Here is a 45383-nt window from a genome sequence, read left to right as displayed (position 1 = left end):
GCTGTCGGGCATGGGCCCCCAGATCCGCAACACCGACCACGCCGGCGAAGCCGCTGACGGCGAGATATGGCTGCCGGTGCTGCGCCGGGGCCGTAACGAGGTCCGAGCCCTGCTCACCGCGGTGGCCAGGGTTCATGTCCGCGGCCAAGCAGTGGACTGGGATCCGGTGTTCGCGGGAACGGGCGCCCGCCGCCGGGTCGACCTGCCCACCTACGCCTTCCAGCGCGAGCGGTACTGGCTGAACCCGGTCACGACAGGCCGGGCCGAACACCTCGGCCTGGAGAGCTCCGGTCACCCGCTCCTGGGCGCTGCCGTCGAACTGCCCGCGACCGGCGGGCTGGTGCTGACCGGGCAGCTGGCCCTCTCCGCACAGCCATGGCTGGCAGACCACGTCGTGGCCGGCCAGGTGGTGGTACCCGGAGCGGCACTCCTGGACATGGCCGTACGCGCCGGCGACGAAGCCGCATGCGGACAGGTCGAGGAACTGCTCATCGAAACGCCCCTGACACTGCCGGAGCGCGGCGGCGTGCAGGTGCAGGTGACGGTGGGCGAAGCCGACCAGGAGGGACGCCGTGAGGTCGTGGTGTTCGCGCGGACGGCCGAAGGGGCGTGGGTGCGGCATGCGTCGGGAGCGCTGACCTCGGCCGAGGCTGACGGGGATGCCGGTGCGGATGTGGCGGAGTGGGGTGCGCAGTGGCCGCCGGCAAAGGCCGTAGCGGTCGAGACGGAGGGGCTGTACGAAGGGCTGGCAGGTGCCGGGCTGGAGTACGGACCGGTGTTCCGGGGGGTTCGGGCGGCGTGGCGGCGCGGGGACGAGCTGTTCGCCGAGGTCGCGCTGACCGAGGGCACGGAGGCCTCCGGGTTCGGGCTGCACCCTGCGCTGCTCGATGCGGCTCTGCACGTCACGGAGCTGGAGTCGGTGGGCGGCGACGAGCCGTCGTTGCCGCTCGAGTGGGGTGACGTGGTGGTGCACGCGGCGGGCGCGGTGGCGGCGCGGGTGCGGATCGCCCCGTCGGCTTCGGGCGACGGAGTGTCACTCACCCTGGCCGATGCGGCCGGTGGGCTGATCGCCACGGCGGAATCGGTGGTGCTCGGGCCGCTTCCTGCGGGTTCCCTGGAGTCCGCGGCCGGAGCGGCCGGCGATGCGTTCTTCCGCGTGGAGTGGGTCCCGGCCGCCGCGGTGACGGGATCCGAGGAAGTGGGCAGCCGCTGGGCGGTGCTGGGGGAGGACGGCGGGCTGGGAGTGCCCGGCGCGGCGCTCTATGCGGACGTGACTGAACTGGTGGCCGCGGTGGAGGCGGGCGCCGAGGTGCCTGACGTGGTGGTGGCCTGCTGCGTACCCGGCATCGGAGAGGGCAGTGACGTTGCCGGGGACGGCCTTGGCTCCGACGGCGTGGCGGATGTGGCCCAGGGGGCCGTGCTGCGGGTGCTGGGCGTGGTGCAGGAGTGGCTGGGGACGGGGGTGCTGGACGGGTCGCGGCTCGTGGTGGTGACGGAGCGCGCGGTGGACGCCGGACCTGGAGTGGGCGTGCGGATGGACGGCGCCGGCGTGGCCGGCCTGGTGCGCGCGGCGGCGAATGAGCACCCGGAGCGGGTGGTGCTCGCGGATGTGGACGCGCTGGTGGGCGCAGGAGGTCTGGTGCTGGCGGGCACGGAGCTGGGGGAGCCGGAGTTCGCGGTACGGGACGCACAGGTACGGGTGCCCCGGCTGGTGCGGGCGGCCGAGGACGGGCTGGCAGTGCCGGACGGACGGCAGTGGCGCCTGGGGGTCGCGCAGCAGGGGACGGTCGAGGGTCTGGTGCTGGAGGACCAGGCAGACGGTTGGCGGCCATTGGCGGCCGGTGAGGTGCGGGTGGCCGTGCGGGCGGCCGGGGTGAACTTCCGGGACGTGCTGAACGTGCTGGGGATGTATCCCGGTGAGGCGGGCCCGTTGGGTCTGGAAGGCTCCGGTGTGGTGCTGGAGGCTGGGCCGGGCGTGGCGGACCTGGCCGTCGGCGATGTGGTGACGGGGCTGTTCCCGGGGGCGTTCGGGCCGACGACGGTGGCCGATGCGCGGCTGGTGAGGCGAGTACCGACGGGCTGGTCGTCGGCGCAGGCGGCCGCGACGCCGGTGGCCTTCCTGACGGCGTATCACGCGCTCGTGGAACTGGCCGGTCTGCAACCGGGGGAGCGGGTGCTGATCCACTCGGCCGCAGGCGGAGTGGGGATGGCCGCGGTGCAGTTGGCCCGTCATCTGGGGGCGGAGGTGTTCGCGACCGCGTCCCCGTCGAAGTGGGCGGCCGTGCGGGGACTGGGCGTTGAGGCGTCCCACATCGCCTCCTCCCGGACGACCGAGTTCGAGGAGCTCTTCCGTGACGCGTCCGGTGGGCGTGGTGTGGATGTGGTGCTGGACTCGCTGGCGGGTGAGTTCGTGGACGCCTCGCTGCGGTTGACCCGTCCCGGCGGCCGGTTCGTGGAGATGGGCAAGACCGATGTCCGCGATCCTGACGAGGTCGAGCGGCTGCACGGGGTTGCCTATCAGGCGTTCGATCTGCTGCGGCAGGATCCGGATGCGATCGGGGCGATGCTGTCCTCCCTCATGGAGCTGTTCGCCCAGGGAGTGCTCCAGCCGTTGCCGGTGGCATGCTGGGATGTGCGGCGCGCGGTGGACGCGTTCCGATTCCTGAGCCAGGCCCGTCACACCGGCAAAGTCGTGCTGACCATTCCGGCCGGGCGGGAGTCCGGGCGCGCCGGTACGGTGCTGATCACGGGTGCTTCGGGTGCGTTGGGCAAGCTGGTGGCCCGGCACCTCGTCGCGACCGGGCAGGCCCAGCGGTTGCTGTTGGTCTCACGCCGTGGTCCGGCCGCGCCGGGCATGCGGGAACTGACCGCCGACCTGCACCGGCTGGGCGCCGAGGTCACCATGACGGCCTGTGACGCGGCGGACCGGGAGCAGCTCGCCGGTGTCCTGGCCGGCGTGCCGCTGACCGGGGTCGTCCACACCGCGGGTGTGCTCGACGACGGGGTCATCGGGGCGTTGACCCCGGACCGGCTCCGGCAGGTCATGCGGCCCAAGGCCGATGCCGCCTGGCACCTGCACGAACTCACCCGTGATCTGGACCTGGACACCTTCACCCTGTTCTCGTCCATCGCCGGTGTCATCGGCAACGCCGGTCAGGCCAACTACGCGGCTGCCAACACGTTCCTGGACGCTCTTGCCGCGTACCGCCGCAGTCAGGGCCTGCCCGCCCTGTCGCTGGCCTGGGGTCCCTGGGAGGACGGCATGGCCGGCGGGCTCGCCGATGCCGACCGGCAGCGGATGGCCCGGCAGGGCCTGCGCCCGCTGGCCGGGTCCGACGGGCTGGCGCTGCTGGACTCGGCCGCGGACCGGGCAGCGTCCATGCTGGTGACGGCGCTGCTCGACCTGCCCGCCTTCCGCCGCCTCGGCAGTGCCGTGCCCGCCCTGATGACCGGCCTGGTCCGCCCTGGACGGCGTACTGCCGGGCGGCCCACCGCGGACGGGGGCAAGAACCTGGCGAACCGGCTGGCCACCCTGCCGGTCGCCGAGCGGGAGAAGGAGATCCTGAACCTGATCCTGACCCAGGCGGCTCTCGTCCTCGGCCTGCCCGGCCCGGACGCCATCGACCCCGCCCGGTACTTCCGTCAGCTCGGCTTCGACTCGCTGACCGCACTGGAGTTCCGCAACCGGATCAGCAACGCCGTCGGGCTGCGCCTGCCCGCCGCGGTGGTCTTCGACTATCCCACTCCCGCAGGGCTCGCCGGCTATCTCGGGGAGAAGATCGCCGCCCAGGAGATCGACTACCAGCCTGTGCTGAAAGAGCTCGACAAACTCGAGTCCCTGCTGTCCGTGATTGCCCAGCACAATGGCAAGAAATTGAAGATCATAACCCGCCTCGAATCCATCATGGATGATTTCCGCACGGGGGCCGCGGATGGTACGTCCGCCGACCAGGACATCGCAGAGGCAACCGATGATGAAATGTTCGATCTCATCAATAAAGAGCTGGGAATCTAGGTTGCCCGGCGATCCCGTGTGGATTCCGGCGAACCAATCGGACTCGTAAAGGGGTAACGCCATGATCTCTTCGGAAGAGATTGTGCCTGCGGAACCGGGCGTTGATGTCGAGGTTTCTCCCAAGGAAGAGGCGCTGTGGCTGCTTGAGTCGCTTGCGCCCGGTACACCGGTGAACAACCAGTCTGTGGCGTTCGCCGTGGTCGGTCGGTTGGATCCGGCGGAGCTGGAACGTGCCCTGTCCGTCCTGCTGCGCCGCCACGAGGCACTTCGCACGGTCTATTGCAGCGATGGCACGCGGATGGTCAAGCGTGTGATCGACCCGGAAGAGTTCCAGCTGAGCATCGCCCAGGTCGTTCTCCCGCACGAGCCCACCGAGGACGATCTCGCGCCGGTGACCGCCCGGCCGTTCGACCTGAACGGCCGGCCGATGCTGAGGGCGGCGCTTTTCCGGGGTCCCGATACGGACGTCTTCTGTGTGACTGCGCACCATCTGATCTTCGACGGGCTTTCTTCCGCTGTCTTTCTCGAGGAGTTCGCGGCCGCGTACGGGCAGGTCGCCGAGGGGCGGCCGGTGCTCGGCGGCACGGAGGCGCAGCCGAGCCGGCCGAGCCTCGCCTTCTGGCAGGAGGAGCTGGCGGGCGCGAGCACCGATGACCTCGAACTGGCGTGCGCGGCGCCCGAGCCCGACCGGCCGACGCTGGCCGGGGCACAGATCAGCCGCAGCCTGTCGCCGCAGGTCGTGGCCGCGGTCCGGAAACTGGGCGACGAACTGCACGCTCCGGAGTCCGTGATCCTGCTCGCGGCTTATTACGCGCTCCTGGAAGGGCATGGAGCCGGTCCTGATCTCATCGTCGGCTCCCCGGTCGATGTCCGGGCGGAGCACGCGGCCCGCGCGATCGGATACCACGTCAATTACGTGCCGTTGCGGCTGAGGGTGGATCAGGAGGAGCGCGTACGCGATCTGGTGCTCAGGAGCAACGAAACGCTGCTGGCGGCCGCGTCGCACGCCGACGTTCCCGTGGACGCGCATGCCGATCTGATGCCCAGATCCCGGTCCGGCCGACGGGCCACACCCTTTCGGTATGTATTCCAGTGCCGGGCGGGAAACGATCTCGCCGAATTCCGTATCGGCGGCCTCGTGGCCCGGCCTTTCCTGCCCGGGAACGGTTTCAGCAAGTTCGACATCGACTTCTCCGTTGCCGTAACGGATGATTCCATCGAGGTGCGGGCCCGCTACCGTACCGAGCTGTTCGAGCAGTCCGACGCCGAACTCCTGCTGGCGCGCTACGAGGCGGTGCTCTCGTCGTTCGTGGACGACGCCGATGGCAGGGTCGGGGACGTCCGGATGTGGAGTGCGCGAGACCGCGAGGTCATCGGGGCGGCCAACGATACGGTTCAGCCCGTCGAGCCCGCTTCCGTCCTGCGTGCCGTTCAGGACCGCGTGGGCCGGACGCCCGACGCCGTCGCCGTCGTGGACGGCGAGCAACTCGTGACCTACCGACGCCTGTGGAACGCGGCGCACGACATATGCGAGCTGATCCGGAGTACCGGCCTGGGCGCCTCGGATGTGGTGGCGGTGGCCCTCCCGCGCAGCGCCGAACTGGTCGCCGCGGTCCTCGGGGCCTGGCTGGCAGGCGCGGCCTACCTGCCGATCGACTCGGCTCATCCCGAGGAGCGGATCAGGTACCAGCTGTCGGACTCGGCCGCGAAGGTCCTCCTGGCGACCGAGGACATGGCGCACTTCGCGGACGGCGGCCTCACGGTACTCACGGTGCCGACGGTGAACGGCGCATCGGACAGCGAAGTCATCGGCACCCGGCCCGTGGTGGTCGATCCGGCAGCCTGCGCGTACCTGATCTACACCTCCGGATCGACCGGCCGCCCGAAGGGCACGCGGGTCAGCCACTTGGCACTGGCCAACCTGACCATGCACTTCGTCGAGGAACTGGGGGCGGCAGCCACCGACACGATGCTGTGGCTGACCACGTTCGCCTTCGACATCTCCGGCCTCGAGCTGTTCGTTCCCCTGGTCTCGGGTGGCCGCCTGGTGCCCGCCCCCGACGCGGCCAGGAGCGACGGCCGGGTCCTGCGCGAGCTGGTGGAACGCCACGGCGTGAGGTTCATCCAGGCGACGCCGACGACCTGGCGCCTCGTCATCGACCGGGTAGAAGGCAGCCTGGGCGGCCGCACCGTTCTGGCGGGCGGCGAGCCCGTGCCCGTCTGGCTGGCCCAGCGGCTCGTGGCCGCCGGCAGCGAGTTCCACCACGTGTACGGGCCGACCGAGACGACCATCTGGTCGACGTCGCGCGTCGTGTCGGACGAGACCGAAGCACGACTCGACGTCGGCCGGCCGATACGCAACACCCAGGTCCTCATCCTCGACCAGTACGGTCGTAACCTCCCGCTCGGCGTCCGCGGCGAACTGTGCATCGCGGGCGCGGGAGTGGCGATCGGATATCACGACCGGCCGGAGCTCAACGCACAACGTTTCGGCGAGCACCGCGAGTTCGGCCGCTACTACCGCACGGGCGACGTGGCCCGCTGGCGCGAGAACGGTGTGCTCGACCTGTTCGGCCGGAGCGACCGGCAGGTCAAACTCCGCGGGAACCGTATCGAACTCGGCGAGATCGAGGCGACGCTGCTGGCACACCCGGAGGTCGGCGCGGCCGCCGTGATCATGATCGGGGACCCGAGCGCGGACGCCGTGCTCATCGGCTGTCTGGAGCCGGCCGACGGCTCGCTCGACATCGAGAGCGTCTGGGAGCACGCCCGCGCGCACCTGTCCCGGTCGATGCTCCCCGGCGACTTCTTCACGGTGGACGCGCTGCCGGTCAACGGGAGCGGGAAGGTCGACTACCCTGCCCTCACCCGGCTCGTCGCCGAACGGCGTGAGCACGCTGCCGGCGCGCGGCTGGAGCTGGACCACCCGGACCTGGACGACGAGCTGACAGCCCAGCTGACGGCGCTGTGGCGGACCATCCTCAAGCGCGAGGACATCACCGCCGACGCGGACTTCTTCGAGTACGGGGGCAACTCCATGCTGGCCGCCTGGGCGATGCAGGAACTCCAGAACATGAGCGGCATCTCGCTGAGCCTCGCCGAGATGTTCGAGAGGCCGACTCCGCGGGGCCTGGCCGTCCGCGTCCGGGACACGGCACGGGAGGAATCAGCCACCGGGTGAGACGGTCGTACGGGGATCAGGGGCGGGACGCTCGACGGGCGTCGGCGCTGACGGCCACGCCGCAGACGAGCCCCACGCGTTCGCGTGCAAGGAGCTTCAACTCGGCGACAGGCATGTGTCACGGCGTATGCCTGCGCACCCCGTCGGCGCGCGGCGCGCCGGAGGCGGTGATGGCTGTGCCGGACACGGAGGTTTCTCCCGGCGAGTTCTGATGTGGGCGGCCGTCGGCGGTCGTTGGCCGGCCTAGGCGGTGGCAGAGCGCTTACCGGCCAGGGCGAGGAGCGCGTCCTCCAGCGTCGCCTGGTCGACGCGAAGGTGTTCAGCCATGATCTGGTGGCGCGCCAGCAAGCAGGTGACCGCGCTCAGCGCGTTGTGGTTGCCGGCCACCACTACGTAGTCGCCTTGGCGGGTGACAGCGCTCACGTCGGGCAGCTGTGCCAGCAGAGCATCATCGAGCGGCGCGGAGGGGCGGAACTGGATGCGCTGCTCGGTCCGGACCCGCTCGGTCAGCCCGGCCGGGGTGTCGGTGACCGCGATGCGGCCCTTGTCGATCAGTGCGATCCGGTCGCACAGTCGCTCGGCTTCCTCCATGCAGTGCGTGACCAGGAGGATGGTGACGCCGCTGTCGCGGACCGTTTCGATCAGTTCCCAGGTGTCGCGCCTGGACCGCGGGTCCAGTCCGGTGGTGAGCTCGTCGAGTACCGCCACCTGCGGGTTTCCGACCAGGGCGAGTGCGACGGACAGACGCTGCTTCTGGCTGCCGGACAGCTTGCCGCACGCGCTCCCGCCGTTGGAGCCGAGCCCGAGCGCGTCCATGAGATGCCGCCAGTCGGCGGGGTTGCGGTAGAAGGAACTGTAGAGCGACAGCGCCTCCGCGACCTGCATCCGGTCGGGTAACTGGCCGTCCTGCAGCTGCACGCCGAGCTGCTGGGTGACCTCGGCCCGCTCCTGACGGGGATCGAGACCGAGCACGTTGATCTCGCCGCCGTCACGGTTCCGCAGCCCCTCGACGCATTCCACGGTCGTGGTCTTGCCCGCGCCGTTGGGGCCGAGAATCCCGAAGATCTCACCTTCCTCGACGGTGAAGGAGACATCATCGACCGCCACGAGGTGGCCGTACTTCTTATGCAGGTTCTGCACCTCAATCACTGCGGACATGATCCGGTCCTTTCGAGTGCCCGTTGAACGTGACGACACTAGGAAAGATAGGGTCGGCCTGCCTGTTCCTGGTATCCCGCTATACCCCGTGGGCGGTGGGGCTAGCCCCACTCGATTTCCAGGCCATCATGTTCAAACATTCGAGTACCGATAAAGATCACGCCGAATGACCGATGTTGTACGCGATTTGACGAACAAACCGAACATCGGGTCCGAAAGAGCCCGGCGACTGGCCGTACTCGGTCCGATGGCCCGGTGTGGAAGGGCTGAAACTCGCTGGTGAGGGCAGGCTGTCGCAGTAGCTGACCAGCCGGGTGACGGACGACATGGCTGAATTGCAGCGCAGCGGGGTGTGAAGTCCTCAGGTTCTGGAAGACGAGCCGAAAGGCCTGAAGGGTGCCGCTCTGTGCATTTCGGGTTTCCTCCGAAGGGCAACCGCCTCGGCTGCCGAATAACTCGACAGCGCGGATCGAACCTGAATATGGCGTGCCGTATCCGGAATTCTCGACGACTACCCGGAAATTGATTCCCGTCGCGCAAAAGGCCGAATCTCCGGGCCGGTCGCCCGGCCGAGCCGGCTGACCTTCACTGCCCGGAGATCACTGATCGCTCTGTCCGCCGGCACCGAGATAGGTGAGAACGGCCCGGACCCGGCGGTTGGTGTCGTCATCGGCGGCAAGGCCGAGCTTGGCGAAGATCGTGGTCGTGTACTTGCTGATGGCACCCTCGCTGAGGAACAGCCGGCCCGCGATCGCCGCGTTGGACAGGCCCTCGGCCATCAGGGCGAGCACCGAGCGTTCCCGCTCGGTGAGCGTGGCGAGCGGATCGGCTCGCATGGGCCGGCCCAGCAGCTTCGCCACCACCGTGGGGTCAAGCGCCGTGCCGCCGTCAGCGACGCGGTTGAGCGCGTCCATGAACTGGCCGGCGTCCAGCACACGATCCTTGAGCTGGTAGCCGACGCCGCCGTGCCCGTCGGCGAGCAGCTCGCGCGCATACAGCTGTTCCACGTGCTGCGAGAGGATGAGCACGGGCAGCCCCGGCAGCACCCGGCGCGCGGCGAGGGCGGCCTGAAGTCCCTCGTCGGAGAACGTCGGTGGCAGACGGACGTCCACGATGGCCACATCAGGCCGTTCGCTGATCAGCGCGTCGAGCGTGGCGGGACCGCTGTCGACCGCCGCGACCACGGAATGCCCGTGCGCCTCGACGAGACGGACCATCCCGTCGCGGAGCAGGAACAGATCTTCGGCTACGACAATGCGCACGGTACCGCCACGGTGATATGGGTAGGGCCTCCGGTCGGGCTTTCGATCTCCAGGCAGCCGCCGAACGCCGTCATCCGACGTTCGATCCCGCTCAGCCCGGAGCCTTCCGACGCGGCGGCCCCGCCGACCCCGTCGTCGGTCACGGACGCGGTGAGCGTCTGCGCGGCATAGTCGAGCTCGACCGTCACCTCGGATGCCCGAGCATGCTTGGCTACGTTCGCCAGGAGTTCCGCGACGGCGAAATAGACCGCCGACTCGACCGGACGTTCGGGTCGGGAGGGCACCGCGCTGTGCACGGTGACCTCGACAGGAGCGTCGAGTGCCAGGGCCCGGACGGCGTCCACCAGGCCGCGCTCGGCGAGCACGGGCGGGTTGATGCCCCGGACCAGCGACCGCAGCTCGGCGAGCGCGGTGGCCGACGTGGCACGGGCGTCGGCAAGGATCCTCTTCGCGGCGGCCGGATCGGTGTCGACGAGTTGCTCGGCGGCCCCCATCGACATACCCATGGCGACCAGCCGGGCCTGAGCTCCGTCGTGCAGACCCCGCTCGATGCGCTCCAGCTCGGCTGCCTGCGTCTGGGTCAGGTCTGCTCGGATGGCCTCCAGCTCCTCCACCCGCCGGCCGAGCAGCGAGCGCGGGGCGGGCCCGAGGAACCGGGCTGCCAGGGGGCCGAAGATCCTCCATGCGAACGGGGCGCCGACCAGGCTGGCCGCGATCACGGCGATGCCGTATCCGAGAAGACCTGAGGCCAACGTCATGTACAGCCCGCTGGCGAGCCCGAGCAACGGCAGGGCCGCGACCGGCAACACGGTCACCGCGGCGACCACGGCCCACAGCCCGTCCCACTGCAACTGCGGATCATGGAATCGGGCGTTCAGCCGGGCCCGGCGGCGTGCCTCCCGCTCGGACCGGTGGTACTCCTTGCCGTCCCACCAGTAGCCCGTGGCCATCCGGGTGATCGGCGGAACGGGGCGGTACTCGGCCTGAATCTCCATTCCGAGCCAGTCTTCAGCACGCTGCCGCGCGGCCTGGCTGAGGGCCCGGCTGATCAGCAGGTGCGCGATCCAGACGGCCACGGCGATCCACACGATCACCATCAACGTCTCTCCGAGGACCGCCAGCGCCCGGATGAACCAGGATGCGGTCGACCCCGCGGACCAGGAATAGGCCACCTCGGAGCCGCCGATCCCGACGAGCAGTCCCATCGCCGGTATCACGCCGGTGAGGCCGACCAGCACCGCGGACCGGTACAACCCGAGCACGATCTCGGAGCACCAGCGCAGCGGACCACCCACCGCAGGCCATCTCATCCGCCTGATCCTTCCAGCACGCCGACCATTGTGCCAGTCATACCCCGCCCGTGAAGGTCCCGTTGAGGGCAGACCACTGGCCGAGGACCGCGGGGCGATGCCGGTGGCCGCTCCGACACATCCGTGCCGCCGGACGGGCGCTTTCTCACCGGACATAGTCAATTCCCTCACTGGTCGGCTCATCGTCGGCGGCCGGCGGGCAGGCGGCCGACTGGTCAGCGGCCGGGTGGTCATCGGTCCGCCGGGCGCGCCGCCGGTCGGGTCAGGGCTGTCCCGTGGCTGGGCAGGCCGATCGCCCGGGGGATGTAGCGACCGATGCCGGCCCAGCCGTCACCAGGACCATGCCGGTGACCATCGGGGCGCGGGCTCAGGCGGTGCAGCGGGAGGAAAGCCATTCCTTTCTTCTCCCGTGCCCGGGTGAGGCCGATTCGCCCCTCCGACACCGAAGAAGGTACGTTCGGCCACCCTGCGCCTGGTATCCCGCTACACCCACGCGGGCAGTGGGTCTAGCCCCACGCATGTGCGACCACCGCCGTACGGGACATCCGCTGACGTCGGCACGCGCCCGGTCCCTTCGCCGCAACGATCTTGGCGCAACCCGTAACCCGCAGGTTGCTTCGCGGTTGGTAGGGGGTGGGGGGCCTGCTGCCTGTGCCCGGTCCCCGCGGATCAATTTGCCTCTGGACAGCGGGGAGGACAGCGAGCCGTGGCCGTGACCGAATCGGTGGCAGAAGGCGCGTACGGGGGAGCGCGCGCGGTGCACGAGGGGATCCTGCGGCGCCAGTCGGCGCGCGAATCCGCCGCGCGCACCTACGCCCGGGCCCTGCCCATCGTGCCCGTCCGGGCACGGGGCATGACCATCGAGGGCGCCGACGGCCGCCGCTATCTGGACTGCCTCTCCGGCGCCGGAACACTCGCTCTCGGCCACAACCACCCGGTCGTCCTGGAGGCCATCCGCCGCGTCCTCGACTCCGGCGCCCCGCTCTCCGTCCTCGACCTGGCGACCCCCGTCAAGGACGCCTTCATCACCGAACTGTTCCGCACCCTGCCGCCCGGATTCGCCGAGCGCGCCCGCGTCCAGTTCTGCGGACCGGCCGGCACCGACGCGGTCGAGGCCGCCTTCAAACTGGTCCGGGCCGCGACCGGGCGCACCGGCATGCTCGCCTTCGCCGGCGCCTACCACGGCATGACGGCCGGAGCCCTGGCCGCCTCCGGCGGCGCCGCCGACGTACGGGTCGCCCGCCTGCCGTACCCGCAGGACTACCGCTGCCCCTTCGGCGTCGGCGGCCCACGCGGTGCCGAACTCGCCGCCCGCTGGTGCGAGTCCCTCCTCGACGACCCCAAGTCGGGTGTACCGCTGCCCGCCGGGATGATCCTCGAACCCGTCCAGGGCGAGGGCGGGGTGATCCCGGCGCCGGACGACTGGCTGCGCCGCATCCGGCAGATCACGGCCGACCGGTCCATCCCGCTGATCGCCGACGAGATCCAGACGGGCGTCGGCCGGACCGGTGCCTTCTGGGCCGTCGAGCACAGCGGTGTTACGCCCGACGTCATGGTCCTGTCCAAGGCCATCGGCGGCAGCCTCCCCCTGGCCGTGCTCGTCTACCGCGACGACCTCGACGTCTGGCAACCCGGCGCCCACGCCGGCACCTTCCGCGGCAACCAGCTCGCCATGGCCGCGGGCACCGCCACCCTGGCCCACGTCCGCGAGAACGGCCTGGCTGAACGAGCCGCCGCCCTCGGCTCCCGGATGCTGTCCCAACTGCGCGAATTCCAGGCGGAGTTTCCCTGCGTGGGGGAGGTCCGGGGGCGCGGCCTGATGATGGGGGTCGAGCTGGTGGACCCCGAGAGTGAGGGGACCGGCCCGGACGAGAAACCCTCCGCCGACGACCACTGCGTCGCGATGAACGGCCTGGAGCCCACCCGCACCCCGCACCCTGCCGACCCCGAACTCGCCGCGGCCGTCCAACGGGAGTGCCTCCACCGCGGCCTCATCGTGGAACTCGGAGGCCGCCACGCCGGCGTCGTACGGCTTCTTCCTCCCCTGACCATCAGCGATGAGCAGGCGACAGCCGTGCTCGACCGCCTGACCGACGCGGTGGCCGCGGCGGCGGCACGCCGTCAGCAGGACCACGGACGCCGTCACCGCCATCACGACGGCCCTGCCGAACGCACCGGCTAGCAGCCGCACACACCCGGCCGCGCCGCCGAAGCCGGCGAGCACGACACGGCCCGCTTCACATCCCACCTCAACCACACCTCCGTCCAGGACTTCCTGTCCGACACCGTCATTCCTCCACCATCCGTCAGACACTCCGACCGCCCTCGCAGCCCCCGCCCGACGCGGCTCCCCTCCGGCGCCACCAGGACGCCCCGTCGATGGCGACTCGACGACCGAGCGGACGACCGGACGAGAACGACCCCCGCAAGACCCAGCCCAGCCCCCGAGGAGCCGTCTTGAACGCCACCCCGACACCCGACGGCCGTTCCGGCGGCCCCGACGACCAGGGAGACCCCGGCGCCCAGCCCTCACCCGTGCCGCTCGCCGAGTCCGTGCCCCAGCAGAAGAGGCGAACCCCCGGCGCCACGCCACCGGGAGGGCCCGGCACCGACCCGCTGGAAGATCCGGACCCGCACACCGCCGCCCAGGCCGCAGTTGTGGAGAACCTCCTCCGCTGCTGGGTGCGCGAGACGAACTTCCCCGCCTCCGCCATCGGCACCCTCTACATTCCCCTGCCCGCCAGCGGCACCGCCCTGATCGCACCGGTCCGCTACGGCTCCCCGACGGGCTGGCACCGCTTCGGCCCCCCTCGTCTCGCCGGCGCCCCCGAAGCCGCCCCGCCCGTCGACGCGGTCACCCTCGCAGCCCTGCTCGCCCGGGAGACGCCCGCCGGCACGGCCGACACCACCGGCACCTCGAACCCCACCCCCGCCGACGACGGCGGCGACCTCGTCGCGAGGGTGGCCGACTCCCTGCGCCGCACCGCGACCTTCATCCGCGACCGGCGCGCACACCCGGCCGACGGCCCGGACCTCTTCCTCGGTGCCGAGCAGGCCCTCCTCCTGGGCCACCCTCTGCACCCGACCCCCAAGAGCCGGGAGGGCCTGACCGAGGCCGAAGCCCTGCGGTACTCACCGGAGTTGCGTGGTTCCTTCCCCCTGCACTGGATGGCAGTCGCCCCCTCTCTGCTCGCGACCGACTCGGCCTGGACCGAGCGCGGCCGTCCCGTCACCGCAGACCACCTCTCCCGACGACTCGCCGAAGCAGCCCTGCCCCTGCCCGACGGGTACGCCGCCCTGCCCCTGCACCCCTGGCAGGCGCGCGAGGTCCGGCACCGCGAGACGGTCGCTGCCCTGCTCGACTCCGGCCTGCTCCGCGACCTCGGTCCGCTCGGCTCCCCCTGGCACCCCACCTCCTCCGTACGCACAGTCCACAGATCCGGCGCCCCCGCGATGCTCAAGCTGTCGCTGGGCCTGCGCATCACCAACTCCCGGCGCCAGCACCTGCGCAAGGAACTCCATCGCGGAGTTGAGGTGCACCGGCTGCTGCGCAGCGGCCTGTTCAAGCAGTGGCAGGCCGTACACCCCGGCTTCGACATCGTCCGCGACCCGGCCTGGCTCGCCGTGGACGACCGGGACGGTCGGCCCATGCCCGGCCTCGACGTCGTGATCAGGCACAACCCGTTCGCCCCGGCCGACGACGTCAGCTGCGTCGCCGGACTCGTCTCGCCCCGTCCCCTTGCCGGGCCGGGCACCAACACCTCGCGGGCGCAGAGCACTTGGCCGCTCAGGTCCCGTCTGGCCCAGCTCGTCGCACGGCTCGCCGCACACACCGGCCGGACCGTCCCAGCCGTCGCCACGGAGTGGTTCCTGCGCTACCTCGAGCAGGTCGTCCGGCCTGTACTGTGGCTGGACAGCGAGGCCGGAATCGCCCTCGAGGCCCACCAGCAGAACACACTGCTCCTGCTCGACCGTGACGGCTGGCCCGTCGGCGGCCGCTACCGCGACAACCAGGGCTACTACTTCCGCGAGTCCCGACGCCCCGAACTCGACGCGCGGCTTCCCGGCATCGGCGAGCGCAGCGACACGTTCGTCTCCGACGAGATCACCGACGAACGCTTCGCGTACTACCTCGCCATCAACAACGTGCTCGGCCTCATCGGCGCGATCGGCTCCCAGCAACTGGCCGACGAGCGACTGCTCCTCGCGGCGTTCCGCCGCTTCCTCACCGGAGTCGCCTCGGGACCCGATCCCCTGCGCACCTCGCTGCCCGGTCTTCTGCTCGAGTCGCCCGTCCTACGCTGCAAGGCCAACCTGCTCACCCGGCTGCACGGCCTCGACGAACTCGTCGGCCCGGTCGACACCCAGTCCGTCTACGTCACCATCGCCAACCCCCTTCACTCCTGAACGAACCGCACCCTCTTCCCCTATATCCGAGGACCACGACCCCCTTCGTCTCCTGATTCGTCTCCTGAGAGGAACGCACCGTGCCTCCCACCGACGCGACCGCCGGCACCGGCCCCGTCCCCGTCCACCCGGGCTGCTCCGACCCCGCAGACACCGCAGGCACGGGAGACACCTCTTCCTTCGAGGACGGCGAGGACACGCTGGAGCTGCGCCTGCCCGACGAGTTCGCCGCCCACTTCGCCGGGGGGACAGCCGACGTGGAGAGCGGCGGACGAGGGACAGAGCAGGGGCGGGCCGGTGCCTCCGCCGTGAGATTCGGCCGAGCTGAGGCGCGCCGTGCCGAGGCCAAGGACGACCTGCTCGACCACGTCTCCATCTGGGGGCCGACCCTCACCTCCGTAGGGCCTTTCCAACTGGTGCCCGCACGCGTCGAGCATGACCTGCCGCTCATCCACCGCTGGATGAACGACCCCACCGTCACCGCGTACTGGGAGCTGGCCGGGCCCCAGAGCAGGACGGAGAGCCATCTGCGCGCTCAACTCGACGGCGACGGACGCAGCCTGCCGTGTCTAGGCCTGCTGGACGGCACCCCCATGAGCTACTGGGAGATCTACCGGGCAGACCTGGATCCGCTGGCCCGCCACTATCCGGCCCGTCCGCACGACACCGGGATCCACCTCCTCATCGGCTGTACCGCCGACCGAGGGCGCGGACTTGGATCCGCCCTGCTCAGAGCCGTAGCCGATCTGATCCTGGACCGTCGCCCGGCCTGCGCTCGCGTCGTCGCGGAACCCGACCTTTGCAACACCCCCTCCGTATCCGCCTTCCTCAGCGCCGGCTTTCGGTTCGCGGCAGAGGTCGACCTGCCCGGGAAACGGGCCGCCCTCATGATCCGGGACCGAGTCCTGCGCGGTCTGATGTAACGCTGCGTGACTGCGCATTCACATGTGGAACGCTGCTCGGGCCGCTCCGGTTCCCACTCGCCGGGACGAATTGCGGAGCCCGCCGACAGATCCGTACCCGCAGCCCGACCTTGCCGCCGTGAGGCCAAGCCATACGCGTCGCTCGACCTCGCCTCCGCAAGGCCGGGCCGCAATGGTCCGCAGCCTGGGCCGGGCCGCAACAGCCCGATTCCCGACCTGGCCGGTGCACCGCAACCGCACCGTCCTCCCACCACCACAACGCATCCGCAGGCCGCAGCGTGCCCATCCGACACCCCCGTCTCGTCCCATCCCTCCCAGGAGCCCAGGCAGTGATCCCACCCCTCGTCCCAGCCGTGATCGCCCGTTTGTCAGTGCCGGGCCGTAGGGTGGTCGGGCTATGACGAAGCCCTCACTCCGCGAACTCCTGCATGCCGCTGTCGCAACCGTCGGCGGTACGGAGCGCCCCGGCCAGGTGACCATGGCCGAATCGGTCGCCGAGGCGATCGACGACGGATCCCACCTGCTGGTCCAGGCCGGCACCGGCACCGGAAAGTCGCTGGGCTATCTCGTGCCCGCGCTCGCGCACGGGGAGCGAGTGGTCGTGGCCACGGCCACGCTCGCGCTGCAGCGCCAGCTCGTGGAGCGGGACCTGCCGCGCACGGTCGACGCCCTGCACCCGCTGCTCAGGCGCCGCCCGGAGTTCGCCATGCTCAAGGGCAGGTCGAACTACCTGTGCCTGCACCGCCTGCACGAGGGCATGCCGCAGGACGAGGAGGACGGGCTCTTCGACCAGTTCGAGGCCGCCGCGCCCACCAGCAAGCTGGGCCAGGACCTGCTGCGCCTGCGCGACTGGTCCGACGAGACCGAGACCGGCGACCGCGACGACCTCACCCCGGGTGTCTCCGACCGCGCCTGGGCACAGGTGTCGGTGTCGTCCCGGGAGTGCTTGGGCGCGTCGAAATGCGCTTACGGCGCCGAGTGCTTCGCCGAGATGGCCCGCGAGCGTGCCAAGCTGGCCGAGGTCGTCGTCACGAACCACGCGCTGCTGGCCATCGACGCCATCGAGGGCGCCCCGGTACTGCCCCAGCACGAGGTGCTGATCGTGGACGAGGCGCACGAACTCGTCTCCCGCGTCACCGGCGTCGCCACCGGCGAACTCACGTCCGGCCAGGTCAACCGTGCGGTGCGCCGGGCCGCCAAGCTCGTCAACGAGAAGGCCGCCGACCAGCTCCAGACCGCCGCCGAGGGCTTCGAGCGGCTGATGGAGCTGGCCCTGCCCGGCCGTCTGGAGGAGATCCCGGAAGACCTCGGCTATGCCCTGATGGCGCTGCGGGACGCCGCCCGTACGGTCATCTCCGCAATCGGCGCGACCCGCGACAAATCGGTCCAGGACGAGGACGCGGTCCGCAAGCAGGCGCTGGCCTCGGTGGAGACGGTGCATGACGTGGCGGAGCGCGTCCTGAACGGCTCGGAGTGGGACGTGGTCTGGTACGAGCGCCACGACCGCTTCGGTGCCTCGCTGCGAGTCGCCCCCATGTCGGTCTCCGGGCTGCTCAGGGAGAAGCTCTTCGCGGACCGCAGCGTCGTCCTCACCTCGGCGACCCTCAAGCTGGGCGGCGACTTCAACGGCGTCGGCGCCTCTTTGGGGCTCGGCCCCGAGGGCATCGAGGGCGAGGACCTGCCGCAGTGGAAGGGCGTCGACGTCGGCTCGCCCTTCGACTATCCCAAGCAAGGCATCATGTATGTCGCCAAGCACCTCGCGCGCCCCGCACGCGACGGCGAGCGCGCCGACATGCTCGACGAGCTGACCGAGCTCATCCAGGCGGCCGGCGGCCGCACCCTCGGCCTGTTCTCGTCGATGCGGGCCGCCCAGCTCGCTGCGGAAGAGCTGCGCTCCCGGGTCCCGGAGTTCCCGATTCTGCTCCAGGGCGAGGAGACACTGGGCGAACTGATCAAGAACTTCGCGGCCGACCCCGCGACCTGCCTCTTCGGCACGCTGTCGCTGTGGCAGGGCGTCGACGTCCCGGGGCCCAGCTGCCAGCTGGTCGTCATGGACAAGATCCCGTTCCCGCGCCCCGACGACCCGCTGATGAGCGCCCGCCAGAAGGCGGTGGAGGACGCCGGTGGCAACGGCTTCATGGCTGTGGCCGCCACCCACGCAGCCCTGCTCATGGCCCAGGGCGCCGGCCGTCTCGTACGGGCCTCCGGGGACCGAGGTGTGGTCGCCGTACTGGACCAGCGCCTCGCCACCGCACGGTACGGCGGCTATCTCAAGGCCTCGCTGCCCGACTTCTGGTACACGACGGACCGTAACCAGGTGCGCAGGTCGCTCGCTGCGATCGACGCGGCTGCGAAGCAGGCGGGAGAGTAAGCCCTTCCTGCCTGGGCCGTTGGGCTGTCCGCGGTTCCTCCACGGGTTAGCCCAATGGCCCAGGCAGGTTCGACGGTGGCTCCGGGCGGAGCCAAACGCACAGGGCCCCGGAACCGGCGCAGGGGTCCCGGGGCCCGGTCAGGGGGACGGGCCGTCCGGCCCGTCCGCCGCAGCCGTCACACGCGCCGCAGCACGGCGACGACCTTGCCGAGGATGGTCGCGTCGTCGCCCGGGATCGGCTCGTAGGCCGCGTTGTGCGGGAGGAGCCAGACGTGGCCGTCCTCGCGCTTGAAGCGCTTGACGGTCGCTTCGCCGTCGAGCATGGCCGCCACGATGTCGCCGTTCTCGGCGACCGGCTGGCGGCGGACGGTGACCCAGTCGCCGTCACAGATCGCGGCCTCGATCATGGAGTCGCCGACGACCTTCAGGACGAACAGTTCGCCGTCGCCGACGAGCTGCCGGGGCAGGGGGAACACGTCCTCGACCGACTCCTCCGCGAGGATCGGGCCACCGGCCGCGATGCGGCCGACCAGCGGGACGTACGACGCGGCGGGCTTGCCCGCGGTGTCCGTGGGCTGCACGGTCACGGCCTGGTCGGAACCGCGCACCTCATACGCGCGTGGGCGATGCGGGTCACGGCGCAGGAAGCCCTTGCGCTCCAGCGCCATCAGCTGGTGTGCGACCGAGGACGTGCTGGAGAGGCCGACGGCCTGACCGATCTCCCGCATCGACGGCGGGTACCCGCGTCGCTGCACGGAGTCCCTGATGACCTCGATCACCCGGCGCTGCCGGTCGGTGAGTCCGGAGCTGTCCGCCCGGATGCCTGGAGGTCGGCCCGGCAGGGAGCGCTTGTGCCCCTCGGGATTCGTGGCTTCGTTCATCGCATGTACCGGCTCGACTCGGCCCTGGGAGCGGTCCTGGGCAGTGATGGTGGCACTGTCTGCGGTGGTGGTCACGTCGGCCCCTCTCGATGGTCTCCCTGCTGGACAACGGTAGTTGCTTTCGAAAGGTTGCGCCAAACACACGTTCGAGTGAAAAAGTGCGCTTCACCTGACGTGATCATGTGTCCGGGTGTATGGCTAACGCGATCCCTGGCGGGCAAAAGCGCCCATTGTTGTACTCTTCACCGCCGGGGCAGACCACCTCGTGGGTTGCTTCCCCAGTCTGCCATCCGGAATCCCGTCTACCGGGATCTGGGCCCCTTCTGTGCCGGAGTCCTACGCGTCCTCCGTGTGGCGCCCACGGTATCTCCGTAAGTGTCACGGCGGTACGGCCGTGCATCCGCGTGTCCGGCGGGGCGTCCATGCGCGTCCGGGGTCCGTCTTTCCGTAGCGACACGCGAGTCTGCCTTGGTGTATGAGCCAATCCCCACATCTAGTGGTTGGATGGCTACAGCGGCCCAGAAGTTGTGTTTTGGCGGGCCCCCGCGGTCTTCGGGGCCCTGGCGATCGCCTATGCTTAGGGCTGCTTCGAGGGGCCCGTGAGGCCCAGCGAGGCTATTGAGTCTGCTGTGAGGAGGGTTGGAGATCATGCACTGCCCCTTCTGCAGGCACCCCGACAGCCGCGTGGTCGACAGTCGTACGACCGACGACGGCACGTCGATCCGCAGGCGCCGCCAGTGCCCCGACTGCTCCCGTCGTTTCACGACCGTGGAGACGTGCTCGCTCATGGTGGTGAAGCGGTCCGGAGTCACCGAGCCTTTCAGCCGTACCAAGGTCATCAACGGTGTGCGCAAGGCATGCCAGGGACGACCTGTCACCGAGGACGCACTCGCCCAGCTCGGCCAGCGGGTCGAGGAAGCGGTGCGGGCCACCGGGAGCGCCGAGCTGACCACCCACGACGTGGGCCTGGCCATACTCGGCCCGTTGCAGGAGCTCGACCTCGTCGCCTATCTGCGATTTGCCTCCGTCTACCGGGCGTTCGACTCGCTCGAGGACTTCGAGGCCGCCATCGCGGAGCTGAGGGATACGACACGAGGCCCCGCCGCGGACGACGAAGACACGGGAGCGGGGAGCCAGGAAGACGACTGCGGGCGCGGAGGGACCACTCAGGTCCCCGTGCCCGCCCACGCCGCCGACTGACCGGCAGGCCGGAAACCGGTCGGAGACCCGGGTTCCGGCCGTGAGGCGGCGACCGAAGACCTGTTGCGGGCGGCAGCGTGAGGGTGCCCGCAACACCAGACAGAACACCGTGTCACGGGAACATCGTGGCACTTCAGGGCGTTTTAGCCCGTACAGGGAGGCGGCATGACAGAGACGGCGAGCGGTCCGGCGCGAGGTTCCCGAGCCAAGGGCACCAAGGTCAGCAAGGGGCTGCGCATCGAGCGTATCCACACCACCCCCGGCGTACACCCGTACGACGAGGTTGCGTGGGAGCGCCGTGACGTCGTCATGACCAACTGGCGCGACGGCTCGGTCAACTTCGAGCAGCGTGGCGTCGAGTTCCCCGACTTCTGGTCGGTGAACGCGGTCAACATCGTCACCAGCAAGTACTTCCGTGGTGCCGTCGGCACCCCGCAGCGCGAGGTCAGCCTCAAGCAGCTGATCGACCGCATCGTGAAGACGTACCGGAAGGCCGGTGAGGACTACAAGTACTTCGCCTCGCCCGCCGACGCCGAGATCTTCGAGCACGAACTGGCGTACGCCCTCCTGCACCAGATCTTCAGCTTCAACAGCCCTGTCTGGTTCAACGTCGGCACCCCGCAGCCCCAGCAGGTCTCCGCCTGCTTCATCCTGGCCGTCGACGACTCCATGGAGTCGATCCTCGACTGGTACAAGGAAGAGGGCATGATCTTCAAGGGCGGATCCGGCGCCGGCCTGAACCTCTCCCGCATCCGCTCCTCCAAGGAGCTGCTCTCCTCCGGCGGCAACGCCTCCGGTCCCGTCTCCTTCATGCGCGGCGCCGACGCCTCCGCCGGCACGATCAAGTCCGGCGGTGCCACCCGCCGGGCCGCCAAGATGGTCGTTCTCGACGTCGACCACCCCGACATCGAGGACTTCATCGAGACCAAGGTCAAGGAGGAGGAGAAGATCCGCGTCCTGCGCGACGCGGGCTTCGACATGGACCTGGGTGGCGATGACATCACCTCCGTCCAGTACCAGAACGCCAACAACTCGGTCCGTGTGAACGACGAGTTCATGACGGCGGTCCAGGAGGGCGGCCAGTTCGGCCTGCGCGCCCGTATGACCGGTGAGGTCATCGAGGAGGTCGACGCCAAGGCGCTCTTCCGCAAGATCGCCGAAGCGGCCTGGGCCTGCGCCGACCCCGGCATCCAGTACGACGACACCATCAACAACTGGCACACCTGCCCCGAGTCCGGCCGGATCACCGCGTCGAACCCGTGCAGCGAGTACATGCACCTGGACAACACGTCCTGCAACCTCGCCTCGCTGAACCTGATGAAGTTCCTCAAGGACGACGGCAAGGGCAGCCAGTCCTTCGAGACCGAGCGCTTCCAGAAGGTCGTCGAGCTGGTCATCACCGCGATGGACATCTCGATCTGCTTCGCGGACTTCCCGACCCAGAAGATCGGTGAGAACACGCGCGCGTTCCGCCAGCTCGGCATCGGCTACGCCAACCTCGGCGCCCTGCTGATGGCCACCGGCCACGCGTACGACTCCGACGGCGGCCGCGCCCTGGCCGGTGCCATCACCTCGCTGATGACGGGTACGGCCTACCGCCGCTCCGCCGAGCTGGCCGCGGTCGTCGGCCCGTACGACGGCTACGCCCGCAACGCCGACGCCCACAAGCGCGTCATGAAGCAGCACGCCGACGCCAACGGCACGGCCGTCCGTATGGACGACCTGGACACCCCGGTGTATGCCGCCGCCACCGAGGCCTGGCAGGACGTGCTGCGCCTCGGCGAGCAGAACGGTTTCCGTAACTCCCAGGCCTCCGTCCTCGCCCCGACCGGCACCATCGGCCTCGCGATGTCCTGCGACACCACCGGTGTCGAGCCCGACCTCGCGCTGGTGAAGTTCAAGAAGCTGGTCGGCGGCGGCTCCATGCAGATCGTCAACGGCACCGTTCCGCAGGCCCTGCGCCGCCTGGGCTACCAGGAGGAGCAGATCGAGGCGATCGTCGCCCACATCGCCGAGCACGGCAACGTGATCGACGCCCCCAGCCTCAAGCACGAGCACTACGAGGTGTTCGACTGCGCCATGGGCGAGCGCGCCATCTCGCCGATGGGCCACGTCCGCATGATGGCCGCGATCCAGCCATGGATCTCCGGCGCCATCTCCAAGACGGTCAACATGCCGGAGACGGCGACCGTCGAGGAGGTCGAGGAGATCTACTACGAGGCCTGGAAGCTGGGCGTCAAGGCGCTCGCTATCTACCGCGACAACTGCAAGGTCGGCCAGCCGCTCTCCGCCAAGACGAAGGACAAGGAGAAGGCGGAGATCACGGAGAAGACCGAGGCGGTCATCCGCGAGACGGTCGAGAAGGTCGTCGAGTACCGCCCGGTCCGCAAGCGCCTCCCCAAGGGCCGCCCGGGCATCACCACCTCCTTCACGGTCGGCGGCGCCGAGGGCTACATGACCGCCAACTCCTACCCGGACGACGGTCTCGGTGAGGTCTTCCTCAAGATGTCCAAGCAGGGCTCGACCCTCGCGGGGATGATGGACGCGTTCTCCATCGCCGTCTCCGTCGGCCTCCAGTACGGCGTGCCCCTGGAGACGTACGTCTCGAAGTTCACCAACATGCGCTTCGAGCCGGCCGGCATGACGGACGACCCGGACGTGCGGATGGCTCAGTCGATCGTCGACTACATCTTCCGCCGTCTGGCGCTGGACTTCCTGCCCTTCGAGACCCGCTCCGCCCTCGGCATCCACTCCGCCGAGGAGCGCCAGCGCCACCTGGAGACCGGCTCCTACGAGCCGGCCGACGACGAGGTCGACGTCGAGGGCCTGGCCCAGTCGGCGCCGCGCCAGACGGACCTGAAGGCCGTCGCCACGCCGAAGGCCGAGTCCGAGGTGGCCAAGCCTGCCCCGAAGCAGGCGCACACCAGCGCCGAGCTGGTGGAGATGCAGCTGGGCATCCAGGCCGACGCGCCGCTGTGCTTCTCCTGCGGCACGAAGATGCAGCGGGCCGGCTCCTGCTACATCTGCGAGGGCTGCGGCTCGACCAGCGGCTGCAGCTGATGACGCAAAGGTCCTGAAGTAAGGGGCGCCGGCAATTGCCGGCGCCCCTTACTTTTGTGCTGCACCGGCCTCCTGCGAGGCACGAGCGTCAGGGCTGGGGCGCCCTGCCCATGACCCGCGTGAAGGCTGCCGGATCCTCCTCGAAGCCATGGACACCGGCGTGGAAGTTCCAGCTGCCGGACTCGTCCCGCACGAACTCGGCGATCGTGGCCGCCGTGGCTCCGAGGGTCGAGGCGAAGTCGTCCTCGGCGAGCACGGTGTAGCCCTCGCGAATGCGCATGGCCGGATTGAGCACGTCGGCGAACGTCTTGTGCCCGGGCAGCTGTTGGATGACGACACCGACCACCACGCGCGCGTACTGGCTGCCGAGCCGGTCGAGTTCGAGCGTCATGAGCTCGTCCCAGCCGAAGCCCCGCCCGTCCGTGCTGTCACGGTTGAGGAAGATCGTGCCGTCCGGCGAACGGCTGTCGAAGTGCACCAGATAGGCCGGAGCCCCGTACGCGTCTCCTGACACGAACGTCGCGGCGACGATGTCGAGATCGGTGGGCGGCTGACCCGCGGGACTGGGGTCCCACTTGAGCCCGACCTCGACCTTGCGGATTCCCTTGCTGAAGCCAGTCACCGGGCCTTCCCTTCCCCCTGAAGATCCCTCTTCTCCAACTCCCCTGGAGTCAGCGCTCATTGTCCATCGTGCCACGCGCGCGGGGGCGCGGGCGCGGGTGATCTCCGCCGGAGCGTGACCGGCGCCACGCCCGCTGGCCTTACGATGGCGCGGTGCTGGTCAAGTGGATTCGCTGCACCGTGGTGGACCGCCGCGGCTTCGAGCGGGGGCAGCGGAAATGGGCGGGGCTTCTGGGGGAGCCGGGATTTCGGGGACAGGGCGGAGGCTGGAGCCGGCAGCGGCCCGGGGTGGCGCACATCTTCGCCTTCTGGGAGAGCCGCGCCTTCTACGACTCCTTCATGGCCCGTTCCCACGACCGTCTGGCGGCCGCCCAGTCCGGAACGTTCAAGGATGCCCAGGTCAAGCTGTTCGAGTACCGCTTCGACGTGAAGACCGGCTTCGAGCCCCGGTTCACGGACACCGACCTGATCCGCGTGGCGCTCTGCCGGGTGCACGAGGAGCGCGTCGAGCACTTCACCCTCATGCAGGAGAAGGTCTGGAACCCCGCGATGGCCGGCTCGCCCGGCATGATCCGGGGCATGTTCGCCGAAGCCCCCGAGCAGGAGTTCCTGATCCTGTCGATGTGGCGGTCGGCGGCCGAGCACGGCAAGTACCGCACCGAGCGGGTCGAACGCCTCGCCCTGCGAGCCCAGACGGAGGCGGACATTGCGGCCCTCTCGGGTGACATCGTGGAGCTGGAGCCGTCCTGGACGGTGTGAGGCGACTCCCCGAGGGTCTGAAAAGCAAATGTGCGGATTACGTGTCCGGGTGCGGCCCTGGAGCAGGTTTTCATGTGACATACGCCGTATGGAGCCCGTACGAGTGCTCGACTGCCCCCCGCTCGATCTAGGGTTTTGGCATGGCACGACCACGGCGCATCGTCCTTGTCCGGCACGGCGAATCAACGGGCAATGTTGATGACTCCGTGTACGAACGGGAACCCGACCATGCTCTGGCGCTGACCGAGCGCGGCCGGCGGCAGGCCGAGGAGACGGGCAAGGAGCTTCGGGATCTCTTCGGCCGGGAGCGCGTGAGCGTGTACGTCTCCCCGTACCGCCGTACGCACGAGACCCTGCGCGCCTTTCACCTCGACCCGGACCTCATACGGGTGCGGGAGGAACCCAGGCTGCGCGAGCAGGACTGGGGCAACTGGCAGGACCGCGACGACGTGCGCCTGCAGAAGGCGTACCGGGACGCGTACGGTCACTTCTTCTTCAGGTTCCCGCAGGGGGAGTCCGGCGCCGATGTGTACGACCGGGTCGGGGGCTTCCTGGAGAGTCTGTTCCGCAGCTTCGAGGCCCCCGACCATCCGCCGAACGTGCTCCTGGTGACGCACGGGCTCGCGATGCGGCTGTTCTGCATGCGCTGGTTCCACTGGACGGTGGCGGAATTCGAGTCGCTGTCGAATCCCGGGAACGCCGAGATGCGGATGCTCGTTCTCGGGGAGGACGGCCATTACGCACTCGACCGGCCCTTCGAGCGCTGGCGGGACCCGGTGCCGTACTGGGTCACCGGATAAAGTGGCAGAGCGATGACCGCTGACTCCTCTTCTCCCGGGCTCGGGCGCCTGGACCGCGCCCTGGCCAGCCTGCGCGGACTGACGGTGGGCGACGCGCTGGGCTCGCAGTTCTTCGTTCCGGCGAACTACCCGTTGCTCAAGCGCCGCGAGCTGCCCGCAGGTCCCTGGCAGTGGACGGACGACACGGAGATGGCCTGCTCCGTCGTGGCCGTCCTAGCCGCCCACCAGCGCCTCGACCAGGACGCGCTGGCCCGCTCCTTCGCCGAGCACCACGATTTCGACCGGGGTTACGGCCCTGCCGTCAACCGGCTGCTGCGTCTCGTCCGGGAGGGCCAGGACTGGCGCGAGCTGGCCGCCGGACTCTTCGGCGGGCAGGGCTCCTGGGGCAACGGCGCGGCCATGCGTATCGCGCCCCTGGGCGCCTGGTACGCGGATGATCCGGAGCAGGCGACCCACCAGGCGGAGATCTCGGCCTACCCCACGCACCAGCACCGGGAGGCCGTGGTGGGCGCCATGGCCGTCGCCGCGGCCGCCGCGCTGGTCGCCTCGCCGGACGGCCCGCCCAGCCCCGAGGCGCTCCTCGACGGCGTCATCGCCCTCGTGCCGAAGAGCGCCGTCGGCGCGGGTCTGCGCCGTGCCCGGGACATGCTCGACTACGGCGATGCGGTCACCGTCGCGGCCGTCCTGGGCTGCGGACGCCGTACGTCCGCCCACGACACCGTCCCGTTCGCCCTCTGGTCCGCCGCGCGGGCGCTAGCCGACTTCGAGGCGGCGTTCTGGACGACCGCCCAGGTGGGCGGGGACGTGGACACGACCTGCGCGATCGTGGGTGGCGTGCTGGCGTCCGGCAAGGCGGGGGCGCCGCCCGTGGAGTGGGCGCAGCGCACCGAGGCGCTGCCGGACTGGGTGCCCACGGGCCTTTGAAGGCCGGCTCCGAGCGGCTCTAGGCGCGCTTCTCCCAAGGGCTGTGCGGGGCAGTCGACTCTTGTTGTTTCGTCACTGCCCACGCCCCGGTCACCTGAGAAACTCTCCGTGGTCGATGGGAACTCTGCGTGACCACCGGGCGTTTTCCCGGTGTCCGCCTTTCCGCGGCGAGCAGCACGAGCGCTCAGGCCGGGAAGCGGGGCGGAGATGAGGAACGCAAGGGGGGTGGGGCGATGTCGTACGCGCTGGCCGGGGTGATCGCGCTGATCGCGGCGGTTGTGCTGGTCGCGCGGGCTGTGCCGGGTGCTCCGCCTCTCGCGACGGGCTTTGTGGCCATGGTGCGGCCGGCCGGACCACTGCTCCTGCCGTCTGTCCCCCGGCAGTGGTCCGGCCGGCCGCGGCTTCGCGCGGCCCCGTGCGGGTCAGCCGATACCCGGGCCCGCTGTGCCGGCGAGGGCTTCGAGGTCGCTCTTGCGGACCTTGATCACCAGCCAGGCGGTGAGGAACGCGAGTGCGGCCATCGCAGCAGCCGGGACGAACGCGACGGAGATGCCGTGGGCGAGCACCTCGTGTCCCCAGGTCCCCGGCAACTGGTGCGTCTTGGCGAACTGTGCCTTCTGCTCCGGCGAACCGCCGGCGAGGAACTTCGGCATCTGCTTCTTCGCCTCGTCCTTGCTGGCGGAGCCGAAGACGGTGGTCAGGATCGACAGGCCCAGCGAACCGCCCACCTGCTGCATGGCGTTGAGCAGCCCGGAGGCCGCACCCGCCTCGTGCTGGGCGACACCGGAAACCGCCGTGACGGTGGCCGTCACGAAGTTCAGGCCCATGCCGAAGCCGAACACCAGCATGGGGCCCAGCACCCCGCCGAGGTAGGAGCTGTCCGGGGTGATGAAGGTCTGCCAGACCAGCCCGATCATCACGAGCGCCGAGCCGGCCATCATGAACGGCTTGGGCCCGAGCGTGGGCAGGAACCGCTGCGACAGACCCGCACCGACCGCAATCGCCACTGTCACGGGAAGGAAGGCCAGACCGGCCTTGATCGCGCTGTAGCCGAGGACGTCCTGCACGAACAGAACGATGTAGAAGAACATGCCGAACATCGCCGCGGCCAGGCTCAGCATGATCACATAGGTGCTCGACCGATTGCGGTCGGTGAACATCCTGAGTGGGGTGATCGGCTCCTTCGCCCGCATCTCGATGAGGACGAAGGCGATCAGCAGGACCGCCGCCGCGGCGAACGAACCGAGGGTGAGACCGTCGCGCCAGCCATTCTCCGCGGCACGGATGAAGCCGTAGACCAGCGAGGCCATGCCCATGGTCGAGGTCAGTGCACCCGCGATGTCGAACCGCCCCGGGTGCCGCTCGGACTCACTGATGTACAGCGGTGCGAGGGCGACGATCAGCAGGCCGATGGGCACGTTGACGAAGAGCACCCACCGCCAGTCGAGCCAGTCGGTCAGCATGCCGCCCGCCAGCAGGCCGATGGCGCCGCCGCCCGCGGAAACGGCGGCGAACACGCCGAACGCCCGGTTCCGTTCTGGGCCTTCGGGGAACGTGGCGGTGATCAGTGCCAGCGCGGTGGGCGAGGCGATTGCGCCGCCCATGCCCTGCAGGGCGCGTGCGGCCAGCAACTGCCAGGGTTCCTGGGCGAGGCCGCCGAGCAGCGAGGCGAAGGTGAACAGCAGAATGCCGGTCATGAACACGCGGCGGCGGCCCAGGATGTCACCGGCTCGTGCGCCGAGCAGCAGCAGGCCGCCGAAGGTGAGTGTGTAGGCGCTGATCACCCACGTGAGGTCTGTGGTGCTGAACTTGAGGGCGTCTTGAATGTGCGGGAGGGCGATGTTCACAATCGTCGCGTCGAGTACCACCATGAGTTGGCAGGCCGCGATGACGGTGAGAGCGATGCCGGGGTGCCCTTCCCGGCGGGCCGCGCCCGGTTTCTGTTCCTGCAACAGCTGAGAGGTTGTCACTATGGGTCCCCCACGAATGCGTTAGTGAACGCTCGCGTTCACTGTCGCGTCAAAGGTAGTGAGTCCTCAACAGTGAACGCAAGCGTTCACTTAGTTCCGCGCCACGTATCGCGTCCCCCTGTGCTGCGATACGGCGCACCCCGCCCCGGAACCCCCGCTTCCCCTTGCTCGCTGGAGAAACTCAGATGGTTACCTCGCGCTGGACAGCTGTCCCTGCTCAGACGGCCTCCCCTCGTCGGCGCGGTGCGGTGCTCGAGCGCGCGATCCTGGATGCCGCGCTGGAGCAGCTCAGTACGGTCGGCTGGAACGGCCTGACGATGGAGCGCGTCGCGGCCGGCGCCCAGACCGGCAAGGCCGCGGTCTATCGCCGCTGGACCTCCAAGGAGGACCTGGTCGCCGATGCGCTCCAGGCCGGACTGCCTCGCTTGGAGGACGTGCCCGACCTCGGGGGTGTGCGCGAGGACCTGCTGGCTCTGTGCCGGCGCGCACGGGACGCCATGTACTCGCGCCCCGGTGTCGCCCTGCGCTCTGTGATTCACGAATGTGATCCTGCGCAGGCCGAGCGCTTCCATGGGGTGATCTTCGAGGGTGTGGTGGAGCCGATGATCATGCTGCTGCGAGAGGTTGTCACCCGTGGAATAGGGCGCGGAGAGGTGCGGTCCGACGCTGCCAACGGTTATGTCTTCGATGCCATCCCGGCGATGATGATGTACCGCTCAAAGATGTGCACAAGTGAATGGAATGACCGGGATCTCGAGGAGATGATCGACCAGTTGATGCTCCCGCTGCTACGGCCGCACGGGGCTTGATCCCAGCCGCCGGTGACCTCGGCGCCGCCGGGGGGTCGGGGTGTCGCAGCAGGTCTCCGGCGGCGTACGCTAAGGGCGCCATGCCGTACGAACCACCTACTCACACCGTCGAGCGCTCCCTGCGCGCCACGACCGGAGCGAAGGTCATTGCCGGTGTCGACGAGGTGGGGCGGGGGGCATGGGCCGGCCCCGTCACCGTCTGCGCGGCGATCACCGGACTCCGCCGACCTCCCGAGGGCCTGACCGACTCCAAGCTGCTGACCATCAAGCGGCGTACGGAACTGGCCGAGATACTGCGGTCGTGGGTGACGGCCTACGCCCTGGGGCATGCTTCCCCTGGGGAGATCGACGACCTGGGGATGACCGCCGCACTGCGGCTTGCCGCCGTGCGTGCCCTGGGTGCCCTGCCGGTCCGCCCCGACGCCGTCATCCTCGACGGGAAGCACGACTATCTCGGAGCCCCGTGGAAGGTGCGCACGGTGATCAAGGGCGACCGGTCGTGCGTGGCCGTTGCGGCGGCATCGGTGATCGCCAAGGTTCAGCGCGACAAAATGATGGCCGAACTGGGTATCGACCATGCAGACTTCGGATTTGCGGACAACGCCGGGTATCCGTCCCCCGTGCACAAGGCCGCACTGGAGGAGCGGGGGCCCACCCCGTACCACCGCTTGTCGTGGGCGTATCTTGATGCGCTGCCCCAGTGGCGGCACCTCAAGAAGGTCCGCAGCCGGGCGGACGGAAGCGTTCCGGAAATCGAGGGTCAGCTCGGCTTCGATTTCTGACGGTTCCGATCGCACTGATGTGCCACCCGGTCATCCGTGCCGCACCAATGTTTGATAAATATCAGCCCATGCCTCTCATTCCCGAGGAGCCTCAGATTCACGAGAGTGCCCAGGGTCCCCGCGCCACTCCGGCCAGCGGCCGTACCGCGCCGACCCCCCGTCCCGTACCCGGCCCCCGCCCCGCGGCTCCGTCCCGCCCCGGTCGTCCGGGCCCTCAGCGGCCCACACCTCCGGTGCAGCGCACGCCGCGTGACGTGGCTCCGGCCAAGCCAGGCCCGTCGGGCCCGGCCGCTCCCGCCGCCACGGCGGCGACCCCGCAGATCCAGTTGATCCCGGCCTCGGCCGAGGGTGCGCTCGACGCCGCCGAGGAGGCGGTGGACCTGCTGCTGGACTCGGGCCGTGCCCCCGGCGACGTACTGGTGATCACCACCGGTGCTCAGCATCCGTGGGCCGAGCATGAGCTGTCCTTCGGCGAAGCCTCCTACTGGGCGCAGCACGACACCGGTGACGACGTCTTCTACGCGGACGCCGCCGTCGCCTCTCGTGCCGCTTCCCGCCCCGTGGTCGTCGTGGCTGTCAACGGCGGCCCTGTCGCCACCGCTCTCTCGCTGGCCCACTCCCGGGCCGGTGCGCTGATGATCGTCTGCGGCGACCCGCAGCAGATCAACTCGGTGCTGGGCGCGGGCGTCTGAGTCCCGTCCGGCACTCCGGCGCATCGGGGTGCCGACAGAGCCGTTCCGACGGCATCCGCACGGTGCGGCTTCTGGCATGCCCGGAGACCGGCAGTGGCCGTTCCTTGTCCTGGGACGGCCGCCCGTCAGAGCGGTGGATGCCATTCGGAGGCCAGGGCGCGGGCGTGGCAGGAGTGCGCCTGTGGCGGGCCGATGAGCTGTGAGCGCAGGTATGGGCAGCCGTCCCATCGCCCCCTGCGCCCCGGTGGCGTACCGGCCGCTCTGCATCGCGTGCGGGCGTCGCTGTCCCATGGTTCGTACGCGCCGTCCGGCCGAGCGGGCCTGTGACAGCCTGCTCGGCTTCCCGTACCCGCTTTCTGGTTCGGTTTGCAGAGTCATCGTGCAGCTGCTCGTGCGCGGCAGCCGCACCCTGAGCCGCGCTCTTCAGCGAGCGGCCGCGCGGCGCAGCACCTCGGAGACCGGGCCGCCGGTGCGGGGCGTCAGCGGCGGGGCTTCCGACATGGCGAAGGGCTCCGGGTCCGAGTGGGCGTTCGGGTGGCGCCCGCCGCGCCCTTCGCCGAGTACTTGCCAGCCGTCTCCGGTCAGTGTGATGTATGCCCCGCACCGCAGTCCGTGCAATGTGCACGCGTCGCGCAGCCCCCACATCCAGGCGCCGTCCTCCTCGGTCCAACGCGCCTCGCCTTCACGGCAGTAGAGCAGCACGGCCGTACGCACGGGGGTGCGGCGGCGCAGGTCGTGCGGAATGACCCGACGCAGCTGGGCGAGCAGCGCGTTGCGGAACATCCAGCCGTCGGCCGGGGCGGGACGGCGGGTGAACGAGGCGCTGGCGCACAGCCGTTCGTCGGGATCGAGGACGGCCACGATCGCCGTGGACGGCTTGGGACTATGGCGGGCGTGCAGCCCGCTGACGACCTCACGGGGGTTGCGCAGCAGGGGGATTCCGGCGGCTGCCCACTCCGCGGGCTCGAGCAGGCGACTGGCGGAAGCGGCGGACGCGGACGTAGACACCGATGCCGCCGAGGACGAGGCGAATCCGAAGGTCACGTTCCTCCCTTCGGCTACGCGCCCACACTGCGGGCGAGGTCGGATTCGGGGGAGCGCGCACCGCAGCAAAGCCCAACCGGAACACGGACGAGCCGTGCGGGGAGCGGACTTCAATTCTTCCTGTCGAACTTGGATGCGGCAACGAGCAATTGGGGCCACCGACTGTTATCTGGTGGTGCGTGGCTTATATCCCTACCCACGGGGGCCGCTGATGACCCCTGGGGCGTTCGATCACGGCACGTTCGTACGCCGTGACCAGTGCCGACGCAGCGCGGGCAGCCGTGTGTCAGCCCTGGACGGCCAGCACCAGAGGCAACACCCCACCGGCCCCGGCCCGTCTGAGCAGGCGCGCCGCGACCGCGAGGGTCCAGCCGGTCTCCGTGAAGTCGTCCACCAGCAGGACCGGACCGCGTGCCTCGGAGAGTGCGGTGGCGAGGGCGGGCGGCACGGTCAACGCACCGTCGAGGGCCTTCAGACGCTGGGCGCTGTTGCTGCGCGATACCCGCGGCGTGTCACCGGAGTACTCGACGGAGCCGAGCAGGGGCAGTCGGCCGGTCTCGGCGATGCGGGCCCCCAGTGAGTGGATCAGCGTCGGCCTGGTGCGCGAGGCGACGGTCACCACACCCACGGGCCGGGGCTGGGCGCCGGCCGCACCGGAGGCCCAGCCGCCGGGACCCCTGGCCCAGTCGGCCAGCACGTCTACCACGGCCCGCGCCACGTCGTCCGGCACGGGCGTATCCGGTGCCTGGAGCGCGAACAGGGGGCGCAGCCGGTTGCCCCAGCCGATGTCCGAGAGCCGACCCAAAGCCCGCCCGGGGGAGGCCTGTTCATCGGCCGGAATGCGCCCCTTGAGGTCGATGCCGATCGCCGCAAGGCCGGTCGGCCACATGCGGCGGGGCTCCACCTCGACCCCGGCACGGCCCAGGTCGAGCCGCGCCGCGTCCAGGGCCGCCGTGGATGTGCCGGCGGTGAAGCGCGGCGCCGCGCAGTTGTCGCAGCGGCCGCAGGGCTTGGCACCCTCGTCGTCCAACTGGCGCTGGAGGAACTCCATCCGGCAGTCCGTGGTGGCCGCGTATCCGCGCATCGCCTCTTGCTCTGCCGTGCGCTGACGGGCCACCCACGCGTATCGCTCGGCGTCGTACGACCATGGCTGCCCGGTCGCGATCCAGCCGCCCTTGACGCGCTGCACCGCTCCGTCCACGTCGAGGACCTTCAGCATCGTCTCCAGCCGGGAGCGGCGCAGTTCCACCAGGGGCTCCAGGGCGGGCAATGAGAGCGGCCGGTCCGCCCGAGCGAGGACGTCCAGGGTCCGGCGCACCAGATCCTCGGAGGGAAAGGCGAGTGATGCGAAGTACTCCCAGATCGCTTCGTCCTCCTTGCCCGGCAGCAGCAGCACCTCGGCGTGCTCGACGCCGCGGCCGGCGCGGCCGACCTGCTGGTAGTAGGCGATGGGGGAGGACGGCGAACCGAGGTGCACGACGAAGCCGAGGTCCGGCTTGTCGAAGCCCATGCCGAGCGCGGAGGTGGCGACCAGCGCCTTGACCCGGTTGGCGAGCAGATCGTCCTCGGCCTGCTGACGATCGGCGTTCTCCGTCCTGCCCGTGTACGAGGCGACGGTGTGACCGCGCTGCCGCAGAAACGTTGTCACTTCCTCGGCGGCGGCCACGGTGAGCGTGTAGATGATGCCGGAGCCCGGCAGGTCGTCGAGGTGGTCGGCGAGCCAGGCCATCCGGTGTGCGGCGTCCGGCAGCCGCAGCACGCCGAGACTCAGGCTGTCCCGGTCCAGCGGCCCGCGCAGCACCAGGGCGTCCGAGGTACCGCCCGTACCGAGTTGTTCCGCGACGTCGGCGGTCACGCGGGCGTTGGCCGTGGCGGTGGTGGCCAGCACGGGGACACCGGGCGGGAGGTCGCCGAGCATGGTGCGCAGCCGGCGGTAGTCCGGGCGGAAGTCGTGGCCCCAGTCGGAGATGCAGTGCGCCTCGTCCACGACGAGCAGACCGGTCGCCGCAGAGAGCTTGGGCAGGACCTGGTCACGGAAGTCGGGGTTGTTCAGGCGCTCCGGGCTGACGAGCAGCACGTCGACCTCGCCGGCCGCGATCTCGCTCTGGACAGCCTCCCACTCCTCGGTATTGGAGGAGTTGATGGTCCGGGCATGGATACCGGCACGGGCCGCCGCCTCCACCTGGTTGCGCATGAGCGCGAGCAGCGGGGAGACGATCACCGTGGGTCCGCTGCCTCTGGCCCGCAGCAGCGAGGTCGCCACGAAATACACCGCGGACTTGCCCCACCCCGTGCGCTGCACGACCAGAGCCCGCCGCCGTTCGGCGACCAGCGCCTCGATCGCCCGCCACTGGTCCTCGCGCAGCCGGGCCGTGCCCGTGGCGTCTCCGACGAGCCGGTCGAGGACGGTGTCGGCCTGTGCCCGGAGATCCGCGTTGCTCGTGTGCTCCATGCGTCCCATACAACAGGACGGGACTGACAGTCGGGCGCGAGCGGGCACCCGCGACCGTTCTGCTGTGGAAAAGCGCCGAGGACGGAGCCGGCTTGTCGTGTTCCTGATCCGACTTATCCACAGGCTCAAGCGGAATCTCAAGATCCGCGAGATCGTCTGCGCATGACGAATCACAGCGAAACGACCGGACCCTTCGAAGACGGTGACATTGCCGGACGAGAGCCACTGAACGAGCGGTCCGCGCACGACACCCAGGTCACCCTGCGCACCCCGGCCGAGCTGGCCGACGCTCTGCCCTATCTGCTCGGCTACCGCCCCGAGGACAGCATCGTGCTGGTCGCCCTGCACGACCGGGGAGGCCGCGGCAGGTTCGGCGGCCGGGCCCGACTGGGCATCCCCGCGGCCAAGGAGGACTGGGAGGCGGCCGCACGGCAACTGACCCAGGGGCTGGTGACCGGCAGCGAGCGGCGTGGCGCCAGGCCCGAGCAGATGGTCGCCTACGTCTGTCAGGAACCGGGCCGCGGCGAGACGGGACGGGACGTCATGCTCCGGCTCCAGCCGCTCGCCCAGCTGCTGCGCACCGAGTGCGGCACGCTCGACGTGCCGGTGATCGAGGCACTGTGCATCTCGGACGGCCGCTTCTGGTCGTACTGCTGCCCGATCGAGGGATGCTGCCCCGAGGACGGAACACCGATGGGCCTGCCCGGCACCTCGGTGCTGGCCGCAGCGGCCACCTATGCCGGGATCCAAGTGCGCGGGACACTGCGCGAATTGCGCGCCAGGCTGCTGCCCTGGGAGACCACTGCAGCCCTCGAACAGGAGATCGCCCTGGACGCGGCCGGCATGTCCCTGGTGCCCCGCATCCTGGACGACGCGGCCCGCGCGAGCGTGGCCGAGGAGACCCTCGAACTCGCCGAGCGGATCATCCGCAGGTTCGCCGCGGCATCGCCGGTGTCCGGCACGCATCCGGCTGACCTGCGCGACGACGAACTGCTCGCAGACGACGAGGCGGCAACGCTGATCCTCGGGCTTCAGGACCGCACGACACGCGACCGGGCGGCCGCCTGGATGGAGGGCGACGAGGCCGCTTCGGCCCTGCGGCTCTGGCGGGCACTGGCCCGCCGCTGCGTCGGGCCGTACAGCGAGCACGCCGCCGCTCCGCTGACCCTGGCGGGCTGGGTCGCCTGGTCGAGCGGAGACGAGCTGGAGGCCCGGGAAGCCTTCGCCATGGCGCTGGGCGCGGACCCCGACTACCTCTTCGCCCGCCTGCTGCATCAGGCCTGCAACGAAGGACTCGACCCCGAGTCGATCCGCCGCAGCCTGCGTGCCGATCGCGAAGGGCGAGCGCAGGACCTGATCGCGGAGCGAACCGGATCGGCGGCAGAGGCAGCCTCGGACGCGCCTTCGGGAACCGACGTCACAGATTCCGAAACGTCCGGTCGAGCGGACGGTTGCAATGCCGACACGCCCCACGGGGGTGTTCGTCGGCGTCGCCGAACGCGGTCCGCGGCGGGCAGCGACAGCGGTTCTCGTTCGCCCCGAGGGGAGGCCGGCCGGCGGCGCCCGACCGGCTCCCACCCTCAAGCGCCGGCTGCTGGACCTGCGCGCCCGGGCAGCGCGAGGCCGGGTGGCAAGCGCGCGCGTTCCGGGGACGGAACGAGCCGCGGCACCTCGGCGGGGAGCGGTCACCCGGAGACGGAGGGAGGCGGATGAGCACCGCGCGGGGGAGCGGTGGCCGGCGCCAGGGCGGGACGCCTGGCCGGCCGCACCGCGCGGGGACATGCCCCAGCCGGCCGTTCACACCAGCGAGCGACCCGCCAGTCAGGCGTCCCTTCCTGTCACCCGGTCATTCAGTCGGCTTCCCCAATGCGAGGCGTGACCCCGACGAGTCCCCCTCCGTTTCACCTGAGTGGCGGAACGCCTGGTCTGGTGGGCCGCCGTACGACCCTTGTGCCTCCGGGCACCCCGCCCCACGCCCAGCACGTCCGAGGCGCACCGAGCGCGGAAGAAGCCACTCCATGCATCAGCAGCCGACTCGGCCCTCCGCCGTCGTCGACAACTACCCGTCCCCGGGCGGGCGCGAGCCCTTCCCGCAGGCCGGTGCAGGCACCGACGCACCCGAAACCAACCGTGTCCCGGGTACGCCTACGAAGTCCCCAGCCGCCCAGGGCTCGTCCCGCGCCGGGATCCCACCGACGAGCGGGCCCCGCCGCACTGCCGTCGCACCGCCTCCAGGCGCTTCCGGACGCACCCCGTACCCGACGTCCCGGCCCGCCCCCGACCTGCCGCCCACGCACACTGCGCTGATCTGCGTCGCCCTACCGGGACTCGCCATCTCCGGCGAGCAGGGACAGTTGGCCGGCCGGGGACTGGAAGGGTTCTACCGAGGCGGTAGGCGTCTGCTCTCGCGGTGCCAGGTCCGCGTGGCCGGGCGCGAACCGCTCATGGTGCAGGCCAGGACGGCCGGAGCCGACCGAGCCCGTTTCGTCGGGACGCTGCGCGTCTCCCCGGTGGCGGGCCCGGATCCCGACGTCGTCGTCGAGCGCACCCGTAACGCGGACGGCACCGAGCGCATCACGCTGCTCAACGCCACCCTGCGCCCCCTGCGCCTCCCGGTCGAGGTCGCCCTGGGCACGGACCTCGCCGACCTCGGCGCCATCGCCTCCGGCTCGGCCGGCCCCGAACTGCCGGCCAGCGTCCACGCCTCGGGCCTGCGCTGGGCCTCGGCGGGCGGCGGGGCCTGCGTCACCGCGCACCCGCAGCCCGCCGAAGCACTGGCCTCTGCCGGCCTGCTGCGCTGGGAGCTGGAACTGCCTCCGGGGGGAACGGCACACGTGGAACTTCGGGTACGCCCGGACGGCGCAGGAGCAGCACCGCTGCGCGCCGTGCGGCGGGCCGCGACCAGCCCCCTCGCGCCCGCACGGGCGGCAGGCGACGACCCTCGGGTGGCCGTACTGCTGCGGACCGCTGTCGACGACCTCCAGGCCCTGCTGCTGCGCGACCCCGCCCACCCCTCCGACACCTACCTCGCGGCGGGCGCGCCCTGGCGCTGCGGAATGGCACCGGCCGAGGCGCTTGCCGCCGCCCGGATGGCGCTGCCCCTCGGTACCCGGCTTGCCGCGGGCACGCTGCGCACCCTGGCCCGCACCCAGCTGCCCGGCCCAGGCCCAAGGGCAGGCCTCATCCCCGGTCCGCGACGCGACGCCGGCGCGCTCCTCCCGCCCGCGTGCACGGGCACGGAGGCCACGCTGCTCTTCCCCGTCCTGCTCGCCGAGGCCCGCCGCTGGGGGCTCCCCGAGCAGGAGACGCAGGAGTTGCTGCCCGCGGCGGAGCGCTGTCTGACGTGGCTGCGGACCACCACGGGCGACGGCACCTACCTTGCCGACCCGCAACCGGCGGGCCCGGTCCGCTGCGAGACACAGGCTCATGCTCACCGGGCGGCCCTCCTCGGCGCCGATCTCCTCGACGCATACGACAGGCCGGGGGGAGCGGAGTTACGACAGTGGGCCCAGGCCGCGCAGAACGCGTTCCGGAAGGATTTCTGGGTGGAGGACCGGGGTGGCGGACGTCCGGCCGCGGCCCTGGCGCCGGACGGCCGTCCCCTTCCGCATCTCGGCTCCACTGCCGTGCACCTCCTCGACACCGGCCTGCTCGACGCAGGCGGGCTCGCCCCCGGCCTGCTCGACAAGGTGCAGACCGAACAGCTCGCCCGGCTGCTCGGCGGCCCGGCGATGGACGCGGGATGGGGGCTGCGCGGCCTCGGCGCCAAGGAGACCGGACACAATCCGTTCGGCCACCGGAGCGGAGCCGTCCGGGTTCAGGAAACCGCGCTCGCCGTCGCCGGACTGGCCGCCGTCGGTTACGAGAAGGAGGCGACCGGCCTGCTGCGGGGGCTGCTGGACGCGGCGGAGCACTTCGACCACCGGCTGCCGGAGATGTACGCCGGGGAGCAGCGCACCGCCGGGAGCGCTCCCCTCCCGCACCCGGCGGCCTGCCGCCCGGCGGCGACCGCCGCGGCCGCCGCGATCCTGATCCTGACCACGCTCGCGGGCATCCGACCCGACGCCCCCGCCCGCACCGTGGCCCTGCGCCCGATGCACAGTGTCCCCCTCGGTGAGATCACCCTGACCGGGCTGCGCGTGGTGGGCGCTCCCTTCGCCGTGCGCGTCAGCCGACTGGGCCTGGCCATGGTCGAGGACGCGGCGGACGGCCTGCAATTGGGAGTCTGACCTCGTACGACGCGACCGGCACGACGATTGGGCGCAGACCCTGCGGCCCATACCGGAACGAAGCGGATCGGCCACCGATGCGGCTCACGAAGGGAGTGTTTATCGTCAGGCAGACGACTATGATCGCCGCATGCCCTACGACCCGTCAGCCTTTCCGCCCTTCGCCGTCACCGTGGACCTGGTCGTGCTGACCGTGCGCCGCCATGCCCTGTGCGCGCTGGCGGTACGCAGGGGCGAGCCGCCGTTCCAGGGGCGCTGGGCGCTGCCTGGCGGCTTCGTGCGGGCCGACGAGGACCTGACCCAGGCGGCAGCGCGTGAGCTGGCCGAGGAGACCGGGCTGCGCGCCCACGATCCCGCGGTTCCCGCCCAGGACAACGGCGCCCACCTGGAACAGCTCGCCACCTACGGCGACCCGAAGCGGGACCCGCGGATGCGCGTGGTCAGCGTGGCGCACCTCGCCCTCGCCCCGGACCTGCCCGCTCCCCGGGCGGGCGGCGACGCGAGCAACGCGCGCTGGGCGCCGGTCGAGGAACTGCTCCAGCAAGGCGGATACGGCCGCGACGGCGAACCCGTGGCACCCCTCGCCTTCGACCACGCCCAGATCCTCGCCGACGGAGTCGAGCGGGCACGCTCCAAGATCGAGTACTCGTCGCTGGCCACCGCGTTCTGCCCGCCCGAGTTCACCGTCGGGGAGCTGCGCCGGGTCTACGAGGCGGTGTGGGGCGTGGCCCTCGACCCGCGCAACTTCCACCGCAAGGTCACCGGAACCCCAGGATTCCTCGTTCCGACGGGAGGCACGACCACCCGGCAGGGAGGTCGGCCGGCCCAGCTCTTCCGCGCCGGCGGCGCCACCCTGCTCAACCCTCCGATGCTCCGCCCCGAGGTCTGAGAGCCCGACTCTCGCGGCACCTGGCTGCCGGAGCCGCAGGCGTGCGCCGAGGCTCGATCCGTCCAATGGCGGACATAAGCCCCTCTGGTCGGACGTCACCGCATGACAGGTCGGGTTATACCGGAAAAAGAGGACATTACACGCTATCTTGCTGTAGGTGATCCAGGCCTTCGGACTGACCAGCAATGCCCGCAAGGCGCACCCGCTCGCCGTCGACGACGTCTCCTTCGAGGCGCGCGCCGGCGATGTCACCGCGCTCCTCGGGGCGACGCGCGCGGGCAAGACGACCGCGCTCAGACTGATGCTCGAACTCCAACAAGGTCGCGGCATCACCTACTTCAGGGGCCGGCCCCTGCACCGCATCGCTCACCCGGCGCGGGAAGTCGGCGTGCTCCTCGGTGACGTACCCGGTCATCCGGCCCGCTCGGTCCGCGGCCACCTGCGCATGCTGTGCGCGGCAACGGGCGTTCCCGCCCGGCGCGCCGACGAGGTCCTCGAAGCGGTCGGCCTCGTCAGCCTCCGCGAGGAACGCCTCGGCACCCTCTCGCACGGCATGGACCGCAGACTCGGACTGGCCTGCGCCCTGCTGCCCGACCCGCACACGCTCGTGCTGGACGACCCCGCTGCCGGTCTCTCCGCCCGTGAGGCGCGCTGGCTGCACGGCATGTTGCGGGCACACGCCTCCCAGGGCGGCACTGTGCTGTTCACGACGGCCGACTCCAAGGAGGCCGCTCGCACGGCCGACCGGGTCGTCACCCTCGACGGCGGCAGACTCGTCGCCGACCAGGAGGCCAGGGAGTTCGCCCGCACCCGGCTGCGACCGCGCGTGGCCGTCCGCAGCCCCCACGCCGCCCGCCTCGCGGCCCTGCTCACCAAGGAGGCGCGCACCGCCCGGCGGTCGGTCGAGGTCGTGCGGGAAGAAGGCAACCGCCTCTCCGTGTACGGCAGTACGACCGCCGACGTCGGCGAGATCGCGTTCCGTCACGGCATTCTCGTCCACCAACTCGCGGACGAGGTCGGTGACATGGGGCCCGGCACGGAAGGGGGACCCGGGGACGGGATGGGCGCGGCCGGTGAGGTGGTGACGGGCGGACGGGAGCAGCCCGCACCGGACTGTGTGCCGGATGACTGGTCACAAGCTGCCCCTGGCTCCTTGCCGGAGGAGCGCGCCTCGGAATGTGTGCAGGCGGCGCCCAGCCTCGTCGAGGAGCAGGAGCGGGCGGTGTCCGACGTCCCGACGCCGGAGGCGGAGCCGGAGCAGGGCCTCGGCGGCGACCGGTCGTCGCTCGGGGGATCCCACGGCCACGAGTCCGTGCCGGACCACGTGGGGATCGCTGAGGGCACCCCCGTAACCGGGCCGCCGCAGCCCGACGCCGCCTCCGATGCCGACCACACGTCCTCTGACGCCGCCTCCGGTGCGGACGCAGCAGACAGCGGCGACGGTGCTTCTTCCGTCGGCGGGCCTGCGATCGCAGTCGGCGGCCGGCCTGCTTCAGCCGCACCGGAGGCCGGCCCCCCGGGGGGCTGCGCCGACCCGGAGCAGCGCCCCGGCGCGACGCGCACGGCCGTCGGCGCGCGGGCGGCCGGTGCGACCGTTCCCGGTGCCCGGAATCCGGAGGCCCGGAAGTCGGGCAGCCGTCAACCTCAGGCCGGGCATCCTTCGCGCCCCGAAGTGACGCGTATCCTCGACGACCTGTCCCCCCTCCCGCCCCCCATCTCCGTCCGCCCCGCCCCCAGCCCCCTACGCCCGCTGCGCTACGAACTGCGGCGTGCCACCGGAATCGGCACCGGCTTCCTCACCTGTGGGGCCGTGCTGGTGGTGTCCGTGCTCACCGCCGTGATCCTGGCGCGGGTCGGTCACACCCCGCAGGCGCGGCTGTTCGCCGCGTGGCCGCGGGAGCTGCCGCTGCCGCCCGCGGCGCTCGCGGCGGGGCTGCTCGGTGCGCTGGCCTTCGGAGACGAGTTCCGCCACCCCGCGCTGGCGGCGGACCGTGGAACCGTGCCCCGTCGGCTGGGACTGCTCACCGCCAAGCTCCTCGTCTCCGGGGCCACCGCCGTGATGCTGGCCTTCCTCACCATGGGCTGCGACGCCGAAGTGCTCTACCTCGTCTACGGACGGGAGCTCACGCAAGTTCCCTCGGACTGGCTTTCGCTGAGCGTGAGTTGGTTCGGGCTGGTGACCGGTTGTGCCTGGGCCGGGGTTCTGGCGGCCGGCGTCTTCCGGTCCGCTACGGCGGGTCTCGCCACCGTCCTTGCCGTACCCGTTCTCGTCGTCCCTCTCGTGCACAAGGCACTGCAGGGGCAGACCGTGCCGACGGCGGCCGGCCTGCCCCTGCGGATGCGGGAGGTCTTCCTCTTGCAGTGGCCGTTCGGAGGAGAGCGCTATCTGCTCGGCGTGGCCCGGGTCGTCGCCCAACCCGTCGGCGGTGCGATGGCGTTGTCGCTCGCCGCGCTGGGGTGCGCGTACGTGCTCACGACGCTGCGCACCAGGGTCCGGTGACAGGCGTCCGTGCGCTTCCGGTCCCGCTGTGTGCACAACTCCCCGGAGAAAGCCCGTTTCTTTCCGATAAGGCGTCAATTGCGACGGGGTGAGCGATCACCCTTTCGTGTGCTTTTCACCAAAGACCTCAAGGGAGTTGGAGGCGGCGCCGACAAAGGATCCGTGAGTACCCTTGCGCACACCATGATGACCGCCGCCCGCTCCGCAGACTCAGGTCTGACCGGCCCGGGCGAACTCGACCGCTACCCCTACGCCGAGGCGCCGGTGGCCGACCGCGTCGGAGCGCCCGCCTGGGACGGAGCGGACCCCGAGCTGGGCCGCGTGGGCCGGCGCGCCGCGGGCAGCCGCGGACGCGGACTGCACGGCCAACTCGTCCAGCAGCTGGGTCAGATGATCGTCTCCGGCGACCTGGGGGCGGACCGCCCGCTGGTGCCCGAGGAGATCGGCCAGCGCTTCGAGGTCTCCCGTACCGTCGTCCGCGAGTCCCTCCGTGTCCTGGAGGCCAAGGGCCTCGTCAGCGCCCGCCCGAACGTCGGCACCCGCGTGCGGCCCGTCAGTGACTGGAACCTCCTGGATCCGGACATCATCGAGTGGCGGGCCTTCGGGCCGCAGCGCGACGACCAGCGCCGCGAGCTGAGCGAGCTGCGCTGGACGATCGAGCCCCTCGCCGCCCGCCTCGCCGCCGGACACGGACGCGAGGAGGTGCAGCAGCGCCTCTCCGACATGGTTGAGATCATGAGCCATGCCATGGCGCAGGGCGACACACTGACCTTCTCGCGCGCCGACACCGAGTTCCACACCCTGCTCATCCAGATCGCGGGCAACCGCATGCTGGAGCATCTCTCCGGGATCGTCTCGGCCGCCCTCCAGGTCTCCGGCGGCCCGGTCACCGGCTGTGACCGACCGAACGAGGGCTCCCTCGCGCTGCACGCGCGGATCGTCGACGCGCTCGGCAGCGGCGACGGGACGGCGGCGGAGGCGGCCATGCGTCAACTGCTGACCGTCCACCCTGAGGTGGAGCGCGTGGTTCCAGCCCCGCGGGAGCACTGAGCCGTACCGAAGACGGGGCGGTCGCCGGTGTGCCGCGCTCTGGTGGTGCTCGTGGCGGCGCCGGGCGAGGGAAACCGGCCGTCGCCGGGCCCCATCGGATCCTTGGAATCCGGTGGGGCCCGGCGACGCGGCGGGCCGCCGCGGCAGGCGGAGCGGGCCCGGTCAGTCCATGGGTGACCTTCTTTGCCTATACCTGACCGCTTTTGACCGCTTACGGGGTGTGACTCGGGCCACGCAGATTGGGCGTAACGCTCGTGCGGACAACGCGATGACCTAAGAGGTGACAGCCGCGGAGGGAATACGGACGCCATGACAGGCGCTGTGCATCTTCCCGGCCCCGCCCGCTCCGTCGGCCCATCCCCAGGCCGGTGGTCGGCTCCTGTCCACTGTGGACGGGGCCGGAAGCCGTTTTCCAACGTTCCGAGAGGTTGTTCGTGTCGGCCAGCACATCCCGTACGCTCCCGCCGGAGATCGCCGAGTCCGTCTCTGTCATGGCGCTCATTGAGCGGGGAAAGGCTGAGGGGCAGATCGCCGGCGACGATGTGCGTCGGGCCTTCGAAGCTGACCAGATTCCGGCCACTCAGTGGAAGAACGTACTGCGCAGCCTCAACCAGATCCTTGAGGAAGAGGGTGTGACGCTGATGGTCAGTGCAGCAGAGCCCAAGCGCACCCGAAAGAGCGTCGCAGCGAAGAGTCCGGCGAAGCGCACCGCCACCAAGACGGTCGCGGCGAAGACGGTGACCACCAGGAAGGCCACCGCCACCACGGCCGCCCCGGCTACGCCCGCCGCTTCGTTCGCCGACGATCCCGCCGAGGAAGCCGGAACGGCCAAGAAGGCCGCCGCCAAGAAGACGGCCGCCAAGAAGGCGGCCGTGAAGAAGACCGTCGCCAAGAAGACGGCCGCCAAGAAGACCACGGCCAAGAAGGACGACGCCGAGCTTCTCGAGGAAGAGGTCCTCGAGGACACCAAGGTCGCCGACGAGCCCGAGGGTGCCGAGAGCGCGGGCTTCGTCCTGTCCGACGAGGACGAGGACGACGCGCCCGCCCAGCAGGTCGCCGCGGCCGGCGCCACGGCCGACCCGGTCAAGGACTACCTCAAGCAGATCGGCAAGGTCCCCCTGCTCAATGCCGAGCAGGAGGTCGAGCTGGCCAAACGCATCGAGGCGGGTCTGTTCGCCGAGGACAAGCTCGCCAACTCCGACAAGCTCGCGCCGAAGCTGAAGCGGGAGCTGGAGATCATCGCGGAGGACGGCCGCCGCGCCAAGAACCACCTCCTGGAGGCCAACCTCCGTCTGGTGGTCTCCCTGGCCAAGCGGTACACGGGCCGCGGCATGCTCTTCCTGGACCTCATCCAGGAGGGCAACCTCGGTCTGATCCGCGCGGTCGAGAAGTTCGACTACACCAAGGGTTACAAGTTCTCCACCTACGCCACTTGGTGGATCCGCCAGGCGATCACCCGTGCCATGGCCGACCAGGCTCGCACCATCCGTATCCCGGTGCACATGGTCGAGGTCATCAACAAGCTCGCGCGCGTGCAGCGCCAGATGCTCCAGGACCTGGGCCGCGAGCCCACCCCGGAGGAACTGGCCAAGGAACTCGACATGACCCCGGAGAAGGTCATCGAGGTCCAGAAGTACGGCCGCGAGCCCATCTCCCTGCACACCCCGCTGGGTGAGGACGGCGACAGCGAGTTCGGTGACCTCATCGAGGACTCCGAGGCCGTCGTTCCCGCGGACGCCGTCAGCTTCACGCTTCTGCAGGAGCAGCTGCATTCTGTTCTGGACACCCTGTCCGAGCGCGAGGCCGGCGTCGTCTCCATGCGTTTCGGTCTCACCGACGGTCAGCCGAAGACCCTCGACGAGATCGGCAAGGTGTACGGCGTGACGCGTGAGCGCATCCGCCAGATCGAGTCCAAGACCATGTCGAAGCTGCGCCACCCGTCGCGTTCGCAGGTGCTGCGCGACTACCTCGACTAGGTCCAGGTCGTACGGACGGCGAAGGCCCGGTTCCCCACGCGGGGGCCGGGTCTTCGTGCTGCGCACAGCCACGACGTGGATGACTCTGGGTGTCCCAGGACCACCCCGGAGTGAGGAG

General features: G+C 70.5%; 28 protein-coding genes. 20 read left to right on the top strand and 8 right to left on the bottom strand.

Annotated elements, in window-relative coordinates:
* Positions 1-4015: SDR family NAD(P)-dependent oxidoreductase (locus AQI88_RS48565; RefSeq protein ID WP_159050403.1), on the top strand; the 4015-nt coding region annotated here is incomplete at its 5' end.
* Positions 4016-4076: 61 nt separating this feature from the next.
* Positions 4077-7196 (top strand): non-ribosomal peptide synthetase, encoded by a 3120-nt coding sequence (locus tag AQI88_RS27375; protein ID WP_079057832.1) that lies wholly within the window; start codon positions 4077-4079, stop codon positions 7194-7196.
* 243 nt (positions 7197-7439) lie between these two features.
* On the opposite strand, the gene AQI88_RS27370 is transcribed toward AQI88_RS27375, so the two are convergent.
* From AQI88_RS27370 to AQI88_RS27360, 3 genes are all read right to left on the bottom strand, one after another.
* Positions 7440-8354: an ABC transporter ATP-binding protein gene (locus tag AQI88_RS27370; protein WP_067004163.1), complete on the bottom strand. Its 915-nt coding sequence runs from the start codon at positions 8352-8354 to the stop codon at positions 7440-7442.
* 599 nt (positions 8355-8953) lie between these two features.
* Complete coding sequence (locus AQI88_RS27365; protein WP_067004161.1) at positions 8954-9616, bottom strand: response regulator transcription factor; 663 nt, start codon at positions 9614-9616, stop codon at positions 8954-8956.
* Positions 9601-10926, bottom strand: a complete 1326-nt coding sequence (locus AQI88_RS27360) for a sensor histidine kinase (protein ID WP_244184347.1) — start codon at positions 10924-10926, stop codon at positions 9601-9603. The genes AQI88_RS27365 and AQI88_RS27360 overlap by 16 nt, the downstream gene beginning before the upstream one ends.
* A gap of 706 nt (positions 10927-11632) precedes the next feature.
* Between AQI88_RS27360 and AQI88_RS27355 the strand changes: the two genes are divergently transcribed.
* The 4 genes from AQI88_RS27355 to AQI88_RS27340 all read left to right on the top strand — a co-directional run bounded on the left by AQI88_RS27355 (position 11633) and on the right by AQI88_RS27340 (position 18627).
* A complete protein-coding gene (locus AQI88_RS27355) occupies positions 11633-13108 on the top strand; it encodes a diaminobutyrate--2-oxoglutarate transaminase family protein (RefSeq protein WP_079057831.1) in 1476 nt (491 codons plus the stop codon).
* A gap of 275 nt (positions 13109-13383) precedes the next feature.
* On the top strand, positions 13384-15333 hold the full coding sequence (locus AQI88_RS27350) for an IucA/IucC family protein (RefSeq protein WP_208615911.1): 1950 nt from the start codon (positions 13384-13386) through the stop codon (positions 15331-15333).
* Between the two features lie 80 nt (positions 15334-15413).
* A complete protein-coding gene (locus AQI88_RS27345; RefSeq protein WP_067004159.1) occupies positions 15414-16256 on the top strand; it encodes a GNAT family N-acetyltransferase in 843 nt (280 codons plus the stop codon).
* A gap of 397 nt (positions 16257-16653) precedes the next feature.
* The gene (locus AQI88_RS27340) at positions 16654-18627 is read left to right on the top strand and encodes an ATP-dependent DNA helicase (RefSeq protein WP_067004157.1); all 1974 of its coding nucleotides are present in this window, start codon (positions 16654-16656) and stop codon (positions 18625-18627) included.
* A 176-nt stretch (positions 18628-18803) separates the two neighbouring features.
* Here AQI88_RS27340 and lexA read toward each other — a convergent pair whose 3' ends face one another.
* Positions 18804-19583: a transcriptional repressor LexA gene (gene lexA, locus AQI88_RS27335; RefSeq protein ID WP_030750750.1), complete on the bottom strand. Its 780-nt coding sequence runs from the start codon at positions 19581-19583 to the stop codon at positions 18804-18806.
* A gap of 573 nt (positions 19584-20156) precedes the next feature.
* Here lexA and nrdR point away from each other — a divergent pair.
* Both nrdR and AQI88_RS27325 read left to right on the top strand, forming a co-directional pair.
* On the top strand, positions 20157-20708 hold the full coding sequence (gene nrdR / locus AQI88_RS27330; protein ID WP_067004208.1) for a transcriptional regulator NrdR: 552 nt from the start codon (positions 20157-20159) through the stop codon (positions 20706-20708).
* Positions 20709-20873: 165 nt separating this feature from the next.
* Positions 20874-23768, top strand: coding sequence for a vitamin B12-dependent ribonucleotide reductase (locus AQI88_RS27325; RefSeq protein ID WP_067004155.1), 2895 nt, complete (start codon positions 20874-20876; stop codon positions 23766-23768).
* An 88-nt stretch (positions 23769-23856) separates the two neighbouring features.
* On the opposite strand, the gene AQI88_RS27320 is transcribed toward AQI88_RS27325, so the two are convergent.
* Complete coding sequence (locus AQI88_RS27320) at positions 23857-24390, bottom strand: TerD family protein (RefSeq protein WP_067004153.1); 534 nt, start codon at positions 24388-24390, stop codon at positions 23857-23859.
* A gap of 152 nt (positions 24391-24542) precedes the next feature.
* On the opposite strand from AQI88_RS27320, the gene AQI88_RS27315 reads away from it, so the two are divergent.
* From AQI88_RS27315 to AQI88_RS27305, 3 genes are all read left to right on the top strand, one after another.
* A complete protein-coding gene (locus AQI88_RS27315; protein WP_067004151.1) occupies positions 24543-25148 on the top strand; it encodes a YdbC family protein in 606 nt (201 codons plus the stop codon).
* Positions 25149-25288: 140 nt separating this feature from the next.
* Positions 25289-25948, top strand: a complete 660-nt coding sequence (locus AQI88_RS27310) for a histidine phosphatase family protein (protein ID WP_067004149.1) — start codon at positions 25289-25291, stop codon at positions 25946-25948.
* Positions 25949-25960: 12 nt separating this feature from the next.
* A complete protein-coding gene (locus AQI88_RS27305; protein WP_067004147.1) occupies positions 25961-26872 on the top strand; it encodes an ADP-ribosylglycohydrolase family protein in 912 nt (303 codons plus the stop codon).
* 422 nt (positions 26873-27294) lie between these two features.
* Here the strand turns inward: AQI88_RS27305 and AQI88_RS27300 are convergent, their stop codons facing one another.
* Complete coding sequence (locus AQI88_RS27300; RefSeq protein ID WP_079057829.1) at positions 27295-28842, bottom strand: MFS transporter; 1548 nt, start codon at positions 28840-28842, stop codon at positions 27295-27297.
* A 185-nt stretch (positions 28843-29027) separates the two neighbouring features.
* Here AQI88_RS27300 and AQI88_RS27295 point away from each other — a divergent pair, with 185 nt between their 5' ends.
* From AQI88_RS27295 to AQI88_RS27285, 3 genes are all read left to right on the top strand, one after another.
* Positions 29028-29651, top strand: coding sequence for a TetR/AcrR family transcriptional regulator (locus AQI88_RS27295; protein ID WP_067004145.1), 624 nt, complete (start codon positions 29028-29030; stop codon positions 29649-29651).
* Positions 29652-29731: 80 nt separating this feature from the next.
* Positions 29732-30433 (top strand): ribonuclease HII, encoded by a 702-nt coding sequence (locus AQI88_RS27290; protein WP_067004143.1) that lies wholly within the window; start codon positions 29732-29734, stop codon positions 30431-30433.
* Between the two features lie 68 nt (positions 30434-30501).
* Entirely contained in the window at positions 30502-31125 is a 624-nt protein-coding gene (locus tag AQI88_RS27285) for a hypothetical protein (RefSeq protein ID WP_107118670.1), read from the top strand.
* 423 nt (positions 31126-31548) lie between these two features.
* Here AQI88_RS27285 and AQI88_RS27280 read toward each other — a convergent pair whose 3' ends face one another.
* Both AQI88_RS27280 and AQI88_RS27275 read right to left on the bottom strand, forming a co-directional pair.
* The gene (locus tag AQI88_RS27280) at positions 31549-32169 is read right to left on the bottom strand and encodes a hypothetical protein (RefSeq protein WP_067004139.1); all 621 of its coding nucleotides are present in this window, start codon (positions 32167-32169) and stop codon (positions 31549-31551) included.
* Between the two features lie 286 nt (positions 32170-32455).
* Positions 32456-34621: a RecQ family ATP-dependent DNA helicase gene (locus tag AQI88_RS27275; protein WP_067004137.1), complete on the bottom strand. Its 2166-nt coding sequence runs from the start codon at positions 34619-34621 to the stop codon at positions 32456-32458.
* A 162-nt stretch (positions 34622-34783) separates the two neighbouring features.
* Here AQI88_RS27275 and AQI88_RS27270 point away from each other — a divergent pair, with 162 nt between their 5' ends.
* The 6 genes from AQI88_RS27270 (at position 34784) to AQI88_RS27245 (ending at position 45265) form a co-directional block, all read left to right on the top strand.
* A complete protein-coding gene (locus AQI88_RS27270) occupies positions 34784-36334 on the top strand; it encodes a DUF4192 domain-containing protein (RefSeq protein WP_067004135.1) in 1551 nt (516 codons plus the stop codon).
* A 305-nt stretch (positions 36335-36639) separates the two neighbouring features.
* Positions 36640-38850 carry a glycogen debranching N-terminal domain-containing protein gene (locus AQI88_RS27265; RefSeq protein ID WP_244184345.1) on the top strand — a complete coding sequence of 737 codons (2211 nt, stop codon included), beginning with the start codon at positions 36640-36642 and terminating at the stop codon, positions 38848-38850.
* 130 nt (positions 38851-38980) lie between these two features.
* On the top strand, positions 38981-39739 hold the full coding sequence (locus AQI88_RS27260) for an NUDIX hydrolase (RefSeq protein WP_067004133.1): 759 nt from the start codon (positions 38981-38983) through the stop codon (positions 39737-39739).
* 157 nt (positions 39740-39896) lie between these two features.
* Positions 39897-42239 (top strand): ATP-binding cassette domain-containing protein, encoded by a 2343-nt coding sequence (locus AQI88_RS27255; protein ID WP_067004131.1) that lies wholly within the window; start codon positions 39897-39899, stop codon positions 42237-42239.
* Positions 42240-42401: 162 nt separating this feature from the next.
* Complete coding sequence (locus tag AQI88_RS27250) at positions 42402-43289, top strand: FadR/GntR family transcriptional regulator (RefSeq protein WP_067004129.1); 888 nt, start codon at positions 42402-42404, stop codon at positions 43287-43289.
* 434 nt (positions 43290-43723) lie between these two features.
* Complete coding sequence (locus AQI88_RS27245) at positions 43724-45265, top strand: RNA polymerase sigma factor (RefSeq protein ID WP_067004202.1); 1542 nt, start codon at positions 43724-43726, stop codon at positions 45263-45265.
* The last annotated feature ends 118 nt before the right edge of the window (positions 45266-45383 follow it).

The organism is Streptomyces cellostaticus, assembly GCF_001513965.1.
In the GTDB taxonomy this organism is placed as follows: domain Bacteria; phylum Actinomycetota; class Actinomycetes; order Streptomycetales; family Streptomycetaceae; genus Streptomyces; species Streptomyces cellostaticus.
This window is presented reverse-complemented; position numbering and strand designations above follow the sequence as displayed.

Coding starts and splice junctions, on each gene's coding strand:
- AQI88_RS27325 (WP_067004155.1), top strand. CDS start 20,874: ATGACAGAGACGGCGAGCGGTCCGGCGCGAGGTTCCCGAGCCAAGGGC.
- AQI88_RS27270 (WP_067004135.1), top strand. CDS start 34,784: ATGACGAATCACAGCGAAACGACCGGACCCTTCGAAGACGGTGACATT.
- AQI88_RS27295 (WP_067004145.1), top strand. CDS start 29,028: ATGGTTACCTCGCGCTGGACAGCTGTCCCTGCTCAGACGGCCTCCCCT.
- AQI88_RS27275 (WP_067004137.1), bottom strand. CDS start 34,621: ATGGAGCACACGAGCAACGCGGATCTCCGGGCACAGGCCGACACCGTC.
- AQI88_RS27260 (WP_067004133.1), top strand. CDS start 38,981: ATGCCCTACGACCCGTCAGCCTTTCCGCCCTTCGCCGTCACCGTGGAC.
- AQI88_RS27265 (WP_244184345.1), top strand. CDS start 36,640: ATGCATCAGCAGCCGACTCGGCCCTCCGCCGTCGTCGACAACTACCCG.
- AQI88_RS27340 (WP_067004157.1), top strand. CDS start 16,654: ATGACGAAGCCCTCACTCCGCGAACTCCTGCATGCCGCTGTCGCAACC.
- AQI88_RS27370 (WP_067004163.1), bottom strand. CDS start 8,354: ATGTCCGCAGTGATTGAGGTGCAGAACCTGCATAAGAAGTACGGCCAC.
- AQI88_RS27285 (WP_107118670.1), top strand. CDS start 30,502: ATGCCTCTCATTCCCGAGGAGCCTCAGATTCACGAGAGTGCCCAGGGT.
- AQI88_RS27310 (WP_067004149.1), top strand. CDS start 25,289: ATGGCACGACCACGGCGCATCGTCCTTGTCCGGCACGGCGAATCAACG.
- AQI88_RS27375 (WP_079057832.1), top strand. CDS start 4,077: ATGATCTCTTCGGAAGAGATTGTGCCTGCGGAACCGGGCGTTGATGTC.
- AQI88_RS27305 (WP_067004147.1), top strand. CDS start 25,961: ATGACCGCTGACTCCTCTTCTCCCGGGCTCGGGCGCCTGGACCGCGCC.
- AQI88_RS27290 (WP_067004143.1), top strand. CDS start 29,732: ATGCCGTACGAACCACCTACTCACACCGTCGAGCGCTCCCTGCGCGCC.
- nrdR (WP_067004208.1), top strand. CDS start 20,157: ATGCACTGCCCCTTCTGCAGGCACCCCGACAGCCGCGTGGTCGACAGT.
- AQI88_RS27360 (WP_244184347.1), bottom strand. CDS start 10,926: ATGAGATGGCCTGCGGTGGGTGGTCCGCTGCGCTGGTGCTCCGAGATC.